The sequence below is a fragment of the Afipia sp. GAS231 genome (assembly GCF_900103365.1).
Lineage (GTDB): Bacteria > Pseudomonadota > Alphaproteobacteria > Rhizobiales > Xanthobacteraceae > Bradyrhizobium.
Genome location: NZ_LT629703.1, coordinates 5610147 through 5665928, shown reverse-complemented (window position 1 = coordinate 5665928; position 55782 = coordinate 5610147). Strand labels below are relative to the sequence as shown.

The 55782-nt window shown below is 63.7% G+C and carries 57 protein-coding genes (2 of these 57 running past the window's edge); 30 read left to right on the top strand and 27 right to left on the bottom strand.

Annotated features, from left to right (window positions below):
* A protein-coding gene (locus BLS26_RS26860) for a glutathione S-transferase family protein (RefSeq protein ID WP_092518630.1) crosses the window boundary here: on the top strand, positions 1 to 35 show its 3' end. It extends 652 nt beyond the left edge of the window; only the last 35 of its 687 coding nucleotides appear in the window; the start codon falls outside the window, past its left edge; it ends in the stop codon at positions 33 to 35.
* Positions 36 to 230: 195 nt separating this feature from the next.
* Here the strand turns inward: BLS26_RS26860 and BLS26_RS26855 are convergent, their stop codons facing one another.
* The 3 genes from BLS26_RS26855 to BLS26_RS26845 are packed head-to-tail and all read right to left on the bottom strand — an operon-like array spanning position 231 to position 1251.
* Complete coding sequence (locus BLS26_RS26855) at positions 231 to 632, bottom strand: RidA family protein (RefSeq protein WP_092515564.1); 402 nt, start codon at positions 630 to 632, stop codon at positions 231 to 233.
* 15 nt (positions 633 to 647) lie between these two features.
* Entirely contained in the window at positions 648 to 836 is a 189-nt protein-coding gene (locus BLS26_RS26850) for a DUF1127 domain-containing protein (protein ID WP_092515563.1), read from the bottom strand.
* Positions 820 to 1251, bottom strand: a complete 432-nt coding sequence (locus BLS26_RS26845; RefSeq protein WP_092515562.1) for a nuclear transport factor 2 family protein — start codon at positions 1249 to 1251, stop codon at positions 820 to 822. The genes BLS26_RS26850 and BLS26_RS26845 overlap by 17 nt, the downstream gene beginning before the upstream one ends.
* Positions 1252 to 1343: 92 nt before the next feature.
* Between BLS26_RS26845 and BLS26_RS26840 the strand changes: the two genes are divergently transcribed.
* Complete coding sequence (locus BLS26_RS26840) at positions 1344 to 2261, top strand: LysR family transcriptional regulator (RefSeq protein ID WP_092518628.1); 918 nt, start codon at positions 1344 to 1346, stop codon at positions 2259 to 2261.
* A 129-nt stretch (positions 2262 to 2390) separates the two neighbouring features.
* Here BLS26_RS26840 and BLS26_RS26835 read toward each other — a convergent pair whose 3' ends face one another.
* Positions 2391 to 3008: a glutathione S-transferase family protein gene (locus BLS26_RS26835; protein WP_092515561.1), complete on the bottom strand. Its 618-nt coding sequence runs from the start codon at positions 3006 to 3008 to the stop codon at positions 2391 to 2393.
* Positions 3009 to 3173: 165 nt separating this feature from the next.
* On the opposite strand from BLS26_RS26835, the gene BLS26_RS26830 reads away from it, so the two are divergent.
* Entirely contained in the window at positions 3174 to 4442 is a 1269-nt protein-coding gene (locus BLS26_RS26830; RefSeq protein ID WP_092515560.1) for a flavin-dependent oxidoreductase, read from the top strand.
* 159 nt (positions 4443 to 4601) lie between these two features.
* On the opposite strand, the gene BLS26_RS26825 is transcribed toward BLS26_RS26830, so the two are convergent.
* Both BLS26_RS26825 and mutY read right to left on the bottom strand, forming a co-directional pair.
* Positions 4602 to 5021, bottom strand: coding sequence for a PaaI family thioesterase (locus BLS26_RS26825; protein ID WP_092515559.1), 420 nt, complete (start codon positions 5019 to 5021; stop codon positions 4602 to 4604).
* Between the two features lie 67 nt (positions 5022 to 5088).
* Entirely contained in the window at positions 5089 to 6183 is a 1095-nt protein-coding gene (mutY, locus tag BLS26_RS26820) for an A/G-specific adenine glycosylase (protein ID WP_092515558.1), read from the bottom strand.
* Between the two features lie 168 nt (positions 6184 to 6351).
* Here mutY and BLS26_RS26815 point away from each other — a divergent pair, with 168 nt between their 5' ends.
* From BLS26_RS26815 to BLS26_RS26795, 5 genes are all read left to right on the top strand, one after another.
* The gene (locus BLS26_RS26815; RefSeq protein ID WP_092515557.1) at positions 6352 to 6831 is read left to right on the top strand and encodes a DUF721 domain-containing protein; all 480 of its coding nucleotides are present in this window, start codon (positions 6352 to 6354) and stop codon (positions 6829 to 6831) included.
* A 130-nt stretch (positions 6832 to 6961) separates the two neighbouring features.
* Positions 6962 to 7624, top strand: a complete 663-nt coding sequence (locus BLS26_RS26810) for a DsbA family protein (RefSeq protein ID WP_092515556.1) — start codon at positions 6962 to 6964, stop codon at positions 7622 to 7624.
* A 24-nt stretch (positions 7625 to 7648) separates the two neighbouring features.
* Entirely contained in the window at positions 7649 to 8272 is a 624-nt protein-coding gene (locus BLS26_RS26805) for a thioredoxin domain-containing protein (RefSeq protein WP_172804709.1), read from the top strand.
* Between the two features lie 241 nt (positions 8273 to 8513).
* Positions 8514 to 11978: a chromosome segregation protein SMC gene (gene smc / locus BLS26_RS26800; protein WP_092515555.1), complete on the top strand. Its 3465-nt coding sequence runs from the start codon at positions 8514 to 8516 to the stop codon at positions 11976 to 11978.
* 115 nt (positions 11979 to 12093) lie between these two features.
* Positions 12094 to 13071: a small ribosomal subunit Rsm22 family protein gene (locus tag BLS26_RS26795; protein WP_092515554.1), complete on the top strand. Its 978-nt coding sequence runs from the start codon at positions 12094 to 12096 to the stop codon at positions 13069 to 13071.
* Positions 13072 to 13404: 333 nt separating this feature from the next.
* Here BLS26_RS26795 and BLS26_RS26790 read toward each other — a convergent pair whose 3' ends face one another.
* Entirely contained in the window at positions 13405 to 14070 is a 666-nt protein-coding gene (locus tag BLS26_RS26790) for a hypothetical protein (protein WP_092515553.1), read from the bottom strand.
* A gap of 407 nt (positions 14071 to 14477) precedes the next feature.
* Here BLS26_RS26790 and BLS26_RS26785 point away from each other — a divergent pair, with 407 nt between their 5' ends.
* From BLS26_RS26785 to BLS26_RS26765, 5 genes are all read left to right on the top strand, one after another.
* The gene (locus BLS26_RS26785; protein ID WP_092515552.1) at positions 14478 to 15038 is read left to right on the top strand and encodes a LemA family protein; all 561 of its coding nucleotides are present in this window, start codon (positions 14478 to 14480) and stop codon (positions 15036 to 15038) included.
* 122 nt (positions 15039 to 15160) lie between these two features.
* The gene (locus BLS26_RS26780) at positions 15161 to 16366 is read left to right on the top strand and encodes a M48 family metallopeptidase (RefSeq protein ID WP_092515551.1); all 1206 of its coding nucleotides are present in this window, start codon (positions 15161 to 15163) and stop codon (positions 16364 to 16366) included.
* A gap of 170 nt (positions 16367 to 16536) precedes the next feature.
* On the top strand, positions 16537 to 17292 hold the full coding sequence (locus BLS26_RS26775; RefSeq protein WP_092515550.1) for a hypothetical protein: 756 nt from the start codon (positions 16537 to 16539) through the stop codon (positions 17290 to 17292).
* A gap of 59 nt (positions 17293 to 17351) precedes the next feature.
* A complete protein-coding gene (locus tag BLS26_RS26770) occupies positions 17352 to 18020 on the top strand; it encodes a hypothetical protein (protein WP_172804708.1) in 669 nt (222 codons plus the stop codon).
* Positions 18021 to 18120: 100 nt separating this feature from the next.
* On the top strand, positions 18121 to 18453 hold the full coding sequence (locus tag BLS26_RS26765) for a GIY-YIG nuclease family protein (RefSeq protein ID WP_092515548.1): 333 nt from the start codon (positions 18121 to 18123) through the stop codon (positions 18451 to 18453).
* A gap of 145 nt (positions 18454 to 18598) precedes the next feature.
* Here BLS26_RS26765 and BLS26_RS26760 read toward each other — a convergent pair whose 3' ends face one another.
* The 3 genes from BLS26_RS26760 to BLS26_RS26750 all read right to left on the bottom strand — a co-directional run bounded on the left by BLS26_RS26760 (position 18599) and on the right by BLS26_RS26750 (position 22388).
* Positions 18599 to 19138: an adenine phosphoribosyltransferase gene (locus BLS26_RS26760; RefSeq protein WP_092515547.1), complete on the bottom strand. Its 540-nt coding sequence runs from the start codon at positions 19136 to 19138 to the stop codon at positions 18599 to 18601.
* A gap of 117 nt (positions 19139 to 19255) precedes the next feature.
* Positions 19256 to 21418: an anthranilate synthase component I gene (locus BLS26_RS26755; protein ID WP_092515546.1), complete on the bottom strand. Its 2163-nt coding sequence runs from the start codon at positions 21416 to 21418 to the stop codon at positions 19256 to 19258.
* A 319-nt stretch (positions 21419 to 21737) separates the two neighbouring features.
* Positions 21738 to 22388 carry a hypothetical protein gene (locus BLS26_RS26750; RefSeq protein ID WP_244541696.1) on the bottom strand — a complete coding sequence of 217 codons (651 nt, stop codon included), beginning with the start codon at positions 22386 to 22388 and terminating at the stop codon, positions 21738 to 21740.
* Positions 22389 to 22567: 179 nt separating this feature from the next.
* On the opposite strand from BLS26_RS26750, the gene BLS26_RS26745 reads away from it, so the two are divergent.
* The gene (locus tag BLS26_RS26745; protein WP_092515545.1) at positions 22568 to 23560 is read left to right on the top strand and encodes a VOC family protein; all 993 of its coding nucleotides are present in this window, start codon (positions 22568 to 22570) and stop codon (positions 23558 to 23560) included.
* Positions 23561 to 23596: 36 nt separating this feature from the next.
* On the opposite strand, the gene BLS26_RS26740 is transcribed toward BLS26_RS26745, so the two are convergent.
* The 4 genes from BLS26_RS26740 to petA all read right to left on the bottom strand — a co-directional run bounded on the left by BLS26_RS26740 (position 23597) and on the right by petA (position 27987).
* On the bottom strand, positions 23597 to 24499 hold the full coding sequence (locus BLS26_RS26740; RefSeq protein WP_244541695.1) for an NAD-dependent epimerase/dehydratase family protein: 903 nt from the start codon (positions 24497 to 24499) through the stop codon (positions 23597 to 23599).
* A complete protein-coding gene (locus BLS26_RS26735) occupies positions 24496 to 25170 on the bottom strand; it encodes a dienelactone hydrolase family protein (protein WP_092518614.1) in 675 nt (224 codons plus the stop codon). Before BLS26_RS26735 ends, BLS26_RS26740 begins: the two co-directional genes overlap by 4 nt.
* A 153-nt stretch (positions 25171 to 25323) precedes the next feature.
* Positions 25324 to 27390, bottom strand: a complete 2067-nt coding sequence (locus BLS26_RS26730) for a cytochrome c1 (RefSeq protein ID WP_092515543.1) — start codon at positions 27388 to 27390, stop codon at positions 25324 to 25326.
* 66 nt (positions 27391 to 27456) lie between these two features.
* Positions 27457 to 27987 (bottom strand): ubiquinol-cytochrome c reductase iron-sulfur subunit, encoded by a 531-nt coding sequence (petA, locus tag BLS26_RS26725; RefSeq protein ID WP_092515542.1) that lies wholly within the window; start codon positions 27985 to 27987, stop codon positions 27457 to 27459.
* Positions 27988 to 28264: 277 nt separating this feature from the next.
* Here petA and BLS26_RS26720 point away from each other — a divergent pair, with 277 nt between their 5' ends.
* The 7 genes from BLS26_RS26720 to BLS26_RS26690 all read left to right on the top strand — a co-directional run bounded on the left by BLS26_RS26720 (position 28265) and on the right by BLS26_RS26690 (position 33121).
* Positions 28265 to 28726: a tRNA (cytidine(34)-2'-O)-methyltransferase gene (locus BLS26_RS26720; protein WP_092515541.1), complete on the top strand. Its 462-nt coding sequence runs from the start codon at positions 28265 to 28267 to the stop codon at positions 28724 to 28726.
* Between the two features lie 19 nt (positions 28727 to 28745).
* A complete protein-coding gene (gene queE, locus BLS26_RS26715) occupies positions 28746 to 29378 on the top strand; it encodes a 7-carboxy-7-deazaguanine synthase (RefSeq protein ID WP_092515540.1) in 633 nt (210 codons plus the stop codon).
* A gap of 17 nt (positions 29379 to 29395) precedes the next feature.
* Positions 29396 to 29758 carry a 6-carboxytetrahydropterin synthase gene (locus BLS26_RS26710; RefSeq protein WP_092515539.1) on the top strand — a complete coding sequence of 121 codons (363 nt, stop codon included), beginning with the start codon at positions 29396 to 29398 and terminating at the stop codon, positions 29756 to 29758.
* A gap of 68 nt (positions 29759 to 29826) precedes the next feature.
* The gene (gene hemF / locus BLS26_RS26705) at positions 29827 to 30717 is read left to right on the top strand and encodes an oxygen-dependent coproporphyrinogen oxidase (protein WP_092515538.1); all 891 of its coding nucleotides are present in this window, start codon (positions 29827 to 29829) and stop codon (positions 30715 to 30717) included.
* Positions 30708 to 31064 carry a DUF2158 domain-containing protein gene (locus BLS26_RS36000; RefSeq protein ID WP_371360672.1) on the top strand — a complete coding sequence of 119 codons (357 nt, stop codon included), beginning with the start codon at positions 30708 to 30710 and terminating at the stop codon, positions 31062 to 31064. The genes hemF and BLS26_RS36000 overlap by 10 nt, the downstream gene beginning before the upstream one ends.
* Before the next feature lie 173 nt (positions 31065 to 31237).
* Positions 31238 to 31966, top strand: coding sequence for an HAD family hydrolase (locus BLS26_RS26695; protein WP_092518612.1), 729 nt, complete (start codon positions 31238 to 31240; stop codon positions 31964 to 31966).
* A 96-nt stretch (positions 31967 to 32062) separates the two neighbouring features.
* Entirely contained in the window at positions 32063 to 33121 is a 1059-nt protein-coding gene (locus BLS26_RS26690) for a hypothetical protein (protein ID WP_092515536.1), read from the top strand.
* Here the strand turns inward: BLS26_RS26690 and BLS26_RS26685 are convergent.
* Genes BLS26_RS26685 through BLS26_RS26665 form a run of 5 tightly spaced genes read right to left on the bottom strand, consistent with a single transcriptional unit; the run spans position 33099 to position 36680 of the window.
* On the bottom strand, positions 33099 to 33854 hold the full coding sequence (locus BLS26_RS26685; RefSeq protein WP_092515535.1) for a sulfite exporter TauE/SafE family protein: 756 nt from the start codon (positions 33852 to 33854) through the stop codon (positions 33099 to 33101). The two genes, BLS26_RS26690 and BLS26_RS26685, sit on opposite strands and share 23 nt — an antisense overlap.
* Positions 33851 to 35104, bottom strand: a complete 1254-nt coding sequence (locus tag BLS26_RS26680) for a CCA tRNA nucleotidyltransferase (RefSeq protein ID WP_092515534.1) — start codon at positions 35102 to 35104, stop codon at positions 33851 to 33853. The genes BLS26_RS26685 and BLS26_RS26680 overlap by 4 nt, the downstream gene beginning before the upstream one ends.
* Positions 35105 to 35116: 12 nt before the next feature.
* Positions 35117 to 35380 carry a DUF6111 family protein gene (locus BLS26_RS26675; protein WP_092515533.1) on the bottom strand — a complete coding sequence of 88 codons (264 nt, stop codon included), beginning with the start codon at positions 35378 to 35380 and terminating at the stop codon, positions 35117 to 35119.
* Positions 35377 to 36051 (bottom strand): CoA pyrophosphatase, encoded by a 675-nt coding sequence (locus tag BLS26_RS26670; RefSeq protein ID WP_092515532.1) that lies wholly within the window; start codon positions 36049 to 36051, stop codon positions 35377 to 35379. Before BLS26_RS26670 ends, BLS26_RS26675 begins: the two co-directional genes overlap by 4 nt.
* A complete protein-coding gene (locus BLS26_RS26665) occupies positions 36048 to 36680 on the bottom strand; it encodes a DUF1285 domain-containing protein (RefSeq protein ID WP_092515531.1) in 633 nt (210 codons plus the stop codon). Before BLS26_RS26665 ends, BLS26_RS26670 begins: the two co-directional genes overlap by 4 nt.
* A gap of 298 nt (positions 36681 to 36978) precedes the next feature.
* On the opposite strand from BLS26_RS26665, the gene BLS26_RS26660 reads away from it, so the two are divergent.
* From BLS26_RS26660 to BLS26_RS26635, 6 genes are all read left to right on the top strand, one after another.
* Positions 36979 to 37980 carry a MoxR family ATPase gene (locus BLS26_RS26660; protein WP_092515530.1) on the top strand — a complete coding sequence of 334 codons (1002 nt, stop codon included), beginning with the start codon at positions 36979 to 36981 and terminating at the stop codon, positions 37978 to 37980.
* Complete coding sequence (locus BLS26_RS26655) at positions 37980 to 38933, top strand: DUF58 domain-containing protein (RefSeq protein WP_092515529.1); 954 nt, start codon at positions 37980 to 37982, stop codon at positions 38931 to 38933. The genes BLS26_RS26660 and BLS26_RS26655 overlap by 1 nt, the downstream gene beginning before the upstream one ends.
* Positions 38933 to 41743 carry a DUF4159 domain-containing protein gene (locus tag BLS26_RS26650; protein WP_092518610.1) on the top strand — a complete coding sequence of 937 codons (2811 nt, stop codon included), beginning with the start codon at positions 38933 to 38935 and terminating at the stop codon, positions 41741 to 41743. The genes BLS26_RS26655 and BLS26_RS26650 overlap by 1 nt, the downstream gene beginning before the upstream one ends.
* Positions 41744 to 41746: 3 nt before the next feature.
* Positions 41747 to 43810 carry a hypothetical protein gene (locus BLS26_RS26645; RefSeq protein WP_092515528.1) on the top strand — a complete coding sequence of 688 codons (2064 nt, stop codon included), beginning with the start codon at positions 41747 to 41749 and terminating at the stop codon, positions 43808 to 43810.
* A gap of 147 nt (positions 43811 to 43957) precedes the next feature.
* The gene (locus BLS26_RS26640) at positions 43958 to 44377 is read left to right on the top strand and encodes a DUF2946 family protein (RefSeq protein WP_092515527.1); all 420 of its coding nucleotides are present in this window, start codon (positions 43958 to 43960) and stop codon (positions 44375 to 44377) included.
* A gap of 154 nt (positions 44378 to 44531) precedes the next feature.
* Positions 44532 to 46796 (top strand): TonB-dependent receptor, encoded by a 2265-nt coding sequence (locus BLS26_RS26635; protein ID WP_092515526.1) that lies wholly within the window; start codon positions 44532 to 44534, stop codon positions 46794 to 46796.
* A gap of 298 nt (positions 46797 to 47094) precedes the next feature.
* Here BLS26_RS26635 and BLS26_RS26630 read toward each other — a convergent pair whose 3' ends face one another.
* From BLS26_RS26630 to BLS26_RS26620, 3 genes are all read right to left on the bottom strand, one after another.
* The gene (locus BLS26_RS26630) at positions 47095 to 47607 is read right to left on the bottom strand and encodes a GNAT family N-acetyltransferase (protein WP_092515525.1); all 513 of its coding nucleotides are present in this window, start codon (positions 47605 to 47607) and stop codon (positions 47095 to 47097) included.
* 160 nt (positions 47608 to 47767) lie between these two features.
* Positions 47768 to 48703, bottom strand: a complete 936-nt coding sequence (locus BLS26_RS26625) for a glycosyltransferase family 2 protein (RefSeq protein WP_092515524.1) — start codon at positions 48701 to 48703, stop codon at positions 47768 to 47770.
* Between the two features lie 92 nt (positions 48704 to 48795).
* Entirely contained in the window at positions 48796 to 49284 is a 489-nt protein-coding gene (locus BLS26_RS26620; protein WP_172804707.1) for an NUDIX domain-containing protein, read from the bottom strand.
* A gap of 94 nt (positions 49285 to 49378) precedes the next feature.
* Here BLS26_RS26620 and BLS26_RS26615 point away from each other — a divergent pair, with 94 nt between their 5' ends.
* Entirely contained in the window at positions 49379 to 50266 is an 888-nt protein-coding gene (locus BLS26_RS26615; protein ID WP_092515523.1) for a metallophosphoesterase, read from the top strand.
* On the opposite strand, the gene BLS26_RS26610 is transcribed toward BLS26_RS26615, so the two are convergent.
* Both BLS26_RS26610 and BLS26_RS26605 read right to left on the bottom strand, forming a co-directional pair.
* Positions 50263 to 50817 carry a hypothetical protein gene (locus tag BLS26_RS26610; protein ID WP_092515522.1) on the bottom strand — a complete coding sequence of 185 codons (555 nt, stop codon included), beginning with the start codon at positions 50815 to 50817 and terminating at the stop codon, positions 50263 to 50265. The two genes, BLS26_RS26615 and BLS26_RS26610, sit on opposite strands and share 4 nt — an antisense overlap.
* A gap of 249 nt (positions 50818 to 51066) precedes the next feature.
* Positions 51067 to 51273, bottom strand: a complete 207-nt coding sequence (locus tag BLS26_RS26605) for a hypothetical protein (protein WP_092515521.1) — start codon at positions 51271 to 51273, stop codon at positions 51067 to 51069.
* 200 nt (positions 51274 to 51473) lie between these two features.
* Between BLS26_RS26605 and BLS26_RS26600 the strand changes: the two genes are divergently transcribed.
* Positions 51474 to 52919, top strand: a complete 1446-nt coding sequence (locus BLS26_RS26600; RefSeq protein WP_092515520.1) for a short-chain fatty acyl-CoA regulator family protein — start codon at positions 51474 to 51476, stop codon at positions 52917 to 52919.
* Between the two features lie 44 nt (positions 52920 to 52963).
* On the top strand, positions 52964 to 54184 hold the full coding sequence (gene sbmA, locus BLS26_RS26595; RefSeq protein WP_092515519.1) for a peptide antibiotic transporter SbmA: 1221 nt from the start codon (positions 52964 to 52966) through the stop codon (positions 54182 to 54184).
* A gap of 49 nt (positions 54185 to 54233) precedes the next feature.
* Here the strand turns inward: sbmA and BLS26_RS26590 are convergent, their stop codons facing one another.
* From BLS26_RS26590 to BLS26_RS26580, 3 genes are all read right to left on the bottom strand, one after another.
* Positions 54234 to 54497, bottom strand: coding sequence for a hypothetical protein (locus tag BLS26_RS26590; protein ID WP_092515518.1), 264 nt, complete (start codon positions 54495 to 54497; stop codon positions 54234 to 54236).
* Between the two features lie 214 nt (positions 54498 to 54711).
* Complete coding sequence (locus BLS26_RS26585) at positions 54712 to 55071, bottom strand: PRC-barrel domain-containing protein (protein WP_092515517.1); 360 nt, start codon at positions 55069 to 55071, stop codon at positions 54712 to 54714.
* A gap of 449 nt (positions 55072 to 55520) precedes the next feature.
* Positions 55521 to 55782 carry the 3' portion of a hypothetical protein gene (locus tag BLS26_RS26580; protein ID WP_157676596.1) on the bottom strand. 80 nt of this gene lie beyond the right edge of the window, so 262 of the gene's 342 nt are visible here — the last part of the coding sequence; its start codon lies beyond the right edge, outside the window; it ends in the stop codon at positions 55521 to 55523.

Genomic DNA, 55782 nt, shown 5'->3' with positions numbered 1-55782 from the left:
ACATGTTCAAGCATCTCAAGATCAAGGCGGCCTGATCGTTTCGGCCCAGACCTAACGGCAGAACGGCGCCCTCGCGGGCGCCGTTTTCGTTTGATCCTGCCAACTGTCACTTCCGTCATTGCGAGGAGCGTAGCGACGAAGCAATCCAGTCTTTCTTCGCGTGGAGAGATGGATTGCTTCGCTGCGCTCGCAATGACGGGATTGGGAGCGGTGGGTTGAAACTGGACGCGTCAATCGATCGCGGCCACCGCTTCGATCTCAAGCAGCCAGCCGGGCCGGGCGAGACGCGTGACGAACAACAGCGTGCTCGCCGGCGGCTTTGCGGTATTGACGTGGCGGTCGCGGACCGCGCGCAGCTTCGGCACCTCGGCCTGATCGACCTCGGCCACGATGTAGACGTTCATTTTCACGATATCCGCCATCGTGGCGCCGGCTGCTTCCAACCCGAGCTTGAGATTGCGAAACACCTGCTCGGCCTGGGCCTCGAAGTTGCCCTCGCCGACCAGCTTGCCGGACGCATCGCTCGACACCTGCCCCGCCAGATAGATCAACGTGCCCTGATTGACCTTGGCGACGTGCGAATAACCAACCGGCGGCGGCAACGTCGCCGGGCTGAAAATCTCCTTGCTCATCGTGATCTCCCTTTATTATTTCCGCCAGAACGGCTTGGCGATTTCATCCGCTATGTCGGACCAGCAGGTTCCGATATCCTGCAATTCGCGCGCATCCATGACAGCGAGTCGACGCCGCGTCCGGCTGCGGGTTCGCCACAGCCGGACGCAGGCGATGATAGCTTCGATGACGGCAGGCGTCGATTTCTCACTCTGCAGCGGCAAGCTTCCGCTCTTCCGGAAACGGCCCGAGCACGCGTTCGACCAGCGCGGAGTCGCAATATTCCTTGATCTCTTTGATCCTGCCGTCCTCGATGCGCCAGACGATGCAATATTGATTGTCGTAGCGAACGCCCGTTTTGGTGACGTTGTCGCCGCGCGCCTCGACCACGACGTAGTCGCCTTCGGCGATGAAATTGAACGCCATGGTGCGCGGCCGCGCCCCAAGCAACGAACGAAGATGGCCCATCAGGCCGTTCTGAATCTCCTCACGTCCCCTGAATTCATGCGACCAGGAATATTGCCCGGTCACGACCCAGACCGCGTCCTCGGCGAGATGGTCGACGAAGGTGGTGCCGCTGCGGTTGGCGGAATCGGCATAGACCTGCTGTACCAGTTTCTTGTTCGCTGCTGCGCTCATGGCGGCTTCTCCGTTTTGATCCGATGCTTCGGATCATCACTCGCCGAGCGGCATTCTTCCAATCGATAGTGAATATGATATATATTCACCGCATGAATTTGAATTCGCTTGACCTCAATCTGCTGGTCGCGCTCGACGCGCTGCTCCGGGAAGCCAATGTCAGCCGCGCCGCGATGCGGATCGGGCTGTCGCAGCCGGCCGCGAGCCATGCGCTGCAACGGCTGCGCGACCTGATCGGCGACCCGCTGCTGGTGCGCGCCGGCGCCCGCATGGAGCTGACGCCACGGGCTCAGGCGCTGCGCGGACCGCTGGCGCAGGCGCTCGACCAGGTACGCGCGTTGTTCGTTCCCGACGGTTTCGACGCTTCGACCAGCGAGCGCCAATTTCGCCTGATGATGCCTGATCTCGCGGTCGAATTACTGATGCCGCCGCTGATGGCGAAGATCACGAAGATCGCGCCGAACGTCCGGATCGACGTGGTGCCGTGGCGGGGGCCTGCGATCTTCACCGCAGAGTTCGCCCGCACCATCGATATCGTGATCAGCATCGGCAACGCCTTCAGCGGCTTTCACCGCCAGCTTCTCTACACCGACAGCGACGCACTTGCCGTGCGGCGGGGCCATCCCGTCGGCGCGAAGCTGAGGCGGCGCGAGATTTTTCTCGACGCGCGGCATGTCGCGGTGGTGATCCGCGGCCAGAGCGAGGATCTGATCGACAGCTGGCTGCGCACCAAAGGCATCGAGCGGCGGATCGCACTGGTGGTGTCCGGCTATCTCGAAGCGCTGCATGTGGCCGCGCGCACCGATCTGGTCGCTTTCGTGCCGCGGCGGCTGATATCAGCGCTGTCGAAGCAATTGTCGCTGGCGGCGATCACGCCGCCGCTCGATCCCGGGATCGACGAGCAGTTCATGTTCTACCCGACCCGCGCCCAGATGGACCCCGGCTCGGTCTGGCTGCGCAACATCCTGCTCGGCATCGGGAGGGAGATGGAAGGAAAGAAGGCGGGCTGACCGTCGTCCCTGCGAACGCAGGGACCCATACCGCGTGATCTATCGATAATGTCCAATGGCTGAGATCATTCGCACAACAACTGCCGCGGCGTATGGGTCCCTGCGTTCGCAGGGACGACGCGGGGTTTTCTAACCCTTCTCCACCGCCAGCACCTGCTGCACGGCCGGACGCTCCGACATCCGCTGGCGGTGGGCGGTGACTTTTGGCAGCTTCGCCAGATCGACGCCGTCGGCCTCGGCCCAGCCGGTGAGCGTGAACAGGTAGGCGTCGCAAGCGGTGTATTGCTCGCCCATCACCCACGGGCCCTTCACCATGTCGCGCTCGATCAGCGCGAAGGCGGCGCTCATGCTGTCGGGCACCTTGCGCTTCATGTCGTCGAATGAGCTCTGTTCTGTTGCCCAGCGGGCGCCGCGGCCCTTGTGGGCATGGTTCACATGCACCGTCGAGCAGAGATAGCTGTTGAACGACTGCGCCTGCGCAAATGCAAAAGGATCTTCCGGCATCAGTTTCTTCCCGGGCGCGCTTTGCGCGACGAAAGCCAGGATCGCCGGCGTTTCGGTCAGGACACCATGGTCGGTCACCAACGCCGGCACGCGCCCTTTCGGATTGATCGCGAGATAGGCGGGCGTGGTCTGCTGGCTGTTCTTGGTGTCGATCCGTTCGACCGTATAGTCGACGCCGGCCTCTTTCAGGGTGATGTGCGACGCGAGCGCGCAGGTGCCGGGGGCGTAATAGAGCTTGAGCATTTTTCATCCTCTTTGCGGGAACCGCTACGTTAGCGGGGCGGTCCGGCGCCGTCCATCCCACGGCCGGCCAGCATCGGGGGCCGGGTTTTCGCGGTTGCCCCGAGCGGCGCTCCCATGTCATGACCTTGTCAAATACGGCAAGAAATCTGGGACCAAGGGCGGATCATGACGGTTCTTATCGCGGGCGGCGGCATCGGCGGGCTGACACTGGCGCTCAGCCTGCACCAGATCGGCGTGCCGGCCAAAGTGTTCGAAAGCGTGCCGGAACTGCGGCCGCTCGGCGTCGGCATCAACGTGCTGCCGCATGCGGTGCGCGAGCTGATCGAGCTTGGCCTGCACGACGCGCTCGACGCGTCAGGCGTGCGCACCAAGGAGCTCGCCTATTTCTCCAAGCACGGCAAGCCGATCTGGAGTGAGCCGCGCGGCATCGAGGCCGGCTACAAGTGGCCGCAGTTCTCGATCCATCGCGGCACGCTGCAGCAGATCCTGCTCGACGCCGCCACCGAACGGCTGGGCAAGGAGAATATTCTCACCAGCCATCATCTTTCCGGCTGGACCGAGACGGCCAACGGCGTCCGCGCCGAGTTCATCGACAGAGCGACCGGCAAAACGGCCGGCCATCATGAAGGCGCGCTGCTGATTGCCGCCGACGGCATCCATTCGGCGGTGCGCGAAAAGCTCTATCCGAACGAAGGCCCGCCGATCTGGAACGGGCGCATCCTGTGGCGCGGCATCACCAAGGGTGACGCTTTCCTGTCGGGCCGCACCATGATCATGGCCGGCCACGAGATCCTGAAATTCGTCTGCTATTCGATTTCGAAAGTGCCGGATGCCGACGGCAAATTCTCGATCAACTGGGTCGCCGAGCGGCACATGCCGCCGACCTATCAGTGGCGGCGCGAGGACTATAACCGGACTGCCAACCTCGACGAGTTTCTGCCCTGGTTCAGGGACTGGACATTCGACTGGCTCGACGTCCCCGGCCTGATCCGCAACTGCCCGCATGCCTATGAATATCCGCTGGTCGATCGCGACCCGATCCCGCAATGGACCTTCGGCAAAGTCACGCTGATGGGCGATGCCGCGCACCCGATGTACCCGATCGGCTCCAACGGCGCGTCGCAGGCCATCCTGGATGCCCGCGTGCTGACCCGCGAAATCCTCGCGCAGGGTCCAACCAACGCCGCGCTTGTCGCCTATGAAGCAGAACGCCGGCCCGCGACCACCGACCTCGTGATGCTGAACCGCCGCAACGGGCCGGAGCAGGTGATGCAGATGGTCGAGGAACGCGCGCCCAACGGCTACGACGTCGTCACCGACGTGCTGTCGCTGAAGGAGCTGGAAGACATCGCCGCCAACTACAAGCGCGTCGCCGGTTTCCAGGTCGAAGGCCTCAACGCCAAGCCGCCGATCGTGCAGCGCAAGGCGGGGTGAGGCCGTGTTTTCTTACCTCGCCCCGCTTGCGGGGAGAGGTCGAAATTCGCGGTAGCGAATTTCGGGTGAGGGGGTACAGGTCTCACCTCACCTACCGAGTTCGCGGATAGAAGCCCCTCATCCCGACCTTCTCCCCGCAAGCGGGGAGAAGGAGAAGTACTACCGTATCGCCTTCGCGGTCTCGACCAGCCGCGCGCTGGTCGAGGCTGTCGCAAGCAAGGTGCCATCCTTGTCCGTCAGCCGTCCCTCGACGAAGGCGATGGTCTTGCCGAGCTGGGTGACGGTCGCCTCACCCGTGATCGGCCCTGGTCTCGCCGGCGCCAGAAAATTCACCGTCATGGTCACGGTCGCGGTGTAGAGCCGGCCCTCGGTCATGACGAACACCGCCGGCCCCATGGTGTCGTCGAGCATCGCCGAAAGGATGCCGCCCTGGACGAAGCCGGCCGGGTTGCAGAAGTCTTGTCTGCCGTCGAAGCCGATCCGGACCCAGCCGTCGCCAGGGCGGGCATCGATCAGATGCCAGCCGAGCAGTTTTGAAGACGGCGGCGCGGTGAAATTGTCGAGGGCAGTGGCGATCATGGGAACCTCCGTGAGGTTCCTTCCTAGGCCAGCCCTGTTGCCAGGGTGCTGTCAGCAGCTTGCAGCCTCAGAGACCAAGCCCGTGCGCGATCGCCTTGCGCATCACGTTGGGCAGCGCTTCATCGGCCAGCGTCGCGATCGGCACAAAACGCATGCCCCCGGGCGGGCGCGTGCGCGCGGCAACATCAGTGGTGTAGATGACAAGTTCGAGCGGAAAATGCGTAAACACGTGGGTGACGACACCCGTTTTCCGATGCCAGCGAGTCTCACCCTTGAGCGTGGGCGCCTGCTTCAACGCAGCTTTGTCGTCCTGCCCCGCCAGCCATTCCGAGCCCGGCACTTCGGTCATGCCGCCGAGCAGGCCTTTCTCCGCCCGCGTGCGTACCAACAGTTCCTCGCCACGCGTGACGATGAAGGCCGCGCCGCGGCGCAGCGTTCCCGTCCTCTTCGGCGCCTTGCGCGGAAACGCTTCCTGATCACCGCGCGCGCGGGCCACGCAATCTTCGCTGAGCGGACACAGCGCGCAGGCCGGCTTCTTCGGCGTGCAGATCGAGGAGCCGAGATCCATCAGCGCCTGCGCGCTGTCGCCGGCACGGGATGGGCCGAGCAACGTCGCCGCCAATTCGCCGATCAATGGCTTGGCCTGCGGCAAAGGCTCTTCCACCGCGTAGAGTCGCGACACCACGCGTTCGATATTGCCGTCAACCGGCATGGTCCTGACATCGAAGGCGATCGCCGATATCGCCGCCGCGGTGTAGGGCCCGATCCCCGGCAGCGCGCGCAGGCCCTGCTCGGTATCGGGAAACACCCCGCCGTGATCGCGCAGCACCGCGACCGCGCAGGCGTGCAGGTTGCGCGCCCGCGAATAGTAGCCGAGCCCGGCCCACATCCGCAGCACGTCGTCCTGCGACGCGCTGCCGAGCGCTGCGACATCCGGCCAGCGCGCGACGAACTTCTCGAAGTAGGGTCCGACCGTCTTGACGCCGGTCTGCTGCAGCATGATTTCCGACAGCCAGACCCGGTACGGATCCGCCCGCTCCCCCGCCGGCGGCCGCCACGGCAACCGCCGGCGATGACGGTCGTACCAGTCGAGCAGCAGCGCGGGACGGTTCCTCGCAGCAGATGCTTGTGGCTTTGCTTTCACGATCGCGGGGGATCTCATGGGACTGTTCTAGTACGGAGGCAGTTGTCCCTCCACGTCATGCCCGCGCTTGTCGCGGGCATCCACGTCTTTCTTTGTCCGTTGATCCGAGACGTGGATGGCCGGGTCAAGCCCGGCCATGACACCTGAGTGGTTCCGTTCGCACCAAACCGGGTGATATAAGTCCCCATGGCAAAACCAGGCTTCATCAGCGCCAAACCGCTTTCCGTCCTGCTCAGCGACGTGTTTTCCGACGCCTATGCCAAGCAGGGATTTGCCGCCCGCGAACTGGTGACGCGCTGGGCCGAAATCGCTGGACCGGAAATCGCCGTTCACTCGCAGCCCCTGAAGATGCAATGGCCGCGGCCTGTGGAAGGGCAGCCGCAGGAGCCGGCCACGCTGGTGCTGCGGGTCGAGGGGCCAATGGCGCTGGAGATCCAGCATTCCTCCGACGTCATCCTGGCACGGGTCAACCGCTTCTTCGGCTGGAGCGCGGTCGGCCGGCTGGCGCTGCGGCAGGCGCCACTGTCGCGCCGGAAACTTGCGGCCGTCCCCCGCCCGCCGGACCCAAAAGCCGTGGCAAAAGTCGCCGAAACACTGTCGGCGGTGGAAGATGAAGCGTTGCGCGCCGCACTGGCGCGGCTGGGCGCCTCGATCAAGCGAAATTGAGCCTGCGGCCTGCTCCGGCGGCCGCAACCCGCCATTGCCACAATTATCGTTTCAAGCTAGCCAAGGCCTTACTAGACAAGGCTTCTTTTCGCAAACGTTGGGCGTCAACGCGCCATTCCGGGGATTTTTCATGATCACGCGCCGCGCCTTCAATGCCGCCTTGTCGCTGACCGGCCTTGGCCTGTTTGCAGGATCCTTGGGCCTCTCGCCGCTGCGCCTGATATCGGATGCGATGGCGCAGGGTGCGACCGACGTCGCCAAGCCGCAGTCGCTGCCCGACATGGGGCTTGGCCCGGCCAACGCTTCGGTGACCATCACCGAATACGCCTCGATGACCTGCCCGCACTGCGCGGCGTTCACCGAAAACGTGTTTCCGAAGATCAAGTCGGAATTCATCGACTCCGGCAAAATCCGGTTCGTGTTCCGCGAATTCCCGCTCGACATCAAGGCTGCCGCGGGCTCGATGCTGGCGCGCTGCATCGCCAAGGACGACGCGCCGAAATATTTCGCCGTCGTCGACCTCTTGTTCAAGCAGCAGAACGAATGGGTGGTGAAGAACACCACGGAGACGCTGGCCCGGATCGGCAAGCAGGCCGGCCTCACCCAGCAGGCGGTGGAAGATTGCCTGAAGGACCAGGCGCTGCTCGACAAGATCGCCGCCGACCAGAAATTCGCCGCCGAAGTGCTGAAGGTCAATTCGACGCCGACCTTCTTCATCAACGGCGAGATGCTCAAGGGCGAACAGACGTTTGAAGAGTTCAGCAAGCGCATCAATTCGCTGCTGAAGAGCTGATCGGTTTACGTACGGGAGCACGCCTTGCTCATCACCCGCCGCGCTTTCGCTGCCACCGCCTTGTCGCTAACCGCGCTGGTTACGAAAGCGATGGCGGTGCCTGCCGCCGTGGTGACCAAGCCGCAGGCGCTGGCCGACATGGCGCTTGGGCCTGCGGACGCCAAGGTAACGATCGTCGAATACGCGGCGTCGACCTGCCCGCATTGCGCCGCGTTCAACAGGGACGTATTTCCGAAGATCAAGTCGGAGTTCATCGACACCGGCAAGATCCGTTACGTGTTCCGCGAGTTCCCGCTCAACATCAAGGATCTCGCCTGCGCGATGTTGACGCGCCGCATCGCCGGCGAGGACGCGGCCAAGTATTTCGCCGTGGTCGACATCATGTTCCGCCAGCAGGACCAATTGGTGAAGCAGACCTCCGATACGCTGCGGCTGATCGGGCGGCAGGCGGGTCTCAGCACCCAGGCCGTCGAAGACTGCCTGAAGGACCAGGCGATGCAGGACAAGATCAGTTCCGGCCAGAAATATGCCGAGGACGTCCTGAAGGTCGAGGGCACGCCGACCTTCTTCATCAACGGCGACGAGATCGTCGGCGAAGCCGCCTTCGAGGAACTCGCCAGCCGCATCAATTCGCTGTTGAAAAGCTGATTCGCATCAGTTGATTCGCGCGTTCACATGAGCCTTGCAGCATAAGTCCAGCAAAAGACTGGACAAAACCCCTATAAATCCCTTGGGAAAAGCCGCCTCCAGGCGTTGCTCTCCGGCCCCGGCCTCGCCATTGTCCCCGGCCATAAGAGCCGCCAAAGCGGTTCGTCCACACACCGACATTGCCTTCTATGGTATTGTCACGGCAGGGAGATTCGCGCCCGGCCAAGCGAGATTTTTGTTCATGAAACTCACGCGCCTCCGCCTCCACGGTTTCAAGTCGTTCGTTGAACCCACCGACTTCATGATCGAACCCGGCCTCACCGGCGTGGTCGGACCGAACGGCTGCGGCAAATCCAATCTGGTCGAGGCGCTGCGCTGGGCGATGGGCGAGACCTCGCACAAATCGCTGCGCGCCGCCGACATGGATGCGGTGATCTTCGCCGGCTCCGGCAACCGTCCGGCGCGCAACCACGCCGAAGTCGTGATGTCGATCGACAACGCCGATCGCACGGCGCCCGCAGCGATGAACGACAGCCAGGTTCTGGAAATCTCGCGCCGCATCGAGCGCGAAGCAGGTTCCGTCTACCGCATCAACGGCCGCGATGTGCGCGCCCGCGACGTCCAAATTTTGTTCGCCGATGCCGCCACCGGCGCGCGTTCGCCGGCGCTGGTCCACCAGGGCAAGATCGGCGAGATCATTCAGGCCAAGCCGGAACAGCGCCGCCGCGTGCTGGAAGACGCCGCCGGCGTCGCCGGTTTGCATGCCCGCCGCCACGAAGCTGAATTGCGGCTGAAGGCCGCCGAAACCAACCTCACCCGCGTCGAGGACGTGATCGGCCAGCTCGCCGGCCAGGTCGACGGCCTGAAGAAGCAGGCGCGCCAGGCGATCCGGTTCCGCGAAGTCGCCGCCAAGGTGCGCAAGGCCGAGGCCACGCTGTTCCATCTGCGCTGGCTCGAAGCCCATGCCGACGTCGCCGAAGCCGCGCATACCCACGACCTCAACGTTCGCGAGATGGCCGAGCGGACCCGCGAGCAGGCCGAGGCCGCCCGTATCCAGGCGATCCGCGCCAGTGAACTTCCGGCATTGCGCGAGGGCGAAGCCCGCGCCGCCGCCGGACTGCAGCGGCTGACCAATGCCCGCGAGCTGCTCGACCGCGAGGAAGCGCGTGCCAAGGAGCGCGTCGCCGAACTCGATCGCCGGCTGACGCAATTCTCCGCCGACATCGCCCGCGAACAGCAGCAGACGTCGGATGCCGAGATCGCGCTGCAGCGGCTCGACACCGAAGATTCCGAGATCAAGGAAGAGATCAAGTCGCGCGTCGAGAAGCGCTCCGGCGTCGACGAACGGGTCTCGGAAGCGGAAGCGACGCTGGCCGCGGCCGAGCAGATGTTCGGCGAACTGACGACCGCACTGGCAGATCTTACCGCCAAGCGCACCCAGCTCGAAGCCGGCGTACGTACCCATCGCGACCGGCTGGCCAAGCTCGACCAGGACATCGCCAACGTCGCCAGCGAAGAGCAGAAGCTGGCGCAGGAAACCGGCAATCTTGGTGACATCGACGCGCTGGCCGCCACCATGGAGACCGCGCAGGAAAGCCTCGCGGCATCGGAAGCCGCAGCGCAGGCCTCTGAGACCGGCCACGTCGCCGCGCGGCAGAAGCTGGAAGCCTCCCGCGCCCCGCTCACCGAAGCTGACAAGCGCGTACAGCGGCTCGAAACCGAAGCCCGCACGATTTCAAAACTCGTCAACGGCGAGACCAAGAACCTGTGGCCGCCGATCATCGACGGCGTCACGGTTGCAAAAGGCTATGAGAAGGCGCTCGGCGCCGTGCTCGGCGACGATCTCGACGCGCCGGTCGATCCCTCGGCGCCGATGCGCTGGACCAATGCCGGCGCCACCTTCGACGATCCGGCTTTGCCCGCCGGCGTCCAAGCGCTCGCCTCCCTGGTCGAGGCGCCCGCTGAACTGACACGACGTCTGGCGCAGATCGGCGTCGTGCCGAAGGAGCGCGGCGCGGAACTGGTGTCGCAACTGAAGACCGGCCAGCGGCTGGTGTCGCTGGAAGGCGACGTCTGGCGCTGGGACGGTTTTGTCGCGGCGGCGCATGCGCCGACCGGCGCAGCACGGCGTCTCGCCGAACGCGCGCGCCTCGTCGACATTGAGCTCGAACTGGAGCAGGCCCGCACCGACGCATCAGCCAAGCGGCAGGCGCTGGAAGACGCCGAGACCGAATTGAAAATGGCGTCGAGCGCCGAGACTGCCGCCCGCGAGGCCTGGCGTGCCGCGCAGCGCGAGGCCGATGCCGCGCGGGAACGCCATGCGGCGACCGAGCGCGAGATCAACCGCCACAGCGCGCGCAAATCGGCGCTGACCGAAGCGCATACGCGCCTCAATGCCGACCTCACCGAGGCCTATGGCGCGCACCAGACCGCGACCGCCGCCCTTGAAGAATTGCCGCCGACCCACGACACCGAGACAAGGCTTGCCGCCGTCCGCAGCGATATCGAAGGCCACCGCCGTTTCGCGGCGCAAGTGCGCGCCGAGGCCCAGGCGCTGGCGCGCGAGGCCGAGCTCGCCGACCGCCGCGTGCAGGCGATCCTCGCCGAGCGCACCGAATGGCAGAACCGCAAGCAGAGCGCGGCGTCGCAGGTCACGACGGTCGAGGCCCGCATCACCGAAGTCACCGCCGAGCGCGCCGAGCTTGAGAACGCGCCGGCCGTGTTCGCGGAAAAGCGCCGCGCCCTGATCAACGAAATCGAATCGGCCGAAAGCGCCCGCCGCGTTGCCGCGGATGCGCTGGCCGCCGCCGAGAGCGTGATGGCGGAAACCGACCGCGAGGCCAAGGCCTCGCTCGAAGCGCTCTCCTCAGCCCGCGAGGCTTGCGCCCGCGCCGAAGAGCGCATGGAGGGAACAAAACGCCGGCTGTCGGACATCGAGCGCGAAATTCACGACATGCTCGAAGTCGAACCGCACGCCGTGGCAGCGCTGGCAGAACTCGAGCCCGGCGCGGAACTGCCGCCACTCAACGAGATCGAGGAGAACCTCGAAAAGCTGCGTCGCGACCGCGAGCGGCTCGGCGCCGTCAACCTGCGCGCCGAGGAAGAGCTGCGCGAGGTCGAGGCCCAGCACACCGCGCTCACCACCGAGCGCGACGACCTTGTCGAAGCCATCAAGCGGCTGCGCCAGGGCATCCAGAGCCTCAACAAGGAAGCGCGCGAGCGTCTCTTGACCTCGTTCGAGACCGTCAACGAGCACTTCAAGCGGCTGTTCGTCGAGCTGTTCGGCGGCGGCGAAGCGGCGTTGCACCTGATCGAAAGCGACGACCCGCTGGAAGCCGGCCTCGAAATCATCGCCAAGCCGCCCGGCAAGAAGCCCCAGACGCTGTCGCTGCTGTCGGGCGGCGAGCAGGCGCTGACCGCGCTGGCGCTGATCTTCGCGGTGTTCCTCACCAACCCGTCGCCGATCTGCGTGCTGGACGAAGTCGACGCGCCGCTCGACGACCACAACGTGGAGCGGTTCTGCAACCTGCTGAATGAGATGACCGCGTCGACCGAAACCCGCTTCATCATCATCACGCATAATCCGATCACGATGGCGCGGATGAACCGGCTGTACGGCGTCACCATGGCCGAACGCGGCGTCTCGCAACTGGTCTCGGTCGGCCTCGACGACGCGGTCAAGATCCTCGACCAGGACGTGGCGTGACCCCGTCATCCTGAGGAGCCGCGCCTTTCGCGCGGCGTCTCGAAGGATGGGCCACACCCCGTGGCTGTCATCCTTCGAGGCTCGCTCCGCTCGCACCTCAGGATGACGACGATCAATGACCTCACCCGACCTTCCCGCCGAACTGAAAGCCGCCCTCGACGGCCGGCTGCGGGGCTTTTCGCGCAACGACGCGGCAACCCGCGCCGCTTCGATCTCGAAAACCTACCGCGACGGCGGTGGCTCCGGCGCGATCCGCACCGAGACCGATGCGCTCGCCTATGCGCTGGCGCGGATGCCCGCCACCTACGCCGCGGTCACGGCGAGCCTGAACGCGCTTTGCGAGATCCGGCCGGACTTCATCCCAAAAAGCCTGCTCGATGTCGGCGCAGGTCCTGGTACGGCCACCTGGGCGGCGGCAGAAGCCTTCCCGTCGCTGCAAGGCTTTGCGTTGCTCGACGCCAACGACGCCCTTCGCACGCTGGCGCTCAGCCTGTTCAGCGACAGTTTTCGCCTGCGTGATGTCGGCTACGAACGTGGCGAAGCCAGATCTGCTTTGGCCAAAGCCGGCGCGGCTGACCTCGTCATCGCCAGTTACGTGATCGGCGAAATCGGGGCTGCCGAGCAGAAAGCGCTCGCCGAGCTGATGTGGCAAAAGACCGGCGATACGCTGCTGGTGGTCGAACCCGGCACGCCTGCGGGCTATGCGCGCATCATCGCGCTGCGTGAGCGCCTCATCGCGCTGGGCGCGCATGTCGCCGCGCCCTGCCCGCACGATGGCAAGTGCCCGCTTGCCGCGCCGGACTGGTGCCATTTCACCCAGCGCCTGCAGCGCTCGCGCGCGCACAAGCAGGTCAAGGGCGCCGAGTTGCCGTTCGAAGACGAAAAATTCGCCTATGTCGCGCTGACGCGCACGCCGATGACGAAGCGGCCCTCTCGGGTGCTGGCGCAACCCGAAATCAGCAAGGTCGAAATATCGGCAAAGTTGTGCACCCCTGACGGTCTCGCGTGGACGCGCGTACCGCGCCGCGCCAAGGTCGATTATGCCCGAGCCCGGCGCTGGCGATGGGGCGATGCGGTGACGGACGAACGGTAGCGGCTCATGGTTCGAGACGGCGCGAGGGCGCCTCCTCACCATGAGGGAGGCGGCATCCCGCGCTTGGGCGGTCGAGTGGATGCCGGCCCCGTACGCCTACCATTCCAGACGTCAGTAGTTTCATTTGTGCCCTCGAATGAGATGACCGTCTGGTCATTCCAGTTGTAAGCCTGCGCAAAACCCAGCTGATGCGACGTCGTCGCTAACAATCACCTCATCAGAATTATACGTCGGTGTTGCGTTGCCAATACCGACAGTTCCGACGTCAATCCCACGATTAGCTACGTCGGATGTTCGATCGTAAGAATCCAAAAAACAACTCGTTGCTGACCGTCATCGGTTACTCCCTATAAATTGACTTCTTGCGATGTGAATCTTGGCAAGCTGAACCATCTCCTGAATGCTGAAAGCCGACGCCAACCACGGCAGCTTCTCTTCCAAACCGCGCGATATCGGATCCGAGGTTATCGAGACGGTCACACTCTCAATGCGCGCGCCAGAACCATAGATATCCGGCAATAGAGGGGGATCAATGGCTTTAATCGATCGTGCTTCATTGACATCCTGGAAAATGACGAAGGCCGGCCAATTAGCAGGGTCGAGGCGTCGCTCCCCACTAAGTTTTGCAACTTCTGCGGCGTTGTCTGCACTGAAAGGTACGTTGAAGGCTCTAAACAGAAGAGTAACAACATCCGTGCCCTTGCTTGGCCCCGGATTCAGGAGCGCGACAAGATTACGTCCTCCACCGAGGTCAACGAAGGTAGCATCACCATTGATACCAAAATTCCATCGTGGACTATCTAGCAGCCTTGGCTGCGTTTCCACTTTTACTTCGATCACGCTGGACCCGCTATATTGCCGTTCTCCAATAGCGACGTTCGCGGTTAACCGATAGCGGCATAGAAAGGTTGGATAAAACCAGGGATAGGCGGCATAAAGCCCGATGGCCCCGGCCACGCACAGGATTAAAATTGCAGCCAGCACTTTGAGAAACGCCATCGTCGTACCAGCCTTGATCAAACAACCTGTGAGGCAATCAACATGAGAGTAGGCCTAACTTCAAAATTGGCTGCAGTCTCAACTCCGATTCTTTTATTGTCGGAATGCTAAAGCAGCAGATCCAAGCTAACATTTACTTTCATAAAACTCGCTAAGATTGTACGTTATTTTTCTGCACTTTCGCCTCCGCCTCGAGCCGCCTATCGGCCGGCACCACCACCATAAGTTAGAGTGTGCCCCTCGTCCTGACGAGCCAGCGAAGGAGGCGTCTCGAAGAATGAGGCCCCGCTTGAACTTATCCCGCCCTAGATTCGACTAACGGGGTGCCCCAAGTCGCGGCGGGGTGCCGCGCGCCCGGTTTTTCGTCTAGTTTCCCCGGATTGTCAGTCCCACAGGAGTTGTTTGCCATGTCGACCGGATGGATCGTTCTCGGCGTCGTCGTCATTATCGTGTTGTTCGCCTTCGGCGCCTATAACCGGCTGGTCGCGCTCGGCCAGCGCGTCGGTCAGGCCTTTGCCGACATCGACGTGCAGCTCAAGCAGCGCCACGACCTGATCCCGAACCTGGTCGAAACCGTGAAGGGCTACGCGGCCCACGAGCGCGGCACGCTCGACGACGTCATCAAGGCGCGCAACTCGGCGATGTCGGCGCAGGGACCGGCCCAGGTCGGCGCCGCCGAGAACCAGCTCTCTGGCGCACTCGGCAGGCTGATCGCGCTGTCGGAGGCCTATCCGGACCTCAAGGCCAACGCCAATTTCCAGCAGCTCGCCAGCGAATTGTCCGACCTCGAAAACAAGATCGCGGCCAGCCGCCGCTTCTTCAATAACGCGGTTCAGGAATACAACACCGGCATCCAGCAGATGCCGGCCGCGCTGTTTGCCGGCATGTTCGGCTTCACCCGCAAGGACTTCTTCGACCTCGGCACCAGCCGCACCGAAGTCGAGGCGACGCCGACGGTGAAGTTCTAAGCATGAGGCTCCGCCACTTCAGTCATTCCGGGGCGTCGCAAAGCGACGAACCCGGAATCTCGAGATTCCGGGTTCACGCCGTTGGCGTGCCCCGGAATGACTGCGCCTAGCGAAAGCCCATCATGGCCGCGTATGGTCTCTACACGCACATCGCATCGAACAAGTTTCGTTCGATGCTGCTGCTCGCCGGCCTGTTCCTGCTGATCTATGTGCTGGTCTATGCCGGCGCATTGATCGCGGAGGTCGTGATCAACAGCGACGCCTCGGCCAGCTACTATCTGAGGGTCGCGTTTCGCGACCTGATCACCGCTGCGCCCTATGCGACCATCGCCGCGGCGTTGTGGATCGTGATCGCCTATTTCTTTCACCAGAACATGATCGATGCCGTCACCGGCGGCGAGGACGTGACGCGGCAGCAGCAGCCTCGGCTGTATAACCTTCTCGAAAATCTCTGCATCTCGCGCGGCATTCCGATGCCGAAGCTGAAGGTGATGGACAGCCCGGCGCTGAACGCGTTCGCGACCGGCCTCAACCGGCGGCAATATGCCGTGACCGTCACCACGGGACTTCTCAACGCGCTCAACGACCATGAAATCGAGGCCGTGCTGGGCCACGAGCTGACCCATATCCGCAACGGCGACGTGCAGCTGATGGTGGTCGCGGTCATCATCGCCGGCGTGGTCGGCTTCTTCGGCGAACTGTTCTTCCGGATGTTCACCAATCTGAGCTGGAGCGGCGGCTGGGGATCCTCGTCGTCATCGTCGAGGTCGTCGTCCTCCTCGGACAGCGACAGCAAGGGCTCCGGCGGCGGTGGCGCCGTCATCGTCGTCATCATCGCGATCGCCCTGATCGTGGTGGCCTGGCTGTTGTCGCAGGTCGTCAAGCTGGCGCTGTCGCGGTCGCGCGAGTTCCTCGCCGACGCCGGCTCGGTCGAACTCACCAAGGATCCCGACGCCATGATCTCGGCGCTGCGCAAGATCGAAAATCGCGGCGAGCTTCCCGGTGCGATCTCCGCCGTCATGGAACTCTGCGTCGACAACCCGCGCGAAGGTTTTGCCGATCTGTTCGCGACCCATCCGTCGGTGGATTCGCGGATCAAGGCGCTGGTCCAGTTCGCGGGCGGCCACGATCCGGGTCCGCTGGCCCTGCCTTCGGATGCGGCCGGCGAGCCCGACGATCAGGCAGATCAGACCGATCAACCGGCTTCGGAACAGATCCCGCCGCCGCTGCCCCGCGGCCCCTGGAGCAACGCCAGCGAACCCGCCGGCGGTACGCCGGGAAATCCTCCGCCGCTGCCTCCATCAGGTCCTTGGGGCCGGCACGGCTAAGCCCTATTCGCGTCGCTCTACGAGCCGCGGCAAGGAATCTGGGAGGAATAACAGAGGCGGCGGTCTAAGGAATTGAATTCTCCCTTGTTTCTGCCATGTTCGCGCCCAAAGCAGGGGTTGGGGACCTGCCGATCGCTCCCGCGGTCGGGGGCGCTGTTCAAGGGAATTCCATGGCAAAGCCAGTCGTGATTGTGGTGGGCGCGGACAAGGGCGGGGTCGGCAAGACCACGGTATCGCGGACCCTTCTGGATTATTTCAGTGCCAACAACGTGCCGACGCGGGCGTTCGACACCGAGTCGCCGCGCGGCACGCTGATGCGCTTCCATCCTGACATCACCGAGATCGTCGACATGACGACGACCTCGGACCAGATGAAGATCTTCGATACGCTGAATGCCGCCAGCCCCTCGGTCACCGTGATCGACGTCCGCGCCGGACTGTTGTCGCCGGCGCTGGCCTCGCTGCGCGACATCGGCTTTCTCGATGCCGCCAAATCCGGCCAGATCACCTTTGCCGTGTTCCACATATTGGGCCCCTCGATCGCCTCGCTCGACGAAATCGCCGAGACCGCGAACTTCATGGTCGGCGCCAAATATTTCCTGGTGAAGAACTTCATCAACGACACCCAGTTCTTCCAGTGGGACCAGGCGACCTACAATTCCTATTTCCACCGCATCAAGGATGCCACCGAGCTGACAATCCCCAAGCTCAACGAAATGGCCTATGAGCAGGTCGAGGTCTCCTCGGTGCCGTTCCTCAAATTCGTCGCCAACAAGGGCAAGGACGACGAGGCCGCGAACTATTCCTTCGTGCTGCGCGGCTATGTGCGGCACTGGCTCGCCAACGTCTGGAGCGAGTTCGACCGCATCAAGCTGACCGACCTCGTCGGCTCCGGCAAACCGATCACGCGCGGCGGCGAAAAATAGTCGCGTCCCGGGCAGGATGGGGCTGGATTAGGCGAAAAAATCCTCTGATATAGCGCGTGATGCCCGTCACGCCCGTTTACATCATCTGCTCGCCCCGCCCGCTGGTCGGCAAGACGCTGGTCGCGCGGCTGCTCAGCGAGTTCCTGCTGTTGAAAAACGGCACGGTGAACTCCTTCGATATCAATCTGAAGGAGCCGTCGCTGCTCGACTATCTGCCGCGCACGACCGAAACCGCGGATGTCATCGACACCTACGGCAAGATGCAGCTGATGGACCGCCTGATCGTCGATGACGGTATCGCCAAGGTGATCGACCTCGGCTTCCACGCCTTCGACGAGTTTTTCAAGATGACCGGCGAAATCGGGTTCCTCAAGGAAGCCGCGCGCCGCCATGTCGCGCCGGTCATCCTGTTCGTGGCCGACACCGACCGCGTCTCCGCGCGGGCCTTTCCGATGCTGCAGCAGCAGATCCCGCCGAATGCCCTCATCGCCATCGACAACGAGCATGTGGTGCGCGGCGAACTGCCGGCGGCAATGGAGGGCGGACGGGTATTGCGGATTTCGGCGCTGCCGACCTTCCTGAAGACTTATGTCGATCGCCTGACCTTCTCGTTCACCGGCTACCTGCGCAACGAAAGGGATTCGTCGACCGAGCTGCATCAATGGATCCGCCGGAATTACTCAAGCTTCCGGGACCTCGAGCTCAGCCTGCTGCTGCAGGGATCGTAAGTCCCGCTGGTAGCCTAAATATTACCCGGGTAATATTGACGGAGCCTGCCCGGCCTGTTATCGCCTCGCCCGACCCTGAAAACTCCCGCGAGGCCACCCCGTGACGTCAGACAGAAAGGCCGCGATCGCCGCCTACAAGGAGCGAAAGACCATCGCGGGGATTTTTGTCGTCCGCTGCACGGCGACGTCAGAGACATGGGTCGGCCAGTCGCCCAACCTGGAGAAGATCCAGAACCGGATCTGGTTCTCGCTGCGCCAGGGCAGCCATACCTGCCGCAGCCTGCAGGCGGCGTGGACCGCGCACGGGCCCGACAGCCTGACATTCGCAGAATGCGAACGGCTGGAACATGAAGAGATCGCTTACGTCCGCGACGCGCTGCTGAAAGAGCGCGTACTGCATTGGCGGACAGAGCTAGGCGCGAAGACGATCTGATTGCGTGTCCCGGACGCGGTGCAGCGCGGAGCGCTGCTCCGCAGAGCCGGGACCCATCATGCCGCATGGACCCCGGACCAGCAGCGCACCACGCCGCGATGCGGCGCGCTGCGCAGCATCCGGGGAACGCCGCTACCCGGGAAACTCAATGCCCCTCGAACGTCATCAGCGTGCGCACCGGCACGTCCATCGCGCGCAGCTTGGCGGCGCCGCCGAGATCCGGCAGGTCGATGATGAAGCAGGCTGCGACCACGTTGGCGCCGATCTGGCGCAACAGTTTGACCGCGCCTTCCGCCGTGCCGCCGGTGGCGATGAGATCGTCGACGAGAATGACGCGCTCGCCGGGGTGCACGGCATCGGCATGCATCTCCATTTCATCGAGGCCATATTCCAGCGAGTAAGCGATCCGCACCGTGGTGTGCGGCAGCTTGCCTTTCTTGCGGATCGGCACGAAGCCGGCCGAGACCTGGTGCGCCACGGCGCCGCCGAGAATGAAACCCCTCGCCTCGACGCCGGCGACCTTGTCGATCTTGTTGCCGGCCCAGGGATGCACCAGTTCGTCGACCGCGCGGCGGAACGCGCGCGCGTCCGCCAATAGCGTGGTGATGTCGCGAAACAGGATGCCGGGTTTGGGGTAATCCGGAATGGTGCGAACGGTGGCCTTCAGGTCGTGATCGAATGTCATTCGCTGTTTCTCTCAGATGTCATTCCGGGGCGATGCGAAGCATCGAACCCGGAATCTCGAGATTCCGGGTCTGGTGCTTGTGCACCATCCCGGAATGACGAGTTTGAAAATACGCAATCAATTAGTCCCCACGCCGAGCCGGAACGCGTTCTCGACAATGCGCAGGCCGACCTCGCCCCCGAGCGACATCAGCGACTCCGGGTGAAACTGCACGCCGCCGACCGGCAATGATTTGTGTTCGATCGCCATCGCGACGCCGTCCTCGGTGGTCGCGGTGACCTCGAGCACGTCAGGCACGCTGTCGCGCTCGACGAAGAGCGAATGATAGCGGCCGATGACGATTTCGTTGGGCAGGTTCTGCATCAAGCGTCCGCCCCGCACCTGGATTCGCGACGGCCGTCCGTGCGCGGGCTGGCCGAGCTGACCGAGTTGGCCGCCAAAATATTCGCCGATCGCCTGCACGCCGAGGCAGACGCCGAAAATCGGCAGCTTGTTGTCGAGCGCGGTGCCAATGGTTTTCGAAATCCCGAAATCCTCAGGCCTTCCCGGGCCGGGCGACAGCACCAGCAGATCCCATTTCTTCTTCAGCATGTCCTGCGCATGCACATGCCGGACCACGGTGACGTCGGCGCCCACTTGTCGGAAATAATCCGCCAGCATGTGCACGAAGCTGTCGTCGTGATCGATCAGGAGCACCTTCTTGCCTGAACCGGTCGCGTCCGGCGCAACGTCCGACAGCGGCTTTGGCGGATCGCCGCGCAGCGCCTGGAACAGCGCCGCCGCCTTGACCTGGCATTCGCGGTCTTCGGCGGCGGGATCGGAATCAAACAAACAGGTGGCGCCGACGCGCACTTCAGCGAGGCCGTCCTTCATCCGGATGGTGCGGATGGTGAGCCCGGTATTGATGCTGCCGTCGAAATTCACCGCGCCGATGGCGCCGGCATACCAGCGCCGCGACGAGCGCTCATTGTCCTCGACGAACTGCATCGCCCACAGTTTCGGCGCGCCGGTCACCGTCACCGCCCACGCATGGGTCAGGAACGCATCGAGCGAGTCGAAGCCGGGCCGCAGAATGCCTTCGACATGGTCGACGGTGTGAAACAGTTTCGAATAGGTCTCGATCTGCCGTCGCGCGAGAACTTTGATCGTCCCGGGCACGCAGACCCGCGCCTTGTCGTTGCGATCGACGTCGGTGCACATGTTGAGTTCGAATTCGTCTTTTTCCGAATTCAGTAACTGCCGGATCTGCTCGGCATCGCCGATCGCATCCGCACCGCGCGCGATCGTGCCCGAGATCGGGCAGGTCTCGACCCGGCGGCCGTCGGAACGCACGAACATTTCCGGCGAGGCCGACACCAGAAACTCGCCGTCGCCGAGATTCATCAGCGCGCCATAGGGTGACGGGTTGATCCGGCACAGCCGCTGGAATACTTCCGCCGGTGAGCGCTCGCAGGGCTCGGCAAACAACTGTCCCGGCACCGCTTCGAACAGGTCGCCACGCGCGAACGCGGCGCGGGCGACTTCGACGGTCGCCTGATATTCGCCGGGCGCGTGATCGGCAAATCCCTGCCGCGGCGATTTGGCGTAGCTGCTCTCGGCAGTGTCGCGCGGCAGGCCCGCGGTCGACTTGCCGTTCCAGGCGAAATCATAGCTCAGCATCACACCGCGGCCGGTGGCACGGTCGTAGGCCAGGATACGATCCGGCACATACAGTACGATATCGCGCTGGTCGGCCTCACGCGCACGCTTCTGCACGAGGTCCTCGATCTGGAACACCAGGTCATAGGCAAACGCCCCGTACAGGCCGAGCATCGGATCGTCATTGGCCGACAGGGAAGCAACGATATCCCGCACCAGCGACATCACGCTGGCGCGGCGGGTGCGCTGGTCTTCGTCGACAGGCGCCGCGCCGCGGACGATATGTCCGGCCAGGCGGGTTGCGCTCTTGTCCGAGATGACGACGCAGGGCTCGCGCAGCGCGTCGGCGAGAAAGGCGATCAGCACTTCGCCACGCGCGTTGAGCGCGGTCAGCGTGAAGTTGGAGCTCGTGGTTTCCAGCACCAGCGGCGGATCGGCAAAGCCGAAGTCGAAACTCTCATAGCGGCCCGGCACCGTGGTGCCCGAGGACAGCACCACGCCGGGGCGGCGATCGAGCAGGTCGATCAGGTCGTCGAGGCGCTTGGCATTGCCGGTGAACTGCTCGACCGCCCGCGACACCACGAGGCCGCCGCGGGTCCGGTATTCGCTGTGCTCCGGCAGGGAGAAAGCTGTCCTGTTCATGTGATCCTCTTACGAAACTTGGGGAGGGAGCGCCACACAGGACAAACGAAGGACCGTCGCACTGCGATGGCGACCTTCGACGATTTGAGAAAATGAAATCGCACCGGCCACCTCTTTAAGAGGTGCGCCACCAAAGACGGGATGGGCTGATAACGGTGTTCATGGCGGTTTTATCACCATCCGCCGGGGACGATGTCAAGGGATGGCCCGGCCGCGCCGGCTGCCTGCCGATAAGGCACGGGTTCAGATTTGAGCCTCGCCGGCCGAGATCGGACCTGTCCGGCACGCAGGGGGCGTTCCAGTGCCTCGGACTTGCCGCTTATTCATCATCGGGCTCACGCAGCCAATCAAATTTGCGCTTCTTCCGATCCCATTTCAGGACCGAGCGGTCGTCACATTCCATGCAGCCCCAAGCGGCGATCGCGTTGTCTTCGCCCTGCGACAGCACTCCGAATTGATGGCCGGTCGGCAAGGCGCTGACGAACCGGATTTTCGCTTTCCCGTTGGCGTTGGCCGGTTGGTCGATAATCAGGACGAACCTGCCCTTTTGGCCCGAGCATTCCTGATAAACCCCGACCAATGCGACCTGCGTTGTCGCCGAACCGTCGAAATGGCCCTGCAATGCGAAAGACAGCTTGGCTTCTTCCATCTGATCCGTGCCGTTCACGACGAGCAGCTCTTTTGGAATGAGGTCCTTGCGGAATTCGGTCGCCTTGCACCAGTTCCTGCGGATCTGGTTGACGGGAATGCCGCGGACCTCCGTCGTAAACGGATGGAAATCGGCAAGGACCCACCAGGCAGTACTCTCGAGATTACCCTCGATGGTTACGAAGGGAGCCTGTGCCAACGGAGCCTGTGCCAAGGACGGATGAGCCGTGATCAGCGCAACGGTGCAGCACAAGGCACCTGCCCGGAGAACGAAAGGGACGGCGCGGACAACGGATGAAACTCCGGCAAATCTGACAAGCAAGGTTTTGATCCGGCAACCCCAAGGCGAGACCACTTAAGCAACGCGTATTCGGTACGTCAACGCGCCCACTTCCAATCCGAGGCACAGGCGGTCGGCAACGAGAAAGCTCGCATCGCCGAAAATTCGGGTTAAAGTGCCAGGAAACGGCACCTTTGAACCGGACCGGAAGGAGACGCAGCATGTTGCAGGGATTGGGATATGCGGGGTTCGGATCTGATGCCCTCGACGACTGGCGGCAATTCGGCACCGGCCTCGTGGGCTTGCAGGCGGTCGAGCGCGGCAATTCGCTGCTGGCGTTCCGGATGGACGACCGCAAACAACGCATCGTCATCGACCGCGCCATGGGCGAAGGCACGCGCTTTTTCGGCTGGGAGGTGGCGGACGCTGCCGCTCTGAACGCGCTCGCGGCCCGGCTGGAGCAGGCCGGCGTCCGTGTTATCGCCGAACCGCAGACGCTGGCCGATGCGCGGCGCGTGCGCAGCCTGATTTCGTTCCGCGATCCCGCCGGCAACCGGCTCGAAGCGTTTTACGGCCCCGAAATCGACGAGACGCCGTTCAGCCCGGGACGTTCGATCTCGGGTTTCCGCACCGGCCCGCTCGGGCTCGGCCACGCCGTGTTGACGGTCGAGAACATCGATCCGATGAAGGCGTTCTACGTCGACGTGCTCGGCTTCGGGCTTTCCGACTATATCGAAAAGCCGTTCCGCGCCTATTTCTTCCACGTCAACGCGCGTCACCACAGCCTGGCGCTGATCGAGACCGGCACCAGCGGCATGCACCACCTGATGGTCGAACTGTATTCGCTCGACGATGTCGGACAGGCTTACGATATCGCGCTGACGCAAGAGAATCGCATCGGCGTCACGCTCGGCCGCCACACCAACGATTTTATGACCTCGTTCTACGCCAAGACGCCGTCCTCGTTCATGATCGAATGCGGCTGGGGCGGCCGCGAGATCGATCCCGCGACATGGCAGCCAGTCGAAATGTTCGACGGCCCGAGCATGTGGGGGCACGAGCGGGTCTGGCTGCCGGAGAAAGACCGCGCAGTCGCGCGCGAGATGCGGATGCATGCCGCGGCCAGCGGGCTGCGCGCCCCGGTGCAGGTGATGGAAGGCAATTACAAGCTGATGTCGGGGACCTGCGCGTGGTGGGACGGGGTCAAGCAATAGCTGCGTCCGACCGATAAGATATCGGGTCGGCTGCCGCTACCGGTAACACCCCTGCTCGATCTCCTCGATCAGGCTCCGCGCTTTCGGCTTCCAGCCGAGTTGCCGCGCCCGGACCGCGCGCACCCTGCTGTTGGAAGCCATCGTATCCTCGGCCGTGCCCTCGCCCCATTCGGCGGCCGCCTCTTGCATCGACATCGCCGTCGGTGGTCCTGCAAGACCCAGCCTGCGGTTGATGGCCTCGCACACCTCGCGCATCGAATTTTCGCCGTTCTCGGCAAAGAAGAACGCGCCCGCCGGCGCCTTCTCGATGGCGAGCGCATAGAGCGTCACCAGATCGTCGATATGCACGTTCGACCAGATGTTCTCGCCCGGCCCGGCATGTGCGGCACAACCTCTTTTTTTCGCCAGGTCAATCAACAGCGGCACCTGCGTCGAGTGCTGCTCGACGCCAAGGCCGAGGCCGTAGATCAGGCTCGGGCAAACGATGACGGGACGACAACCCTTGTCGCGATAGGAAAGGATGAGTTCGTTCAGCGCGACCCGGGCCGCGCGGGTGGGCGATGGCGTGAACGGCGTGTCTTCATCGAACACCGCATCGGAGCGCTGGCCCTTGGACCGCGTGCCGATGATGCTTGATCCAGAGGTGTGGACGAACGGCTTGCCGCTTCCCCCCAGCGCGTCAAGCAGGGCCGTGACCGCGCCCTTTTGATCGGCGCTCGCCGCATTGACGACGATGTCGGCGGCGCGTGCCGCTTGCATCAGACATTCGGCGTCATCAAGCGTTCCCAGCAAAGGCTGAATGCCCCGGGCGCGAACCGCATCGGCCTTTTCCTGCGAGCGGACGAGGCCGGTGACCTGATGCCCGGCGGCAACCAGATGGGCTGCCACCGATCCGCCGATATAGCCGGACGCCCCTGTACAGAAGACTTTCATTCTCATCCGAGGTGCTTTTTGAAGAACTCCGTCGCCCTGCCCCAGGCGAGTTCGGCGGCCTTCCGGTCATGCACCGATTGCCGCTGCTCGTTGACAAAGGCGTGTTCGGCGTCATAGCGAAACAGCTCGAGCGATTTTCCGGCGGCTTTCATCGCCTTCTCGAAACCGTCGATCAGCGCGGGCGTGCACCAGTCGTCCTTGTTGGCGAAATGGGCCTGCAGTGGAATTTTGACGTCGGCGGGCTTGGCCGCCTGCTCCGGCGGAATGCCGTAGAACACGACGCCGGCGGTGAGTTCGGGCACCTTGACGGCGCCGATGATGGTCACGGCACCGCCGAGGCAGAAACCGGTCAGGCCGACTTTGGCGCCGTTCTTTGACAGATATTGCGCGGCGCCGCGCACGGTCTGCGTGGTGGCGTCCATGAAATCCAGCGAGTTCATCTCTTTGCCCGCGGCGTCGGTGTCGTGATACGGCACCACCTTGCCCTTGTAGAGATCGGGCGCCAGCGCGTCGAAGCCCGCCACCGCGAAGCGGTCGCACAGGCCCTTGATCTGGTCCGACAGCCCCCACCATTCCTGGATCACGACCACGCCCGGCGCATTGCCGCGCGCGGCATTGGCGAGGTAGCCGTTGGCGTCCTTGCCGTCCGGGCGCTTGAAGCTGATGCTGGTACCCATGATTTCCTCCGGGATGTTTTCTGGCTGATTGGCGGGCATTTTGTCCGCACTACAGCCGCGAAGCAATCAGTGCTTCGCCTGCCTCGCGAACATTTCAAGACAACAAAAAAGCCCCCGCAGGGGCTTTTTACGAATTCGCTGTCGAAGGCGGTCTCAGTGGGCGTTGGCCCAGACCTTCTTCTTGGTGAAGTACAGCAAGACGCTGAGCAGGATCAGGAACACGAACACCTGCAGGCCCATTTGCTTGCGCGCTTCCATGTGCGGTTCCGCGGCCCACATCAGGAACGTGGTGACGTCCTTGGCGTATTGCGCAACGGTCGCCGGCGAACCATCGTCAAAGGTCACCTGGCCGTCGCTGAGCGGCTTCGGCATCTTGATGGCGTGGCCCGGGAAATACTTGTTGTAGTAGGAGCCCTCGGGGATGGCCACGCCGGCCGGCGGCTTGTCTTCAAAGCCCTGCAGGATCGCGTCGACGTAGTCCGGGCCCTGTTCCTGGTATTGGGTGAAGAAGTCGAAGATGAAGGTCGGAAAGCCGCGCTTGTAGGAACGCGCCTTGGTGATCAGCGACAGGTCTGGCGGATAGGCGCCGCCATTGGCCGCGCGGGCCGCCTGCTCGTTCGGGAACGGCGACGGGAAATAGTCGGCGGACCGGCCCGGCCGCTCGAACATCTCGCCCTGATCGTTCGGGCCGTCCTTGACCTTGTACTCGGCCGCCAGCGCCGACGCCTGCGCCACCGAATAACCGGGGCCACCGGGATCGGCGACGTTGCGGAACGCGATGTAGGACAAAGCGTGGCAGGCCGAGCAGACTTCCTTGTAGACCTTCAGGCCACGCTGCAGCGAGCCGCGATCGAACTTGCCCAAGGGACCTGCGAACGACCACTTCTGGGAGGGCGGCGAGTCCGAATTCTCTTCGGCGCGGGCGTTCTGCACGCTGCCGGCGAACACACTGCCGGCGACGACGAGCGCAATCGCGATCGATGCCGCGACCTTGCCGACCGACTTCGACAGCACGTCTGCGGCGATCGAATTCGGCACCGGACGGGGCTTCTCGATCCGGCTCAAGAGCGGCAGCAGGATCAGGAAATAAGCGAAGTAGCAGAAAGTCAGGATACGGCCGGCTATCACATAGATGCCTTCCGGCGGCTGCGCGCCGAGATAGCCGAGCAGGACGCAGACGACGACGAAGATCCAGAAGAACTGCTTGGCCAGCGGGCGATATTTCGACGAACGGGTCTTGGCGTTGTCGAGCCAGGGCAGGAACGCCAGCACGACGATCGCGCCGAACATGCAGGCGACGCCGGCGAGCTTGTTCGGGATCGAGCGCAGGATCGCGTAGAACGGCAGGTAATACCATTCCGGCACGATGTGCGCGGGCGTCACGCCGGGGTTCGCCGGAATGTAGTTGTCGGCGTCGCCGAGATAGTTCGGCATGTAGAAAATGAACCAGGCGAAGAACAGCATGAAGCAGGAAACGCCGAACGCATCCTTGATGGTGGCGTAGGGCGTGAAAGGCACGGTGTCCTTTTCGGTCTTCGCCTCGACGCCGGCCGGATTGTTCTGGCCCGCGACGTGCAGCGCCCAGATGTGCAGCACGACCACGCCGGCGATCACGAACGGCAGCAGGTAGTGCAGCGAGAAGAAGCGGTTCAGCGTCGGGTTGCCGACCGAATAGCCGCCCCACAGCAGCGTCACGATGCTCTCGCCGAAATACGGCACGGCCGAGAACAGGTTGGTGATGACGGTGGCGCCCCAGAAGCTCATCTGGCCCCACGGCAGCACGTAACCCATGAAGCCGGTCGCCATCATCAGCAGGTAGATGATGACGCCGAGGATCCAGAGCACTTCACGCGGCTCCTTGTACGACCCGTAATACAGGCCGCGGAACATGTGGACGTAGACGGCGAGGAAGAACATCGAAGCGCCGGAGGCGTGGATGTTGCGCAGCAGCCAGCCGTAATTGACGTCGCGGACCAGCAGTTCGACCGACTTGAAGGCGAGATCGGCATGCGGCGTGTAGTGCATCGCCAGGATCACGCCGGTCAGGATCTGCACACCCAGCATCATCGAAAGGATGGCGCCGAAGGTCCACCAGTAGTTCAGGTTACGCGGCGTCGGATACGCCACGAACGAGGAATGCATGAGTCCCATAATCGGGAGGCGCCGTTCGATCCACTTCAAGGCGGGATTGGTCGGCTGAAAATCGGATGGTCCGCTCATTGATGCGATCCTGAGGAAGTAAGACGACGCGACGGATTAAGGGGTCTCGGACGGTTGTCCGAGCCCTTAGCCGATCTGGATTTTGGTGTCGGAAACGAATGCGTAAGGCGGTACCGGGAGGTTGGCCGGCGCCGGCCCCTGGCGAATACGGCCCGAGGAGTCGTACTGCGAACCGTGGCAGGGGCAGAAGAAGCCGTCGTAATTGCCCTCATGGGCGATCGGGATGCAGCCGAGATGGGTGCAGATGCCGATGACGACCAGCCACTGGTCGTGGCCGTCCTTGACCCGCGATTGATCCGTGGCCGGATCGGGCAGGCTCGCGACCGGCACGGCGCGCGCCTCGTCGATCTGCTTCTTGGTACGGTGGCTGATGTAGATCGGCTTGCCGCGCCAGAACACCTTGATGTCCTGTCCTTCAGCAATCGGGGCCAGGTCGACCTCGATCGGCGCGCCGGCCGCAATGGTCGAGGCGTCCGGGTTCATCTGGGAAACCAGCGGCCACACGGTGGCGGCTGCGCCGATTGCGGCGACGGCTCCCGTTGCAACAAAAAGGAAATCACGGCGTGTCGGATGGTCCGCCGAAGACGCTGTCGTCACGATTCCAAGCCCTTTCTCATCTGCAGCCAGCGGAACCGCCCCGCAGACGCAAAAATGCGCCCGGAAGAGGCTGCCGGCGCCCGCGGCCCCCGCGGCGGCAGAACGACCGCTTTATCCCTGCCAGATAGGCGGAACAGGCAGTCCAGAATCGTTCTATTGGCACCCTTGCCGGGCGAGCGCAAGCCCGCTATCGGCTGACGACGGTGCAATGCACTAAATCCGCGCCGGACGTGATTTATTCGAGACATTTCATCCGGACTTCACAAGCCGCCACATCATGCACCTCGCGTTATTCCAGCCCGATATCCCCCAGAACACCGGAACGATTCTGCGCTTGTGCGCCTGCCTGGACGTAGCCGCTCATATCATTGAGCCGGCGGGGTTTCCGGTGTCGGACCGGCATTTCCGCCGGGCGGGAATGGACTATCTCGACCAGGTGTCCATCACCCGCCATGACTCATGGTCAAAATTCGAGCAATGGCGTAACGAGACGGGCTTGCGGCTGGTGCTGTTTACGACCAAGGCGGCGGGTTCCTATCTGGATTACCGCTACGGCCGGGACGATATCCTGCTGTTCGGGCGGGAATCCGCAGGCGTTCCCGACGAGGTCGCCGCCGTTGCCGATGCGCGGCTGGTGATCCCGATCAAGCCGGGTTTGCGCTCGCTCAATGTGGCCATGGCGGCTGCCATGGCATTGGGCGAGGCGATGCGGCAGACCGGTTCCGCGATCCAGCGATAGTGCGGTCCAAGGAGAGACGGTGAGTTACGCGGTCAAAGAGATTTTCCTCACCCTGCAGGGCGAAGGCGCGCATGCCGGCCGGGCTGCGGTGTTTTGCCGGTTTTCCGGCTGCAACCTCTGGAGCGGCCGCGAACAGGATCGCGCCACCGCCACCTGCCAGTTCTGCGATACCGACTTCGTCGGCACCGACGGCACGCTGGGCGGCCGATACGCCTCGGCCGACCAACTCGCCGACACCATCGCTTCGCAATGGACCGGCGAGAACACCAACCGCTACGTCGTGCTGACCGGGGGCGAACCGCTGCTGCAGGTCGATGCGGCCTTCATCGACGCGCTGCATGCGCGGGGTTTTGCGATCGGCATCGAGACCAACGGCACCATCGAGCCGCCCGACGGGATGGATTGGGTCTGCGTCAGCCCGAAAGCCGGCGCCGGCCTCGTCGTGCGCCGCGGACATGAATTGAAACTGGTCTATCCGCAGGCCGGTGCCCGGCCGGAGGATTTCGCCGACCTTGCCTTCGAGCGGTTCTCGCTGCAGCCGATGGACGGGCCGGATGCAATCGAAAACACCGCACGCACGGTGGACTATTGCCTGCGCCATCCGCAGTGGCGGCTCAGCCTGCAGACGCACAAGACACTCGGTATCAGATAGGATTTTGGACTTTCACGATGTGGGAATTGACGAAATCGTTTCGCTTTGAAGCCGCGCATTCGCTGCAGGGAACCACCTTCGGCGCGGACAGCGAGGAAATCCACGGCCATTCGTTTCGCGCCGAAGTCAGCGTGCGCGGCACGCCCGATCCCGCCACCGGCATGGTGCTCGATCTCGGTTTGCTCGAACGCAGCATGGAAGAGATCCGCAAGACCCTCGACCACAAGTTCCTGAACAAGATCGAAGCGCTCGGCGCCCCGACGCTGGAAAATATTTCGCGGTTCATCTGGGAACGGCTTCAGCACGCCGGCAACATCACCCGCGTCAGTGTCCACCGCGACAGTTGCAACGAGAGCTGCACGTATTTCGGGCCGCAGTAAGCGTTTTCAAGCGAAGTGGGAGCCGGTTCGCGTCAAGAAAACGCGCAAAAATAATCAGGGATAAGCGAATGGATCTGTCCGTCATCGAGGGTCGCAAGGCGCGGGCGAGAGCCTGGTTCGAGGCGCTGCGCAACGACATCTGCGCCGCCTTCGAACGGCTGGAGGACGAGGCCCCGGCCTCGCTTTACCACGGCCAGGCCGGGCGTTTCGTCCGCACGCCATGGGATCGCACCGACCATGCCGGCAAGCCCGGGGGCGGCGGCGGCGTGATGTCGATGATGCACGGCCGGCTGTTCGAGAAGGTCGGCGTGCATTGCTCGACCGTGCACGGAGAATTCTCGCCGGAGTTCCGCGCGCAGATTCCGGGTGCGGCTGACGATCCGAGGTTCTGGGCCTCGGGCATTTCGCTGATCGCGCATCTGCGCAACCCGCATGTGCCGACGGTGCACATGAACACCCGTTTCGTCGTCACCACCAGGGCCTGGTTCGGCGGCGGTTCCGACCTGACGCCGGTGCTCGACCGCCGGCGCAGCCAACAGGACCCGGACACGACGGCCTTTCATCAGGCGATGAAGCAAGCCTGCACCGGGCCGAACGGCGTTGCCGATTACGACAAGTACAAGAAGTGGTGCGATGAATATTTCTATCTGCCGCATCGCAAGGAAGCCCGCGGCATCGGCGGCATCTTCTACGATCATCATGATTCCGGCGATTGGGAGGCCGACTTCGCCTTTACGCAGGACGTCGGCCGCGCCTTCCTGAACATCTATCCCGAACTGGTGCGGCGCAATTTCGCGACGCCGTGGACCGCCGATGACCGCGAGGAACAACTGATCCGCCGCGGCCGCTATGTCGAATTCAACCTGCTCTACGACCGCGGCACCATGTTCGGGCTGAAGACCGGCGGCAATGTCGACTCGATTCTGTCATCGATGCCCCCGGAAGTAAAATGGCCTTGATCGGCTGTCATGACAGACCGCTAGAGTGGGATTCGCGTTATGCAAAATCCCCAGAAAAATTCCAGGAGCAGGTCATGGAAGTGAAACCAGGCGATGTCGTCATTCTGAAATCCGGCGGCCATCCGCTGAGCGTGGTCGAGGTGACCGAAACCACCGCCGCGTGCGTGTGGATGGGCAACGAAGGCGATTTGTTCCGCGAGACGCTGCCCCTTGTCGTGCTTGAACTCGCGGAAGCCGAACCCTCCGAAGACGAGGAAGACGACGAAGAAGAGCACGAAGACGAGGAAGATGAAGACGAAGACGACGAGGAAGAAGACGAGGACGAGCCCAAGAAAAAGAAGAAGTAAGGAACATCTGACGTCGCCGGGCCATCATGGTTCCCCGGCGACGTCGTACGCCGGGATTGGACCCGGCGCGGCAGATTTGATATGCGCGGGAACCCGGCCGCAGTTTCCCGTCCATGCGTCCGGCCAAAATGGCTTGTAGACGAACGGCTTGAATACAAAGCGGCTTGGAGACCATGACAGACCTGCCCCGCGCGATGCTGATCGACATGGATGACACCATCCTGTCGGCCTATGGCCGCCCCGAAATCGCCTGGAACCAGATCGCCGCCGAGTTCGCCGACGAGTACGGGCCGTTCTCGCCACACCAGGTGGCTTCGGCCGTGCTTACTTCCGCACGCAAATTCTGGGGCGCGGCCGGGCCCGAATGGCGGCTCAAACTGGACGAAGCGCGGCGCATCGTCGTCAGGGACGGATTTGCCGCGCTCGCCGCCGATGGCCATGCCTTGCCGGCTGATCTGGCAGGGCGTCTCGCCAACCGCTTCACCACCTATCGCGAGGAAGCGATGTACGTATTCCCCGGCGCGCATGACGCCATCGACGCGCTGAAGGCGCACGGGGTCAAACTGGCGCTGGTGACCAACGGCGCCGCCGAGACCCAGCGCGCCAAGGTCGAACGCTTCGAACTGACTCACCGCTTCGACCACATCCAGATCGAAGGCGAGCACGGCTTCGGCAAGCCGGAAGAGCGCGCCTATCTGCACGCCATGCAGGCGCTCGGCGTCACCGCGCAAGAGACCTGGATGATAGGCGACAATCTGGAATGGGAAGTCGAGGCGCCGCAGCGCCTTGGCATCTATGCGATCTGGATCGACGTGCACGGCGACGGCCTGCCGGCCGAATCCGCCATCAAGCCCGACCGCATCATCCGCTCGCTGACGGAGCTGATGCCGGCGGATCATTGATCGAACTCCGGCGGACTGTGAACCATTTCATAGCCAGCCGGCTCACAATCCTGGATTGTGGTGGTATGCTCTGGTCCACGGCCGGGGAGTTCGCCAATGCCGAACGACGCCACAGTCAAGCCGCAGCCCGAGGAAAACGCCGCTCGCCGCACAGGCGTGCTGGGATGGTTCCGCGAACTCAATCATGGAGTTGAGCTCGTCAAGGGGCTTTCGATCTTCACCGTGCTGAGCAGCATCGCCGTCGGCTATTTTCAGTACTACGGCGAATATCAGGAGAAGGTCAGCGCCCAGGCCAGGGAAGACATGAAAGGGGCCACCGACACGTTCACGGACGTGTCGAAGAGATTTTCCGAAGCGCAGAAACTTCAGCAGATTCTGTTTCTGGATTTTTCGGATGCGTTCGACGAATCCGCTCAAGCCAACAAGCGGGCCGGCGCCGCCAAACATGCCCAGAGTATCGTCCCGACTTATGAGGCAAGTGCGATCGCATTGCTGGAATCCGGCGATTTGATCGCGCGCGACGCCGAAATCTATATCGACTGGGCCAGCGACTTCAAACGTGACTCGAACCAGTCGAACCAGCCGAGCGGCGATCCGCTCACCCGGCCTGTGCTGAAGGCCTATGATTTCGACTGCAACGACGATCTGCCGCAATTCGTACCGGCCGACGCCGCGACCGCCCAAGCCGTTCGCGACGACACGACGCCCGCCTGCCTGCTCAGCAGGTCCGAGCGATTGGACCGCGCCAGGAACAGTACGGTCGTCAACCTCTGCCCACGGCAAAGGGGCGTCAATGATCCGCCGGAAGGCGTCACGATCGACTGGTTCAGCGCCAAGCACCAGGCCCTGACGCTCCAATACTGTTTCGAGACATTGCATGAGCGGCTTGCGCGCGTTCGTTCATGGGCCGCGCACCCGGAAGGTCGCGCGCCGACCAAGGAGGTGGTGCGCACCGAACGCGAACAGCTCCGGACAGCGATCGACAATCAGGCCCGGCGGCTCGAAGCCTTCATGGGTCTGGCGACATTCCGGATGGAGGCCATCCGGTTGAACTATCGGCCGGTGGGTGTGCTGTGCCGTCTTCCAATCATTTCGTCCTTGACGACGTGGTGGGACGACTCCTGCACGCCGGTCATAACGCGGAAAAGATCATGACCAGGCCGCCGGTGATCACGGCGACATCGAGGATCGCAGTGTGAATGTGCACCGGCATGCGTTCGACAAAGGCCCTGGCAAGGAACGCGCCCGGGATTGCGATGGCGCCGATCAGAAGCGCAAAGGCCAGCACCTGTGCGGTGACGACGCCGGCGAGACCGAACACCGAAATCTTGATCACGCTGGTCACGACCGAGATCGCGGCGTCGGTAGCGATCACCGCCGCGCCCTCGAGCCCCGACGCCATCAGCAGCGACAGCAGGATCACGCCGGACCCCGAGGTCCCGCCGACGACCACGCCGTAACCGACGGCGCTGGCCGCAAGCCCGGCGTCGCCGATCCTGACATCGCGGCGCTTGGCAAGCCGGCGCAGCGGCACGCTCAATATCAGCATGGTGCCGATCACCAGCGCCGCGCCGGCATTGCTGAGCCGGGTATAGCCATAGGCCCCGAGCGCCGTCGTCAGCGTGGCGGCCGCAATCACGATCAGCGCGCGGCGGCGGTCGGCATAACGGAAATAGGCCGTGAGACGACTGATATTCGTGATGATGGCTGATATCGCGATGATCGGCACCACCGGCCCGGCGCCGATCATCGGCACCAGCACCAGCGGCATCAACGCGCCGGTGCCGTAGCCGGCAAGGCCGCCGACAAGCGAGGCCAGCAACGCCATGCCGGCGACCAACAACAACTGAGCCACGGAAATGTCGGCGAAGCCGGAAAGAACATTCACAAACGGTGATCGCGATTGAAACGTGTGACGGTCTGGTCAGCAATAGCGGCAAGTGCTGCTGGGGCAAGCGGAAAATCCGCCGCCAGCCAGGCGTCTTCCGCGAGCGTCAGTACGTGGCCGAGCGCCGGGCCCTCGGCAATGCCGCGGGAAATGAAATCGGCCGCGCGCAGCGGAAATTTCGGCGCGGTCCAGCGCTGCGGCAGCGTTGCGAATTCGCGCCAATAGGCAGCGCCATAATCAGTATCTTGGCTTTCGCCCGAACGCGCCCAGGCCAGCATCAGGCGATCGCGGTATTGTTCCTCGCCGAGCCGGTAGAGCCGCTGCCGCGCCCTCAACTCGTCCATGCCGGCCAGCCGCCACCAGCGATGCCCCATCGAATCCAGCATCTTGTTTTCTGCGTTTGACAGCCGCAGCCGCGCGGCAACGCGCTTGGCATCCTCGGTCACGGCAACGGCGAGCGCGGCCAGCCGGCGCACCGGATCCGGCGCCAGCCCCAGCGCCCGCTCCGCCGATATCATCGCCGCGAACGGCCCGTTATAGGTGACGCCACCGACAATCGTCAGCAGCAAGCCGGCATCCGCCATCGCGGTCACTGCCCCCTTGGCGCCATCGGCGACCAATAGCTTGAGCATCTCCATGCGCACGCGTTCGGCGGAAAGGCTCGAAAGGCCCGCGCGCCCGGCGATGCAGGCGAGATAGCCGGTGCGATCGGGGTGGCCGGCGCCATAGGCGGCATGCATGCGGAAGAACCGGAGGATGCGCAGATAATCCTCGGCGATCCGCTGCGCGGCATCGCCGATAAATCGCACCCGCCGCGCTTCGATATCGGCGAGGCCGCCGACATGGTCGTGTACGAGGCCGTCGGCATCGACCGAAAGCCCGTTGATGGTGAAGTCGCGCCGCTCGGCGTCGCGGACCCAGTCGCGGCCGAACGCGACCTTGGCCTTGCGGCCATAGGTCTCGGTATCCTCGCGTAACGTCGTCACCTCGAACGGATGTGCATCGACGACCAGGGTCACGGTGCCGTGGTCGATGCCAGTCGGCACGCATTTGATGCCGGCCGCTTTGGCCCGGCGCACCACTTCGTCGGGCAGTGCTGTGGTCGCGATGTCGATGTCGCCGGGCGGAATTTTCAAAAGCGCGTTGCGCACCGCGCCGCCGACCACGCGGGCTTCCTCGCCGTCGCCGTTGAGCAGTGCGAGCACGCGAGCAGCCGCACCGGATTTGAGCCAGGGCGCATCAATGAGCACGCGCCACCTCGCTCATTTCTCGGTCCCGGGCACGAACTTGCCGTTCTCGATATGGGCGGGAATATAGGTCGAATTCGGCGACGCGCCGGAGAAATGCGCCAGCAGCACGAAGCTGACCACGACCAGCAGCAGCGATCCCAGCACCAATTTGGCGATCAGATGCATTGGCCAGGACGATGGCGCCATCACGCCGGACCGGGTGGCAATCAGGAACAGGGCATAGACCGCGAACGGGATCAGGAAAATTCCGACTTCGGTCAATACCGGACGGATCATGAGAGATAAATCCGCTCATACAGCACGCGCAGGATGCCCGCGGTCGCGCCCCAGATGTAACGCTCGGCATACGGCATCGCGTAGTAGGAACGCTCCATGCCGCGGAATTCCTTGTTGTGGATCTGGTGGTTTTCCGGATTCATCAGGAACGCCAGCGGCACCTCGAACGCATCGACCACCTCGGCTTCGCTGATCTTCAGCGTGAAGCCGGGTCTGACGCGCGCCACCGTCGGCAGAATGCGAAAGCCGAACGCCGTACCGTAGAGATCGAGATAGCCGATCGGCTCGATGAACTCGCGCTCCAGGCCGACTTCCTCCATGGCTTCGCGCAGGGCGGCATCCATCGGGGAAGCGTCAGTGGCGTCGATCTTGCCGCCGGGAAAGGAAATCTGGCCGGCATGGCTCGACAGATGCGGCGAGCGCTGCGTCAGCAGCACGGTCGGCTCCGGATGATCGATCACCGGGATCAGCACCGCCGCCGGCCGCACCGGTTGCTCCTGCGCGACGATCTCCAGCATGCGGTCGTTGCCGCTGTCGCCGGTCCTCGGAATGATGTTGGGATCGACCAGGCCGGGCGGCACGTCGAAATTCAGCCGCGCCTGGCTGCGCGCGAAAAACTCCGCCGAACTGACCGGAGCCGCCTCCAGCTTGCCTCGTATCGGCTCGTTCAAAGCGCGTCCCTCACCTGCTTCGCATCCGCCATCGCAAAGAACTCTCCGCCGGATTCGACCCCGAACATCGGTTCGCCATCGACCACCCGCTCTTCCCCCATGTCAACCAGATCGTAATAGAGCGCGCGGGTGACCTTGGCCCAGAGGTCGGCGCGGACGTGCAGATAGGGCGTCAGCCCGCCATCATCAGCCATCTTGAATCGCAGCCGATGGCCGGAGTCGCAAGCCACCCAGTCGTCGACATTGGTGCGAAAGCGCAAGAGCCGGCCGCGGTCGCCGGTCTCGTTCAGCATCTCGACCGCCATGAACGGCGCGTCGTCGACGCGGATGCCGACCTTCTCGACCGGGGTCACGAGAAAGTGCTTGCCGTCCTCGCGCTTCAGGATGGTCGAAAACAGCCGCACCAGCGCCGGCCGTCCGATCGGCGTGCCCATGTAGAACCACGTTCCGTCGGAGGCTATTCGCATGTCGAGGTCGCCGCAGAACGGCGGATTCCACAGATGCACCGGCGGCAGGCCCTTGCCGGCCGCCGTGGCGTTGACGGCTTCGCGCGCGGCAACCGTCAGACCTTCAAGGTTCTTGCCTTCAAGCTTGTTGCCCTGATCGCCGGTTTGCCCTTGCTTCGCCATTGTTTGACCTGAGTCTGACTGCTTCGATCTGGCACGATTGGTGCAAGTCTTCCGATATGTATCCTGGACGATTTGCGCCCGTATTATTCCGGGTCAAGTCGCCACAACGTGATGCCGTTCATACCCCGAAATACCGATAATGTGGGGATAGTTTAATTCAACGAATACATGGCCTTTGCATAGGTTTAGCATGAGGTTCGTGGCATGACGACGCACTCGGCGCTGTCATGAAGCGGTTTGGCTCTGGATCCGTGCAGCCTTGAACAGGTGAGGCCCCGGATTCGTGAAGGAGAGAGACATGGCGAACGCAGACGGTGTCGAGAAACTCGAGGACGCGATCGTCCGCTCGGCCGAGCAGGTCGCCGGTCAGATCCGCGCCGCCAAGGAAGCGATCGGCACCGTCATTTACGGCCAGGACCGGGTCATCGAAAACACCCTGGTGACGATCCTGTCCGGCGGTCATGCGCTCTTGATCGGGGTTCCCGGTCTGGCCAAGACCAAGCTGGTCGAAACGCTCGGCATCACGCTCGGCCTCGACGCCAAGCGCATCCAGTTCACACCGGACCTGATGCCATCGGATATTCTCGGCGCCGAGGTGCTGGACGAGAGCAATTCCGGCAAGCGTTCGTTCCGCTTCATTTCAGGCCCGGTGTTCGCGCAGCTCCTGATGGCCGACGAAATCAACCGCGCCAGCCCGCGCACCCAATCGGCGCTGCTTCAGGCCATGCAGGAACAGCACATCACGGTCGCGGGCGCGCGCCATGATTTGCCAAAACCCTTCCACGTGCTGGCGACGCAAAATCCGCTGGAGCAGGAAGGCACCTATCCGCTCCCGGAAGCGCAGCTCGACCGCTTCCTGATGGAGATCGACGTCGACTATCCCGATCGCGACGCCGAGCGCCGCATTCTGTTCGAAACCACCGGCGCCGAGGAAACGCTCGCCAAGGCGTCGATGAACGCGGAGATTTTGATCGCCGCGCAACGGCTGGTGCGGCGGCTGCCGGTCGGCGACAGCGTCGTCGAGGCTATCCTTTCGCTGGTGCGCTCGGCGCGTCCCAATCCCGACGGCGATGGCGACAAGCTGATCGCCTGGGGACCGGGACCGCGCGCCAGCCAGTCGCTGATGCTGGCGGTTCGCGCCCGCGCGCTGCTCGACGGCCGGCTCGCGCCCTCGATCGACGACGTGCTCGACCTCGCCGAGCCCGTGCTCAAGCACCGCATGGCGCTGACCTTCTCGGCGCGCGCCGAGGGACGCACCATTCCCGACGTGATCAGGCAGTTGAAGACGCGGATTGGTTGATGGCCGCAGAGACCAGGCAACAAAGCGGGGAGCAAAAGGAGCTTTTAGCGATCCGACGTGCCGATGGCGAAAGCCGAACGCTCGCCGCATCGCTGCCCCGTCTCGTGCTTGAAGCCCGCCGCATCGCCGCCAACGTCATTCACGGCCTGCATGGCCGGCGCCGCGCCGGCGCCGGCGAAAGCTTCTGGCAATATCGCCGCTTCGTCTCGGGCGAGCCGTCGCAAAACGTCGACTGGCGGCGCTCGGCGCGCGACGATCATCTTTATGTCCGCGAGCAGGAATGGGAGGCCGCGCATACCGTCTGGCTGTGGCCGGACCGCTCGCCGTCGATGGCGTTTGCTTCGAAAGCTGCGCGCGATAGCAAGCTGGAGCGCGGCCTGATCGTCACCTTTGCGCTGGCTGAGCTCTTGGTCTCGGGCGGCGAACGGGTCGGCATTCCCGGCCTGATGAACCCGACCGCCAGCAGCAGCGTGATCGACAAGATGGCGCAGGCGATGCTGCACGACGATGCGGCGCGTTTGAGCCTGCCGCCGTCCTTTGTGCCGTCGGCGCTGGCCGAGATCGTGGTGCTGTCCGACTTCTGGTCGCCGATGCCGGAAATCCGCACCATGCTTGCAGGACTATCGGCTTCCGGCGCGCATGGCACGCTGATCCAGGTCGTCGATCCCGCGGAAGAAACCTTTCCCTATGCCGGCCGGGTCGAATTCGTCGAACCCGAGGGCGGCGGCGTCATCACCGCGGGCCGCGCCGAGAGCTGGGCGCAGGATTACGTCGCGCGCGTAGCACTTCATCGTGACGAGATCCGCAACGAGACCAACAAGCTCGACTGGCTGTTCTCGACCCACACCACCAGCCGCTCCGCCGCCGAACTCTTGCTGTTCCTGCATTCGGGCATGATGGTGAGCAAGGGAAGTGTGCGCTCCTCAACCGTGAAGGTGGGACGAAGCTCATGATCGCAGGGCTCCCCCTCACCTTTGCCGAACCGCTGTTGTTGCTGGGCCTGCTGACGCTGCCGGTGCTGTGGTGGCTGTTGCGGGTGATGCCGCCGCGGCCGCGCCGGATCGAGTTTCCGCCGACGCGGCTGTTGTTCGACATCAAGCCCAAGGAAGAAACCCCGTCGCGAACGCCGTGGTGGCTGACCTTGTTGCGCCTCACCGCGGCAGCGCTGGTCATTCTCGCCGCCGCGGGGCCGATCTGGAATCCGCAAACCGGCGTCGGCGGCAGCAAGGCGCCGCTGGTGATCCTGCTCGACGACGGCTGGAGTGCGGCTTCGAGCTGGGACACTCGCATCAAGGCCGCCGACGAGCTGATCGCCAATGCCGATAACGACCGCCGCGGCGTAGCACTGGTTCCGCTGTCCGAACCGGCGCGCGACATTACGCTGATGCCCGGCGGCACCGCGCGGGTCGCACTGCGCCAGCTTGCACCCAAACCTTACTCGGTCGAGCGCGTCGAAACGCTCCCCGCCATCGAGCGTTTTTTGAAGGCGACCGGCGATGCCGAGATCGCCTGGCTGTCCGACGGCATCGACACCGGGCGCGGTACCGAGTTTCTCGAAAGCCTCGGCAAGACCATCGGCGACCGCAAGCTGACGGTGTTCGAGGGTGGCGCATCGCCGGCATTGGCGCTGGTCGCCGCCGAGAATGCCGCGGCAAAGATGACCGTGAAGGTGCTGCGCACCACCAGCGGCAACGCCGCGGGCGTGGTCCGCGCGATCGACGCCAAGGGTTCGCCGATCGGCGAGGCGCGGTTCGCGTTCGGATTGCAGGACCGCGAGACCGAAGCGGCGTTCGATCTGCCGGTTGAACTGCGCAACGATATCGCGCGGCTCGAAATATCGGGCGAACGGTCCGCCGGCGCAGTGCAACTGCTGGACAAGCGCTGGCGGCGACGCGCCATCGGCGTCGTCACCGGCGCGACCAGCGATACCGCGCAGCCGCTATTGGCGTCGACCTTCTATCTCACTCGCGCACTGCAGCCGTTCGCCGACGTGCGGCTCGGCGATCGCGGCGCGCCGCAGCAGGTGATCGCGCAATTCCTCGATCAGCGGCTGCCGATGATCGTGATGGCCGATGTCGGCACGCTGTCGCCGGAAATCCGCGAGCGTCTCAACGCCTGGATCGATCAGGGCGGCGTATTGGTGCGCTTCGCCGGTCCCCGTCTGGCGCAGGCCGATGACGATCTGGTGCCGGTGAAGCTGCGTCGCGGCGGCCGCACGCTCGGCGGCAGTCTCACCTGGGAGAAGCCGCAGCATCTGGCCTCGTTCGCTGCCGACGGCCCGTTCGCGGGGCTCAACGTGCCCAAGGACATCACCATCAATCGTCAGGTGCTCGCCGAGCCCGACGCCGTGCTTGCCACCAAGAGCTGGGCGTCGCTGGAAGACGGCACGCCGCTGGTGACCGGCGAACATCGCGGCAAGGGCGTCGTCAGCCTGTTCCACGTCGGCGCCGACTCGCGCTGGTCGGACCTGCCGATGTCCGGCACGTTCGTCGAAATGCTGCGGCGGCTGGTCGATATGTCCGGCTACACGTCCAAGCCCGGCCCCGGCGTCGCCAGCGAAGCGACCAATGTCGAGACCGTGGCGCCGCTGCGCACGCTCGACGGCTTTGGCGCGTTCGGGCCGCCGCCCTCGACCGCCAAGCCGATGCCGGCCGACTATCGCGACCGCGCCACATCGGACCATCCGCCCGGCCTTTACGGCTCCGCCGAAGGTCCGATCGCGGTCAACACGCTGGCGTCGGCCGATCGTATCGCCGCGCTCGATACCTCATTGCTGCGCGCGCAGCACGCCACCTACTCCAACGCCGAACCGCGCGACCTGCGCGGCATCCTGCTGTCGTCGTCGCTGCTGCTGTTCCTGATCGATGCGATCGTGATCGCCATGCTGGGCGCGGGCCTTGCCGCGCTGTGGCGCCGGCGTACGGCGGCGGCATCGATCGCGCTGGCGCTGATCCTGGCCGCGACCTGGATCGCGCCGTCGCCGGTGCGTGCCGACAACAATGACGACTTCGCCGTCAAGGCGGTGTCGCAGACCCGGCTCGCTTACGTCGTCACCGGAAATGCCGACGTCGATTCCATCGTCAAGGCCGGCATGGCCGGGCTGACGCTGTTCATGGCGCAGCGCACCGCGCTGGAAACCGGCGATCCCATCGGCATCGATCCCGCCAAGGACGAACTGGCGTTCTTCCCGCTGATCTACTGGCCGGTGGTGCCGGGCGCACCGAAGCCGTCGCAGGACGCCATCAACCGCGTCGACGCCTATATGAAACAAGGCGGCACGGTTCTGTTCGATACCCGCGACGCCATCGAGGCGCCGCCGGGCGAAAACGGCGCATCGCAGACGCCGGCCATGCAGAGCCTGCGCGAAATTCTCTCCGCGCTCGACGTGCCCGAACTCGAGCCGGTGCCGCATGAGCACGTGCTGACCAAGACGTTCTACCTGCTGCGCGACTTCCCCGGCCGCTTCAACGTCGGCCAGACCTGGGTCGAAACCCTGCCGCGCGAAGACGACGACGAGGCCGCGTCGAGGCCGGCGCGCGGCGGTGACGGCGTTTCGCCGATCATCATCACCTCGAACGATCTCGCCGGTGCCTGGGCGCTCCGTCCCGACGGCCAGCCGATGCTGCCGCTGACCCCCGGCGAGCCGCGCCAGCGCGAATTCGCTTTCCGCGCCGGCGTCAACATCGTGATGTACACGCTGACCGGCAACTACAAGGCCGACCTGGTTCATATGCCTGCTTTGCTCGAACGGCTGGGGCAATAGAGCATGCAATACGGCATCGCATTCACGCCTCTCGTTCCCACGCTCGTGCTGTGGATCGCGCTCGCCGCCATCGTTGCGATCTCGGCGCTGCTGCTGCTCGGCCGCGCCCGTGGCGCTGCGGTGCGGGTCGCCGCGCTGGCGCTGATCCTGCTGGCGCTCGCCAACCCGTCCTTCACCCGCGAGGACCGCGAGCCGTTGTCCTCGGTCGCCGCCGTCGTCATCGACAAGAGCCCGAGCCAGAATTTCGGCACGCGCAATGACGAGACCGCGAAGGCGCAGGAAGCGCTCGTCGACACCCTGAAAAAGATCAAGGGACTGGAAGTGCGCGTCGTCGAGGCCGGACAGGCCGATGGCGAGACCGACGGCACCAAGCTGTTCGGCGCGCTGTCCTCGGCGCTGTCGGATGTTCCGGTCGATCGCGTCGCCGGCGCGTTCATGATCACCGACGGCCGGGTCCACGACATTCCCGCCAATGCGGCCGCCGTCGGGTTCCAGGCGCCGGTGCATGCGCTGATCACGGGACAGAAGGACGAGCGCGATCGCCGGATTGCGATTTCGGCGGCGCCCCGTTTCGGCATCGTCGGCCAGACCCAGACCATCACCTACCGGCTCGACGACCAGGGCGTCACCGGCCAGCGCGCCAAGGTCGTGATCCGCCGCGACGGCGAGGTCATCGGCGAGCGCACGCTTACGAGCGGCCAGACATCCAGTGTCGAGATCGACATCAAGCATGCCGGGCCGAACATCGTCGAGATCGAGGCCTCGCCGCTGGAGAACGAACTGACGCTGGTCAACAACCGCGCCGTGGTCGCGATCGAAGGCGTTCGCGACAAATTGCGCGTGCTGCTGGTTTCCGGCGAACCGCATTCCGGCGAGCGCACCTGGCGCAACCTGTTGAAGTCGGACGCCAGCATCGACCTTGTCCATTTCACCATTCTGCGGCCGCCGGAGAAGCAGGACGGCACGCCGATCAACGAGCTGTCGCTGATCGCGTTTCCGACCCGCGAGCTGTTCCAGCAGCGGATCAACGATTTCCAGTTGATCATCTTCGACCGTTACGCCCGCCAGGGCGTGCTGCCGATTGCCTATTTCGACAACATCGCGCGCTATGTCCGCGGTGGCGGCGCGGTACTGGTGTCGGCAGGTCCCGACTACGCCTCGACCACCAGCATCTGGCGCACGCCGCTGGATTCGGTGCTGCCGGCCGAACCGGTCGGCGTCAGCGAGAAGCCGTATTATGCGCATCTGAGCGATGCCGGTAAGCGCCATCCGGTGACGCGCGGCCTAGAAGGCTCCGCCTCGGAGCCGCCGCACTGGAGCCGGTTCTTCCGCACCGTCGAGACCCGCAACAGCGTCAACCCGCCGGTGATGACCGGCGCCGACGGCAAGCCGCTGCTGCTGCTGTCGCGCTTCGGCGAAGGCCGCGTCGCATTGCTGTTGTCTGATCACATCTGGCTGTGGGCGCGCGGCTATGAGGGAGGCGGACCGCATCTGGATCTGTTGCGGCGGATGTCGCACTGGCTGATGAAGCAACCGGATCTCGACGAAGAGGCGCTGCGCCTGCAAATCCAGGGCAAGGACCTCGTGGTGGTGCGCCAGACCATGGCCGACACCGTGCCGCCTGTTGTCGTGACCTCGCCGAGCGGAACGACAAAAGAAATGACGCTGAGCCCAGGCGATCCCGGCGAATGGCGCGCGACGCTGCCGGCGAACGAACTCGGCCTGTGGCAGGCGACCGACGGCACCTTGAAGGCGCTGATCAATGTCGGGCCGACCAATCCGAAGGAATTTTCCGAAGTCACCTCCACCACCGAGATGCTGAAGCCGCTGGCGCAGGCGACCGGTGGCGACGCGCGGCGCGTGGTCGACGGCTCCAGCCTCGACATGCCCCGCATCGTGCCGGTGCGTGCCTCCGGCATCTATCGCGGCGACGGCTGGCTCGGCGTCAAGATGCGCGACGCCAGCGTGGTCAAGGGCGTCGGCGTGCTGCCGATGTTCGCAGGCCTGATCGGGTTGCTGCTGCTGCTCGGTGCGTTCGCGGCGACCTGGGTGCGCGAGGGGCGGTGAGGCTGTCGCGCAGAATTCTGCCGGGCTGCCGTCTTCCGTTGCATCAATCCCACAGCGCGCGCAGAACTATCGCCACCTTACCTGACCTACGGTTGACATCCTCTGTTCCTTCCGATGTTATAATATAACATTGGGACGAAGACCCGGATGAACTGGTTCCGAAAACACCTCAAGCATGGCTCGCGGCTGGCGCTGTTTGCGCTCGCGATCCAGTTTGCGCTGTCGTTCGGGCATGCGCACGGGGTTGCCGCGCAAGCAGCACCCGTAGTCCAGACCAGCGCGACCGACGCGGACTTCGCCCACGCCACCGGGCTCGCCGCGCAAGGAGCTGCGGACGAAGTTGCGCAGAAGCAGCAGCCATCGACGCCCGATAGCGATCAGCAACCGGCGGATAATTGCGCGATCTGCGCCGTCATGTCGCTTGCCGGCAGTGTGCTGTTCGCGACGCCGCCACTGCTGCAACTGCCGCAGGCGGTCGAATTTCTCTACCTCACGACCGACGCCGAGTTCGTTCACCTGAACGCGATCCATCCGGCGTTCCAGTCCCGCGCACCACCCGCCTCCTGAGATCGATTGATTGATGCGCCCTTGGGGGATCGTCGCCATGCGTGGCCGATCCACCGGGATAAATCGAAATCGGTCCGTCGCACATCGACGGCAAGGCGCTTCCCAAGGTTCGTCGATAACGCGAATTCCGGTGGCAGCCTCTCAGGATCGGACAATGACGCTCTCGTTAAGAACCACTCTCCTGCTCTCCAGTTCAGCGTCACTGCTGCTCGGCCTGGGCACCCCTGCAATGTCGCAGACCGCAGCTCCCGCGGCGGGCGGCTCTACCACGCTTCCGAAGATCGAGGTCGTGGCGCCGCCGCGCGCCCAACCCACGCGCCGGCCCAAGGCGCGCGTCGTCACGGGGGTACGTCGCGAGACGCCCGCCGCACCGCCGCCGCAGACCGAGGCGCAAGTGGTCGCGGGCAAGAACGAGAAGTTTGACACGACGCGCCAGAACATTTTCGCGCCAATCGGTGCCAACTCCTCTGAGATCAACCACCAGGCCATCGAGGCGCTCCCGCAAGGTACCAATACGACGCTGGACAAGGTGCTATTGCAACTACCCGGCGTAACGCAGGATTCGGCCGCAAGCGGTGAATTGCACGTACGAAACGAGCACGGCAATCTTCAATATCGTATCAACGGCATCATGCTGCCCGACGGCGTCGGGGCTTTCGGGCAAATCCTCGACACCAGCATCGTCGGAAGCCTGGCGTTGCTTACCGGGGCGCTGCCGGCGCAATATGGCTTGCGCACCGCGGGCGTGCTCGACATCCAGACCAAGACCGACGCCTTCAACAACTCAGGCAGCGTCAGCGTCTATGGCGGCAGCCACCAAACGATCACGCCGAGTTTCGAATACGGCGGCACCGCCGGACAAACCCAGTATTTCGTCTCCGGACGCTATTTCACGAGCAATCTGGGGATTGAAAATCCGACGCCGGCGAAAGAAGCGATTCACGATCGCACCTCGCAGGAGAAGGGATTTCTTTATCTATCGACCGTGCTCGATCCCACCAGCCGCCTGACCCTGATCAGCGGCGTATCGAATGCGGCGTATCAGATCCCCAACAATCCGGGACAGCCGTCCAACTTCACGGCGTTCGGGGTATCCAACTTCGATTCGTCGATGCTCAATGAACGGCAGTACGAGACGACCCAGTTCAACGTATTGGCCTACCAAAAATCGATGGAGGATATCGACTACCAGGTCGCCTATTTCAACCGCTATAACCAGTTGCACTTTCGGCCGGATCTGGTCGGCGACCTCGTCATCAATGGCGTGGCCTCCGATGTCTACCGTCAGAGCGTTATCAATGGCATTCAGGAAGATACCGCCTGGCGCATCGGCTACGCCCATACTCTGCGGTATGGCTTTTCCGTGAGTGCGGAGCGCTCCCTGGTCACCAACATATCCACCGTGTTGCCGCTCGTTGATCCCACCGATCCCAGCCAAGGCACGATCGATGCGCCGTTCCCCATACTCGATTCCAGCTCCAGGACCGGTTGGCTGCTTGGCACCTATCTTCAGGACGAGTGGAAGATCACCAATAACCTGACCTTGAACGCAGGGTTACGCTTCGACCAGATGTACCAATACGTCAATGCCAACCAGTTCAGCCCGCGTGTCAACGTGAGCTGGGTGCCAGTGGATGGCACCACCTTCCACGCCGGCTACGCGCGCACATTCACGCCGCCGCCGCAAGTGGTGGCTGCTCCGGTTAATCTGGCGCTGGTCCAGGGCACATCGCAGCAGCCTGCCGTGCAGCAGAACGATCCGGTGCGGCCGGAGCGGGCCCACGTGTTCGATGCAGGTGTAGTTCAGAAGATCCTGCCGGTACCCGGCCTCGAGGTCGGGATCGATCTCTACTACAAGATCGCGCGCGATCTGCTTGACGATGGGCAATTCGGCGCGGCCTATGTATTGTCCGGCTTCAATTACGACCGGGCCAATAACGCGGGCGTCGAGCTCAAAGCATCCTACACCAACGGCAACTTCCGCATGTATGGCAACCTCGCCTGGGCGCGCCAACTCGGCACCGACATCGTATCGAACCAGTATTTGTTCGACCCCGACCGTCTGGCCTACATCGCCAGCCACTACGTCTACACGGACCACAGTCAGACTCTGACCGCGTCAGCCGGTGCATCCTACCTCTGGAACGGCACGCGGTTCAGCGCGTCAATGATCTACGGCAGCGGACTTCGCTCCGGCTTTGCGAATACCGACCACGTGCCGTCCTATACCCAGGTGAATGTCGGAGTATCGCGCGAATATCTCCTCCCGGGATGGACCAAGCCGACGACGGTAAGGTTCGATGTCGTCAACCTGTTCGACAAGATCTACGAGATCAGGGATGGCTCGGGCATCGGCGTGTTCGCGCCGCAGTTCGGACCGCGACGCGGCTTCTATGTCGGCATCACGCAGAAGCTGTGACGCGTGCGCCGTCGCGTGAAGAAAACGCGTCAGAACAAACGTCCAGAGTCCTGCAACAAGGACGAAGTCCTGATGCCGGGCATCGGGGTACGGGCGTTTGCGAATTTGAAGTTTTAGACAACGGCCGGCTCGATGCCGCTTCTCCCTCGCCCCGCACTTGCGGGGTCGAGACGAGCGAAGCTTGCTCTTAGAGGGTCGGGGTGAGGGGCAGCTTCCACGAATACCGAATGCGCGGTGAGTCCCCCTCACCCGGCGCTTTGCGCCGACCTCTCCCCGCAAGCGGGGCGAGGTACGCAAGCTACCTTGCCTTGCTCCAGTCGGGCTGGATCGCGCCGGAGACGTCGTTGAAGGCGCCTTCGACCAGCTCGGCCACCAGCAGACGGCTGTAATCGACCGGGCCCGGCATCGTCGCCCGTCCCTTCGGCACGGCCTTGAAACCGACGCGGCTGTAATAGGCCTCGTCGCCGACCAGGATCACCAGGCGATGGCCCTTGGCCTTGGCATCCCTGAGCGAACGGTCGAGCAGCATGCGGCCGACACCGCGGCTGCGGAACGGCGGCTCGACCGTCAACGGCCCGAGCATCAAGGCCGGCGTATCGCCGATGCAGACCGGCAACTGCCGCACCGAACCGACCATCAGCGTGCCGATCCGCGCCGTGAACGACAGATCGAGCAGATGATCGACATGTTCGCGCAGCCGGTAGGCGCTGAGCACGAAGCGGCCGGGTCCGAAGGTGCGCTCATGCAGGCGCTCGATCGCCTGCGCGTCCTTGGGGGTTTCGGCCAGGATAGTGACGGAGAGTTCGCTCATGATGAGGCGCGGGATAGCATCTGGGGGCGGCGCGGTCGAGCGCCGGTTCTGATTAAAATCAGAACCGGCGCTCGACCGTTAATATTTTGACGCGTTTTCTTCACGCGAACCGGCCTCCACTTCGCTCGAAAACGCTATGTCTGCCAAATTCCGCGTTGCCTTAAGCCTTGTTGATGACGGGCTGGGACAAATAAGCCAGCAGCTTCATTTCGCGCCGGCCACGCGTCACCGTATCCAGCACCAGCCCCGACGACACCGACAGGACCGCCACGATCATCAGGCCCATCGACAGTACCGCGGTCGGCAGCCGCGGCACGAGGCCTTCCTCGAGATAGGTGATGACGACGGGGATCGCGAGCCCGATCGAGACCAGCATCAGGAAGATGCCGATCACGGTGAAGAACCGCAGCGGCTTTTCCGACCGGTACAGTTTCAGGATGGTGCCGAGAATCCGGAAACCGTCGCGCCAGGTGTTGAGCTTGCTGACCGAACCTTCCGGCCGCGCATAATACGGCGTCTCGACTTCGGCGACCGGCAACGCCAGTTCGAGCGCGTGCACGCTGAGCTCGGTTTCGATCTCGAAACCGTCGGACAGCACCGGAAAGGATTTGACGAAGCGGCGCGAGAACACGCGATAGCCGGACAGGATGTCCTTGAAGGCCTGGCCGAACACCGTCGACAGGAAGCTGGTCAGCATCCAGTTGCCGGTGCGGTGGCCCGGCCGGTAGGCGGCGACCGACTGATCGACGCGAAAGCCCACCACCATGTCGAGATGATCGTTGATCAGCCGATCGATCATGCGCGGCGCGCTCGGCGCGTCGTAGGTCGCATCGCCATCGACCAGCACATAGATATCGGCGTCGACATCGGCGAACATGCGCCGGACCACGTGGCCCTTGCCCTGGCGGCGCTCGCTGCGCACCACAGCGCCGGCGGCGCGCGCGATCTCGACGGTGCGGTCCCTCGAATTGTTGTCGTAGACGAATATCGCAGCCGCCGGCAGCGCCTTGCGAAAGTCGGCGACCACGGTCGCGACAGCGGCTTCCTCGTTGTAGCAAGGCACCAGAACCGCAACCCGCAACGCTGGTGTCGTCATCGCGATCTCGCCGAATCAACCCTGTCCATGGGGCGTTTATACCGCAATCAGGCGTTGGCCGGTTGGAGGAAGGCGGTGTTATCCGCGGCCGCTTATCGCCACGTCGAAACCGGCGTCACGCCGTCGAGCACTTCCGCGATCCGCAACCGTGTGCCTTTGGTGGTCTCCGTCGGCAACGCGGTTGCGGCATAGAATCCGCACTCGACGATCTCGCGGTTCGGCTCCGGCAACCGGTCCTGCCGGAATTGCCTGACCACATAGACCGCGACATGGTCGCGGCGGGAGACGTGGCTGTTGAAGAACAGGCCATGCAGGGCGGGTTCGCCGGCGAGTTCGATCCGCCCCTCCTCCATCAGCTCGCGCCGCAAGGCTTCGAGAAAGCTCTCGCCGACCTCGACCCCGCCGCCCGGCAGATGCCAGCCGGAGACATAACTGTGCCGGACCAGGAATACCCTGCCATCGGCATCCACCACGACGCCGCGAACGCCCAAGGTCATGCCGCGGGCGAACCGCCAATAGAGGTGGAACACGTGCCGCAATTGCGGCTCGATGCGCTTTCGCAAGGTTTGCAGAGCGGTCACAAATCCCCCGGATGGACAGATGTCATGTTTGATCCTTATATCGCGGGATGATCGCGCGACAGCTTCATTTCACGGGCCATCCGGCGAAACGCACATGACGGCCTTCACGTTGGCGCATCTGTCCGACCCGCACCTGCCGCCGCTGCCGGCGGCGCGCCTGCGCGATCTCGCCGGCAAGCGTGCGTTCGGTTATCTCAACTGGACCCGCAACCGCCACAAATATCACCGCCGCGAGGTGCTGGATGCGCTGGTCGCCGACATGCAGGCACAGCGGCCGGACCATATCGCCGTGACCGGCGATCTGGTCAATCTCGCGCTCGAATCAGAATTCGCCCCCGCGCAGGCCTGGCTCGAAGGCGTGGGAACGCCGCAGCAGGTCACTGTCATCCCCGGCAATCACGACGCCTATGTGCGCGCCACACAGCATCGTTTCGCCGGCGCCTTCGGCGAATACCTGCGCGGCGACGCCGGGACCGAAGGCACTTCGTTTCCGTTCCTGCGCCGGCGCGGTCCGCTGGCGCTGATCGGCGTGTCCTCGGCGGTGCCGACGCCGCCGCTGATGGCGACCGGCACGCTCGGCCGCGCGCAACTCGACACGCTCGACCGTCATCTGGCGCAATTGTCGGCCGAGGACGCGTTCCGGGTGCTGCTGGTGCATCATCCCCTGCACTCGAAATCCCGCATGAAGCGACTGACCGATTCCAGCGGCTTGCGCGCGGTGTTGAAGGCGCGCGGCGCCGATCTGGTGCTGCACGGCCACGACCACATCCATTCGACGATGTGGATCGAAGGGTCAGACAAGCAGATCCCCGCGATCGGCGTGCCTTCGGCCTCGGCGCTGGCGCACCGGCATTATCCGGCCGCGGCCTACAATCTGTTCTCGATCGAGCGCGACGGCAATCAATGGCGCTGCACGCAGACCGTGCGCGGCATCGACGCCAGTCTGCAAGTGCGGGAGATCAAGCAGACGCAGCTGATCTAGAGATTCTTCAAGCTCGCGAACAGCGCCAGCGCGAACAGCGCGAGCACGCCGGCGAGAAAGCCGAACACGAACGTACCGAACCCGCGACGGCGCGGCTTTGGCTCCGCCACCGGCTCGGCCATCGGCGTTGCCACCATCGCATGCTCGCGCTCGATCATGCGGCGCGCGACATAGCCGGTGACGGCATCGACGATGACGGGCACGTCATGCGATTCGGCGAGCACGATGCGGCCGAAGCGGGTGTCCTGCACGAAGCGATAGATCCGCTTGTCGCGGCCCATCAGAACATGCGCGACCACGTCGATCCACAGCCGCGGGGTTTCGCCCTGGCTGACGCCGCGATCGAACAGGTCGACCTGTCCGGGCACCTCGGCAAACAGCGGGTCGAGCGCCTCGTTCAGAATCTCGAGCCGCGCGACTTCGGCGTCGCGCAGTTCGACGACGACGCCGGTGCGATCGGCGGCCTCGATCCGGGCCTGGCGCAAAGCGTCGCGCAGCCGCGTCGGTCGCGTTTCGCGGGCCTCATTGCCGGTGTTCTGCGCGTCTGACATTTTGCAAGCCGCCTTTGTCCTGAAGGGGTGGGCGCGGTTAACCTATCAGTAACCATGGCTTGCGCAAAGGTCGTTTATTTTCAATAACTTACGTATTCATTGGCTTCGAGACTCACTGAGCCAGGCGCCCGTGAGGCGAGCGAAACGGTTGTTCGGCGTGCCTGCAAATCGCAAGACGGCCCCACCCGGAAAACCGGATGAGGCCGCCTGTCCTTGGCGTTTCCCTGGATTTTATGTGCGGCCGGCCGATCAGGCCGAGACGCGCGAGGGCTCTTCCACGATCGAAAAGCGTACGCCGGCCTTGTGACGGTTCTCTTCCGAAACCGCGCGCCACGCATCCTCGGCTTCCTTGCGGGTCGTGAACGGACCCTGCACCTGGGCCGAGCCTTCCACGAGCTTGTGGAAGTTCATCGATCCGAACTCGCCGCCGATCACCCAGAAATTGCTCTTCGTCATGGTCGTCTCCTGTTATTCCGCTTACCCGGCTGCAATCGACATTCGTGACAATGCGTTGCGAAACGTGCTGAGAACTAAACGCCAGAATGGCGATTTCGTACAGCTACCTTGTATTCGAATGGTGATGTTGTGTAACATCAATACTTGTAATAAATGTCATTTTGTAAAGTTAGTCACAACGATAGGTCAGGAAGCCTGTCATGCCCGCTGATTCCGGAAAAAAGCTGTTTGTCGGGCCAAGGTTCCGGCGAATCCGCCAGCAGCTTGGCCTGTCGCAGACCCAGATTGCCGAGGGACTTGGCATTTCTCCGAGCTATATCAACCTGATAGAGCGTAACCAGCGGCCGGTGACGGCGCAGATCCTGCTCCGGCTGGCCGAGACCTATGACCTCGATCTGCGCGATCTCGCCACCGCCGACGAGGATCGCTTCTTTGCCGAACTGAACGAAATCTTCTCCGATCCGCTGTTCCGCCAGATCGACCTGCCGAAGCAGGAACTGCGCGACCTCGCCGAGCTGTGCCCCGGCGTGACCCATTCCCTGCAGCGGCTCTACGCCGCCTATACCGAAGCCCGCCGCGGCGAGACCATGGTCGCCGCCCAAATGGCCGACCGCGACGACGGCAGCCGATTCGAAGCCAACCCGATCGAGCGCGTGCGCGACCTGATCGAGGCCAACCGCAATTACTTTCCCGAACTCGAAACCGCCGCGGAAAACCTCCGTGACGAACTCAACGTGCCAGCCGAGGGCCTGTTCGCGGCGCTTTCGACGCGCCTGCGCGAAAAGCATTCGATCGTCACCCGCATCATGCCTGTCGACGTGATGCGCGAGACGTTGCGGCGGTTCGACCGTCATCGCCGACAACTCCTGATTTCCGAACTGCTCGATGGCGCCGGGCGCAGCTTTCAGCTCGCGCTGCAGATCGGACTTGCCGAATCCAGCGCCGCCATCGATGCCATCGTGAGCCGCGCCGGCCCGCTCGACGACACGCCGCGCCGGCTCTACCGGATTACGCTGGCGAATTATTTCGCTGCGGCTGCGATGATGCCCTATCAGGCGTTTCACGCTGCGGCGGAGGCGCTGAGTTACGACGTGCACGTGCTGGCGCAGCGCTTCAGCGCCGGCTTCGAACAGGTCTGCCATCGCCTGACCACGCTGCAACGGCCGAACGCACGCGGCGTGCCGTTCTTCCTGCTGCGCGTCGACAATGCCGGCAACGTCTCCAAGCGGTTTTCTTCCGGCACGTTTCCATTCTCGAAATTCGGTGGTACCTGCCCGCTATGGAATGTGCACTCGACCTTCGACACCCCCGACCGGCTGCTCAGCCAGGTGATCGAGCTGCCGGACGGCACCCGCTATTTCTCGATCGCGCAGACGGTGCGCCGCCCGGTGGCGCCGCACCCGCAGCCGCAGCCGCGCTTTGCGATCGGGCTCGGTTGCGAAATCCGTCATGCCACCAAACTCGTCTACGCCGCGGGCATCGATCTGGAGAAGACCGAGGGCACGCCGATCGGCGTCAACTGCCGGCTCTGCGAGCGCGAGAACTGCAGCCAGCGCGCCGAGCCGCCGATCACGCGGACGCTGATCCTGGACGAGACCACGCGGCGGGTATCGTCGTTCGCATTCAGCAACGCAAGAGAGTTGTGAGCCACCCAATCCGCTAATCCCTTTGGCCAGAACAGGACAATCGAATGTTCGTCTCATTCTTCCCACGCCCGAAACTTTTCTTCATCTCCGTGATCGTGTGGACCGCGCTGGCGATGACACTCTGGTACAGTTTCGCCAGCACTCTGTTCGGCTCGTCCGAACAGCCAGTGATCGGCGTCGCGATGTTCCTGTCGGCGCGCGAGCTCTGGTTCGACCTTTATTTCGCGCTCGCCGTCGCCATCTTCGCGGGCGCCTGGATGACGTTTTCGCCGCATCCCTGGGCGCCATGGTCGATCATTGGCTCGGCGCTGATCCTGTTCAGCTCCTACTTCCAGGTCCAGGTCAGCGTCGCCATCAACGGCTGGCGCGGACCCTTCTATAATCTGATCCAGGCCGCGCTTTCGAAACCGGGGTCGGTCACGACCGAGCAATTGTACGGCGGCATACAGACCTTCGCGGGCATCGCTACGGTCGGCATCGTGGTCGCCGTGCTGACGAGTTTCTTCGTCAGCCACTACATCTTCCGCTGGCGGACCGCGATGAACGACTTCTACGTCGTCAACTGGGCGCGGCTTCGTACCATCGAGGGCGCCTCGCAACGGGTGCAGGAAGACACCATGCGGTTCGCCACGACAATGGAGAGCCTTGGCGTCAATTTGATCAGAGCTGTGATGACGCTCATCGCCTTCCTGCCGGTGCTGGTCGTGCTGTCGCGCAATATCACCGAGCTGCCGGTGATCGGTTCCATCCCCTATTCGCTGGTGTGGGCCGCCGTGATCTGGTCGATGCTCGGCACCGGCACGCTGGCGCTGATCGGTATTCGCCTGCCCCGGATCGAATTCTTCAACCAGCGCGTCGAAGCCGCCTACCGGAAGGAACTCGTGCTCGGCGAAGACGATCCTGCCCGCGCCCAGCCTCCGAAGTTGAGCGACCTTTTCCACGACGTCAGGACCAACTATTTCCGGCTCTATTTGAACTTCATGTACTTCAACGTCGGCCGCTACGTTTATCTGCAGACCGACGTCATCTTTCCCTACATCCTGCTCGCCCCCACCCTCGTCGCCGGAAAGATCACGCTCGGCCTGATGCAACAGATCCTGAGTGCGTTCGCGGAGGTCCGCAGCTCGTTCCAGTACCTCATCAATGCATGGAGCACGATCGTCGAACTGATCTCGATCTACCAGCGGCTGCGCGGCTTCGAGGCCAGGATCCACGACGAGCCGCTGCCCTCGATCGAATCCGTGCCGGACCCGGCTGGATCGTAGTCTTCATCGCGAGCAACCGGGGCGGCGCCAGATGCCGCCTCGGCCCGTTTCAATCCGCGAGCGCGAACGCCTTGCACCAGCCGTCCTTGCCGACCTCACCCTCGACCACCTTGCAGCCGGCCGGCGGCTCGAACAGCGTGCATAATCCGCAGCTATAGATGCCGTTCGGCATATCCTGATATTCGGCCTGCTGCCGCGTCATCTTGTCCGACGCTGCGGCGCGCACGATCCGGAAGCAAAGCGCCGCCGTTGCAACCCCGGCCGCCGCGCGCATGATCTTTCGCCGCGAGGGGTCCGATTGCTGTCCGGCCATGGGGCTGCTCCGTTGTTGCGGGGGCGATTGTAGTGTCCTCTTCCCGTCATTGCGAGCGAAGCGAAGCAATCCATTCTTCCCTCGGCCAAATAGATTGCTTCGTCGCTTCGCTCCTCGCAATAACGGTCGATAGATACAACTTCGTATTCTCGCGACGCTTTAAACAGAAAGGCCCGCCGTGAAGGCGGGCCTTTTGCCGATGGAGCGCGCGGGGTCAGATCGCGATGCCGTAGTAGTCGTTGACGGCGCGGGTGCGGGTCGCGTCGGCCCAGTTCCAGGCATTGTCGTTACCGTATTTCGGCGCGCCCTTGAGCTGCGCTTCGGTCACACCGGTGACGTAACCGCCAAGCGAGGTATCGTATTTCAGCGATTGCCACGGCAGCGGATAATGATCGTCGCCGATGCCGAGAAAACCGCCGAACGACAGCACGGCGTAGGACACCTTGCCGCTCTGCTTGTCGATCATGACACGCTCGATCGAGCCGATCTTGGTGCGGTCGGCGCCATAGACGGCGGTTCCCTCGACCTTGTCGCTGCCGATCAGATTACCTTGTTCGCGTACTTCCGTAACCATGTGACGTTCCTCCGGGTGTGAGTAGACCGAGGAAAACGAAGGGCGTCGTCAAACGTTCCTGTGGTGACATCGTCAGAATGACGCATCGGGTGCGCGGCGCTGGTTCCTGTGTTACGTTTTGCACCGAGCAACTGAATCGGCGGCTCATGCCGGGATGAATTTTAGGGAGGCCGCATGCGTTCGGTTCTATTCGCACTCACCCTGTTGTTGATCGGTGGCAGCGCCGCGAACGCGGCCTGCACCTGCCAGTGCGTCGACGGGCAAATGCAGCCCGTATGCGATAGTGGCGTCAACCGGCCAATGGTTTGCCCGCCGACGGTGTGCCGGCCTCCGAGACCGTCGGTTGCCCCGGTCATTCCGCCGAACGTGAAGGGGCTGGGCGGATCAGAGTGTAAGCAGGCACAGGTGTGCGATGCCTCGGGCAAATGCACCTGGGAGCAGGTCTGCCGTTAAGTGGGCCCGCAAGCGGTGCTGATGATCTTGCCGGTTTCGCTGAAACGGAAATGGGTGCGGACCGGCCTGCCGTCGTGATCCCGGTAATCGAGCGAGATGCCTCCGGCCTCGGGCAACAACGCATCGATCGCAAACGCACCCGGCACCGGCTTCTTCAGTTTGGGAAGCCAGTAGCGTTCCACACCGGACTTGCCGCGAAAGCTACCGCCCTCGCAACAATCGACTTTCGCCGCATCGTCATAGAGATCGATGAGGGCT

Excerpts from the sequence above, each read along its gene's own strand:
- BLS26_RS26640 (WP_092515527.1), top strand. The coding sequence starts at position 43,958 with ATGAACTGGTTCCGAAAACACCTCAAGCATGGCTCGCGGCTGGCGCTG.
- BLS26_RS26755 (WP_092515546.1), bottom strand. The coding sequence starts at position 21,418 with ATGAACAGGACAGCTTTCTCCCTGCCGGAGCACAGCGAATACCGGACC.
- BLS26_RS26660 (WP_092515530.1), top strand. The coding sequence starts at position 36,979 with ATGGCGAACGCAGACGGTGTCGAGAAACTCGAGGACGCGATCGTCCGC.
- BLS26_RS26625 (WP_092515524.1), bottom strand. The coding sequence starts at position 48,703 with ATGACGACACCAGCGTTGCGGGTTGCGGTTCTGGTGCCTTGCTACAAC.
- mutY (WP_092515558.1), bottom strand. The coding sequence starts at position 6,183 with ATGAGATCCCCCGCGATCGTGAAAGCAAAGCCACAAGCATCTGCTGCG.
- BLS26_RS26730 (WP_092515543.1), bottom strand. The coding sequence starts at position 27,390 with ATGAGCGGACCATCCGATTTTCAGCCGACCAATCCCGCCTTGAAGTGG.
- BLS26_RS26635 (WP_092515526.1), top strand. The coding sequence starts at position 44,532 with ATGACGCTCTCGTTAAGAACCACTCTCCTGCTCTCCAGTTCAGCGTCA.
- BLS26_RS36000 (WP_371360672.1), top strand. The coding sequence starts at position 30,708 with ATGGCCTTGATCGGCTGTCATGACAGACCGCTAGAGTGGGATTCGCGT.
- BLS26_RS26605 (WP_092515521.1), bottom strand. The coding sequence starts at position 51,273 with ATGACGAAGAGCAATTTCTGGGTGATCGGCGGCGAGTTCGGATCGATG.
- BLS26_RS26695 (WP_092518612.1), top strand. The coding sequence starts at position 31,238 with ATGACAGACCTGCCCCGCGCGATGCTGATCGACATGGATGACACCATC.
- BLS26_RS26745 (WP_092515545.1), top strand. The coding sequence starts at position 22,568 with ATGTTGCAGGGATTGGGATATGCGGGGTTCGGATCTGATGCCCTCGAC.
- BLS26_RS26720 (WP_092515541.1), top strand. The coding sequence starts at position 28,265 with ATGCACCTCGCGTTATTCCAGCCCGATATCCCCCAGAACACCGGAACG.
- BLS26_RS26665 (WP_092515531.1), bottom strand. The coding sequence starts at position 36,680 with ATGGCGAAGCAAGGGCAAACCGGCGATCAGGGCAACAAGCTTGAAGGC.
- BLS26_RS26615 (WP_092515523.1), top strand. The coding sequence starts at position 49,379 with ATGACGGCCTTCACGTTGGCGCATCTGTCCGACCCGCACCTGCCGCCG.
- BLS26_RS26775 (WP_092515550.1), top strand. The coding sequence starts at position 16,537 with ATGGCAAAGCCAGTCGTGATTGTGGTGGGCGCGGACAAGGGCGGGGTC.
- sbmA (WP_092515519.1), top strand. The coding sequence starts at position 52,964 with ATGTTCGTCTCATTCTTCCCACGCCCGAAACTTTTCTTCATCTCCGTG.
- BLS26_RS26835 (WP_092515561.1), bottom strand. The coding sequence starts at position 3,008 with ATGCTCAAGCTCTATTACGCCCCCGGCACCTGCGCGCTCGCGTCGCAC.
- BLS26_RS26630 (WP_092515525.1), bottom strand. The coding sequence starts at position 47,607 with ATGAGCGAACTCTCCGTCACTATCCTGGCCGAAACCCCCAAGGACGCG.
- BLS26_RS26740 (WP_244541695.1), bottom strand. The coding sequence starts at position 24,499 with ATGAGAATGAAAGTCTTCTGTACAGGGGCGTCCGGCTATATCGGCGGA.
- BLS26_RS26690 (WP_092515536.1), top strand. The coding sequence starts at position 32,063 with ATGCCGAACGACGCCACAGTCAAGCCGCAGCCCGAGGAAAACGCCGCT.
- BLS26_RS26785 (WP_092515552.1), top strand. The coding sequence starts at position 14,478 with ATGTCGACCGGATGGATCGTTCTCGGCGTCGTCGTCATTATCGTGTTG.
- BLS26_RS26600 (WP_092515520.1), top strand. The coding sequence starts at position 51,474 with ATGCCCGCTGATTCCGGAAAAAAGCTGTTTGTCGGGCCAAGGTTCCGG.
- BLS26_RS26840 (WP_092518628.1), top strand. The coding sequence starts at position 1,344 with ATGAATTTGAATTCGCTTGACCTCAATCTGCTGGTCGCGCTCGACGCG.
- BLS26_RS26610 (WP_092515522.1), bottom strand. The coding sequence starts at position 50,817 with ATGTCAGACGCGCAGAACACCGGCAATGAGGCCCGCGAAACGCGACCG.
- BLS26_RS26645 (WP_092515528.1), top strand. The coding sequence starts at position 41,747 with ATGCAATACGGCATCGCATTCACGCCTCTCGTTCCCACGCTCGTGCTG.
- BLS26_RS26590 (WP_092515518.1), bottom strand. The coding sequence starts at position 54,497 with ATGGCCGGACAGCAATCGGACCCCTCGCGGCGAAAGATCATGCGCGCG.
- BLS26_RS26810 (WP_092515556.1), top strand. The coding sequence starts at position 6,962 with ATGATCACGCGCCGCGCCTTCAATGCCGCCTTGTCGCTGACCGGCCTT.
- BLS26_RS26815 (WP_092515557.1), top strand. The coding sequence starts at position 6,352 with ATGGCAAAACCAGGCTTCATCAGCGCCAAACCGCTTTCCGTCCTGCTC.
- smc (WP_092515555.1), top strand. The coding sequence starts at position 8,514 with ATGAAACTCACGCGCCTCCGCCTCCACGGTTTCAAGTCGTTCGTTGAA.
- BLS26_RS26585 (WP_092515517.1), bottom strand. The coding sequence starts at position 55,071 with ATGGTTACGGAAGTACGCGAACAAGGTAATCTGATCGGCAGCGACAAG.
- BLS26_RS26855 (WP_092515564.1), bottom strand. The coding sequence starts at position 632 with ATGAGCAAGGAGATTTTCAGCCCGGCGACGTTGCCGCCGCCGGTTGGT.
- BLS26_RS26655 (WP_092515529.1), top strand. The coding sequence starts at position 37,980 with ATGGCCGCAGAGACCAGGCAACAAAGCGGGGAGCAAAAGGAGCTTTTA.
- BLS26_RS26770 (WP_172804708.1), top strand. The coding sequence starts at position 17,352 with ATGCCCGTCACGCCCGTTTACATCATCTGCTCGCCCCGCCCGCTGGTC.
- BLS26_RS26795 (WP_092515554.1), top strand. The coding sequence starts at position 12,094 with ATGACCTCACCCGACCTTCCCGCCGAACTGAAAGCCGCCCTCGACGGC.
- BLS26_RS26780 (WP_092515551.1), top strand. The coding sequence starts at position 15,161 with ATGGCCGCGTATGGTCTCTACACGCACATCGCATCGAACAAGTTTCGT.
- BLS26_RS26710 (WP_092515539.1), top strand. The coding sequence starts at position 29,396 with ATGTGGGAATTGACGAAATCGTTTCGCTTTGAAGCCGCGCATTCGCTG.
- BLS26_RS26760 (WP_092515547.1), bottom strand. The coding sequence starts at position 19,138 with ATGACATTCGATCACGACCTGAAGGCCACCGTTCGCACCATTCCGGAT.
- BLS26_RS26675 (WP_092515533.1), bottom strand. The coding sequence starts at position 35,380 with ATGATCCGTCCGGTATTGACCGAAGTCGGAATTTTCCTGATCCCGTTC.
- BLS26_RS26735 (WP_092518614.1), bottom strand. The coding sequence starts at position 25,170 with ATGGGTACCAGCATCAGCTTCAAGCGCCCGGACGGCAAGGACGCCAAC.
- BLS26_RS26845 (WP_092515562.1), bottom strand. The coding sequence starts at position 1,251 with ATGAGCGCAGCAGCGAACAAGAAACTGGTACAGCAGGTCTATGCCGAT.
- BLS26_RS26825 (WP_092515559.1), bottom strand. The coding sequence starts at position 5,021 with ATGATCGCCACTGCCCTCGACAATTTCACCGCGCCGCCGTCTTCAAAA.
- BLS26_RS26790 (WP_092515553.1), bottom strand. The coding sequence starts at position 14,070 with ATGGCGTTTCTCAAAGTGCTGGCTGCAATTTTAATCCTGTGCGTGGCC.
- BLS26_RS26830 (WP_092515560.1), top strand. The coding sequence starts at position 3,174 with ATGACGGTTCTTATCGCGGGCGGCGGCATCGGCGGGCTGACACTGGCG.
- hemF (WP_092515538.1), top strand. The coding sequence starts at position 29,827 with ATGGATCTGTCCGTCATCGAGGGTCGCAAGGCGCGGGCGAGAGCCTGG.